Annotated in this window: 52 protein-coding genes (1 of these 52 cut by a window edge); 22 read left to right on the forward strand and 30 right to left on the reverse strand. The window is 59.9% G+C overall.

Annotation, left to right across the window (positions count from 1 at the left end; all coding sequences use genetic code 11):
* Positions 1-230: 230 nt before the first annotated feature.
* A complete protein-coding gene (locus FH975_RS01695; RefSeq protein ID WP_162319747.1) occupies positions 231-665 on the reverse strand; it encodes an ATP-binding protein in 435 nt (144 codons plus the stop codon).
* 121 nt (positions 666-786) lie between these two features.
* On the opposite strand from FH975_RS01695, the gene FH975_RS01700 reads away from it, so the two are divergent.
* From FH975_RS01700 to FH975_RS01715, 4 genes are all read left to right on the forward strand, one after another.
* Complete coding sequence (locus FH975_RS01700; protein ID WP_162319748.1) at positions 787-1,182, forward strand: DUF3054 domain-containing protein; 396 nt, start codon at positions 787-789, stop codon at positions 1,180-1,182.
* A 115-nt stretch (positions 1,183-1,297) separates the two neighbouring features.
* Entirely contained in the window at positions 1,298-2,491 is a 1,194-nt protein-coding gene (locus tag FH975_RS01705; protein WP_162319749.1) for an alcohol dehydrogenase catalytic domain-containing protein, read from the forward strand.
* A gap of 30 nt (positions 2,492-2,521) precedes the next feature.
* A complete protein-coding gene (locus tag FH975_RS01710; RefSeq protein WP_162319750.1) occupies positions 2,522-3,421 on the forward strand; it encodes an SDR family oxidoreductase in 900 nt (299 codons plus the stop codon).
* Between the two features lie 4 nt (positions 3,422-3,425).
* Entirely contained in the window at positions 3,426-3,695 is a 270-nt protein-coding gene (locus tag FH975_RS01715; protein WP_162319751.1) for a DUF7218 family protein, read from the forward strand.
* 75 nt (positions 3,696-3,770) lie between these two features.
* On the opposite strand, the gene FH975_RS01720 is transcribed toward FH975_RS01715, so the two are convergent.
* From FH975_RS01720 to FH975_RS01740, 5 genes are all read right to left on the reverse strand, one after another.
* Entirely contained in the window at positions 3,771-4,178 is a 408-nt protein-coding gene (locus FH975_RS01720; RefSeq protein ID WP_162319752.1) for a sensory rhodopsin transducer, read from the reverse strand.
* Positions 4,178-5,422: a D-arabinono-1,4-lactone oxidase gene (locus tag FH975_RS01725; protein ID WP_162319753.1), complete on the reverse strand. Its 1,245-nt coding sequence runs from the start codon at positions 5,420-5,422 to the stop codon at positions 4,178-4,180. The genes FH975_RS01720 and FH975_RS01725 overlap by 1 nt, the downstream gene beginning before the upstream one ends.
* A gap of 15 nt (positions 5,423-5,437) precedes the next feature.
* On the reverse strand, positions 5,438-7,144 hold the full coding sequence (locus tag FH975_RS01730; RefSeq protein ID WP_162319754.1) for a catalase: 1,707 nt from the start codon (positions 7,142-7,144) through the stop codon (positions 5,438-5,440).
* Positions 7,145-7,273: 129 nt separating this feature from the next.
* Positions 7,274-8,314 (reverse strand): NADP-dependent oxidoreductase, encoded by a 1,041-nt coding sequence (locus tag FH975_RS01735; RefSeq protein ID WP_202922936.1) that lies wholly within the window; start codon positions 8,312-8,314, stop codon positions 7,274-7,276.
* Positions 8,315-8,372: 58 nt separating this feature from the next.
* Complete coding sequence (locus FH975_RS01740; RefSeq protein ID WP_162319755.1) at positions 8,373-9,968, reverse strand: NAD-dependent epimerase/dehydratase family protein; 1,596 nt, start codon at positions 9,966-9,968, stop codon at positions 8,373-8,375.
* Between the two features lie 232 nt (positions 9,969-10,200).
* Between FH975_RS01740 and FH975_RS16425 the strand changes: the two genes are divergently transcribed.
* Both FH975_RS16425 and FH975_RS01750 read left to right on the forward strand, forming a co-directional pair.
* Positions 10,201-10,668, forward strand: a complete 468-nt coding sequence (locus FH975_RS16425; RefSeq protein ID WP_235928266.1) for a hypothetical protein — start codon at positions 10,201-10,203, stop codon at positions 10,666-10,668.
* Positions 10,665-13,934, forward strand: coding sequence for a DNA polymerase III subunit alpha (locus FH975_RS01750; RefSeq protein ID WP_162319756.1), 3,270 nt, complete (start codon positions 10,665-10,667; stop codon positions 13,932-13,934). Before FH975_RS16425 ends, FH975_RS01750 begins: the two co-directional genes overlap by 4 nt.
* Before the next feature lie 75 nt (positions 13,935-14,009).
* On the opposite strand, the gene FH975_RS01755 is transcribed toward FH975_RS01750, so the two are convergent.
* From FH975_RS01755 to dut, 5 genes are all read right to left on the reverse strand, one after another.
* Positions 14,010-16,844: an aconitate hydratase gene (locus tag FH975_RS01755; RefSeq protein WP_162319757.1), complete on the reverse strand. Its 2,835-nt coding sequence runs from the start codon at positions 16,842-16,844 to the stop codon at positions 14,010-14,012.
* 123 nt (positions 16,845-16,967) lie between these two features.
* A complete protein-coding gene (locus FH975_RS01760; RefSeq protein WP_162319758.1) occupies positions 16,968-18,386 on the reverse strand; it encodes a class I SAM-dependent RNA methyltransferase in 1,419 nt (472 codons plus the stop codon).
* Positions 18,383-19,051, reverse strand: a complete 669-nt coding sequence (locus FH975_RS01765) for a DUF3159 domain-containing protein (RefSeq protein WP_162319759.1) — start codon at positions 19,049-19,051, stop codon at positions 18,383-18,385. Before FH975_RS01765 ends, FH975_RS01760 begins: the two co-directional genes overlap by 4 nt.
* Positions 19,048-19,899 (reverse strand): DUF3710 domain-containing protein, encoded by an 852-nt coding sequence (locus tag FH975_RS01770; RefSeq protein WP_162319760.1) that lies wholly within the window; start codon positions 19,897-19,899, stop codon positions 19,048-19,050. Before FH975_RS01770 ends, FH975_RS01765 begins: the two co-directional genes overlap by 4 nt.
* A gap of 8 nt (positions 19,900-19,907) precedes the next feature.
* Entirely contained in the window at positions 19,908-20,381 is a 474-nt protein-coding gene (dut, locus tag FH975_RS01775; RefSeq protein ID WP_162319761.1) for a dUTP diphosphatase, read from the reverse strand.
* A 68-nt stretch (positions 20,382-20,449) separates the two neighbouring features.
* Between dut and FH975_RS01780 the strand changes: the two genes are divergently transcribed.
* Entirely contained in the window at positions 20,450-20,932 is a 483-nt protein-coding gene (locus FH975_RS01780; protein ID WP_162319762.1) for a DUF3093 domain-containing protein, read from the forward strand.
* 39 nt (positions 20,933-20,971) lie between these two features.
* On the opposite strand, the gene FH975_RS01785 is transcribed toward FH975_RS01780, so the two are convergent.
* On the reverse strand, positions 20,972-21,268 hold the full coding sequence (locus FH975_RS01785; protein ID WP_162319763.1) for a DUF4193 domain-containing protein: 297 nt from the start codon (positions 21,266-21,268) through the stop codon (positions 20,972-20,974).
* A gap of 239 nt (positions 21,269-21,507) precedes the next feature.
* Between FH975_RS01785 and sepH the strand changes: the two genes are divergently transcribed.
* Positions 21,508-22,671: a septation protein SepH gene (gene sepH / locus FH975_RS01790; protein WP_162319764.1), complete on the forward strand. Its 1,164-nt coding sequence runs from the start codon at positions 21,508-21,510 to the stop codon at positions 22,669-22,671.
* A gap of 17 nt (positions 22,672-22,688) precedes the next feature.
* Here sepH and FH975_RS01795 read toward each other — a convergent pair whose 3' ends face one another.
* Positions 22,689-23,900 (reverse strand): alkaline phosphatase family protein, encoded by a 1,212-nt coding sequence (locus FH975_RS01795; protein ID WP_328821730.1) that lies wholly within the window; start codon positions 23,898-23,900, stop codon positions 22,689-22,691.
* A gap of 2 nt (positions 23,901-23,902) precedes the next feature.
* Positions 23,903-24,517 (reverse strand): DUF5998 family protein, encoded by a 615-nt coding sequence (locus FH975_RS01800; RefSeq protein ID WP_162319765.1) that lies wholly within the window; start codon positions 24,515-24,517, stop codon positions 23,903-23,905.
* A gap of 92 nt (positions 24,518-24,609) precedes the next feature.
* Here FH975_RS01800 and FH975_RS01805 point away from each other — a divergent pair, with 92 nt between their 5' ends.
* From FH975_RS01805 to FH975_RS01815, 3 genes are read left to right on the forward strand one after another with little or no spacing between them, the layout of a single operon-like run.
* Positions 24,610-25,659 (forward strand): 3-oxoacyl-ACP synthase III, encoded by a 1,050-nt coding sequence (locus FH975_RS01805; protein WP_162319766.1) that lies wholly within the window; start codon positions 24,610-24,612, stop codon positions 25,657-25,659.
* Positions 25,656-28,382 (forward strand): alpha/beta fold hydrolase, encoded by a 2,727-nt coding sequence (locus tag FH975_RS01810; protein ID WP_328821731.1) that lies wholly within the window; start codon positions 25,656-25,658, stop codon positions 28,380-28,382. The genes FH975_RS01805 and FH975_RS01810 overlap by 4 nt, the downstream gene beginning before the upstream one ends.
* Positions 28,379-29,416: an NAD-dependent epimerase/dehydratase family protein gene (locus tag FH975_RS01815; protein ID WP_235928268.1), complete on the forward strand. Its 1,038-nt coding sequence runs from the start codon at positions 28,379-28,381 to the stop codon at positions 29,414-29,416. The genes FH975_RS01810 and FH975_RS01815 overlap by 4 nt, the downstream gene beginning before the upstream one ends.
* 10 nt (positions 29,417-29,426) lie before the next feature.
* Here the strand turns inward: FH975_RS01815 and FH975_RS01820 are convergent, their stop codons facing one another.
* Positions 29,427-32,129 (reverse strand): bifunctional acetate--CoA ligase family protein/GNAT family N-acetyltransferase, encoded by a 2,703-nt coding sequence (locus tag FH975_RS01820; RefSeq protein WP_162319767.1) that lies wholly within the window; start codon positions 32,127-32,129, stop codon positions 29,427-29,429.
* Between the two features lie 60 nt (positions 32,130-32,189).
* Here FH975_RS01820 and FH975_RS01825 point away from each other — a divergent pair, with 60 nt between their 5' ends.
* The 3 genes from FH975_RS01825 to FH975_RS01835 all read left to right on the forward strand — a co-directional run bounded on the left by FH975_RS01825 (position 32,190) and on the right by FH975_RS01835 (position 36,174).
* Positions 32,190-34,724 carry a DNA gyrase/topoisomerase IV subunit A gene (locus FH975_RS01825; protein ID WP_162319768.1) on the forward strand — a complete coding sequence of 845 codons (2,535 nt, stop codon included), beginning with the start codon at positions 32,190-32,192 and terminating at the stop codon, positions 34,722-34,724.
* Between the two features lie 97 nt (positions 34,725-34,821).
* The gene (locus FH975_RS01830; protein ID WP_162319769.1) at positions 34,822-35,160 is read left to right on the forward strand and encodes a BlaI/MecI/CopY family transcriptional regulator; all 339 of its coding nucleotides are present in this window, start codon (positions 34,822-34,824) and stop codon (positions 35,158-35,160) included.
* A gap of 36 nt (positions 35,161-35,196) precedes the next feature.
* Complete coding sequence (locus tag FH975_RS01835) at positions 35,197-36,174, forward strand: M56 family metallopeptidase (RefSeq protein WP_328821732.1); 978 nt, start codon at positions 35,197-35,199, stop codon at positions 36,172-36,174.
* Positions 36,175-36,185: 11 nt separating this feature from the next.
* On the opposite strand, the gene FH975_RS01840 is transcribed toward FH975_RS01835, so the two are convergent.
* Both FH975_RS01840 and fabG read right to left on the reverse strand, forming a co-directional pair.
* On the reverse strand, positions 36,186-36,947 hold the full coding sequence (locus FH975_RS01840; protein ID WP_162319770.1) for an SDR family oxidoreductase: 762 nt from the start codon (positions 36,945-36,947) through the stop codon (positions 36,186-36,188).
* A 32-nt stretch (positions 36,948-36,979) separates the two neighbouring features.
* Entirely contained in the window at positions 36,980-37,687 is a 708-nt protein-coding gene (fabG, locus tag FH975_RS01845) for a 3-oxoacyl-ACP reductase FabG (RefSeq protein WP_162319771.1), read from the reverse strand.
* A gap of 133 nt (positions 37,688-37,820) precedes the next feature.
* Here fabG and FH975_RS01850 point away from each other — a divergent pair, with 133 nt between their 5' ends.
* From FH975_RS01850 to FH975_RS01860, 3 genes are read left to right on the forward strand one after another with little or no spacing between them, the layout of a single operon-like run.
* The gene (locus FH975_RS01850) at positions 37,821-38,243 is read left to right on the forward strand and encodes a DUF3099 domain-containing protein (RefSeq protein ID WP_162319772.1); all 423 of its coding nucleotides are present in this window, start codon (positions 37,821-37,823) and stop codon (positions 38,241-38,243) included.
* On the forward strand, positions 38,243-38,500 hold the full coding sequence (locus FH975_RS01855; RefSeq protein WP_162319773.1) for an acetone carboxylase: 258 nt from the start codon (positions 38,243-38,245) through the stop codon (positions 38,498-38,500). The genes FH975_RS01850 and FH975_RS01855 overlap by 1 nt, the downstream gene beginning before the upstream one ends.
* A complete protein-coding gene (locus FH975_RS01860) occupies positions 38,497-39,411 on the forward strand; it encodes an SURF1 family cytochrome oxidase biogenesis protein (RefSeq protein WP_328821733.1) in 915 nt (304 codons plus the stop codon). Before FH975_RS01855 ends, FH975_RS01860 begins: the two co-directional genes overlap by 4 nt.
* On the opposite strand, the gene FH975_RS01865 is transcribed toward FH975_RS01860, so the two are convergent.
* The 9 genes from FH975_RS01865 to FH975_RS01905 all read right to left on the reverse strand — a co-directional run bounded on the left by FH975_RS01865 (position 39,398) and on the right by FH975_RS01905 (position 48,738).
* Positions 39,398-40,996: an ABC-F family ATP-binding cassette domain-containing protein gene (locus FH975_RS01865; protein ID WP_162319775.1), complete on the reverse strand. Its 1,599-nt coding sequence runs from the start codon at positions 40,994-40,996 to the stop codon at positions 39,398-39,400. The genes FH975_RS01860 and FH975_RS01865 overlap by 14 nt on opposite strands.
* A 347-nt stretch (positions 40,997-41,343) precedes the next feature.
* Positions 41,344-41,673: a metal-sulfur cluster assembly factor gene (locus tag FH975_RS01870; RefSeq protein ID WP_162319776.1), complete on the reverse strand. Its 330-nt coding sequence runs from the start codon at positions 41,671-41,673 to the stop codon at positions 41,344-41,346.
* Positions 41,674-41,724: 51 nt separating this feature from the next.
* Positions 41,725-42,225, reverse strand: coding sequence for a Fe-S cluster assembly sulfur transfer protein SufU (gene sufU, locus FH975_RS01875; protein ID WP_235928270.1), 501 nt, complete (start codon positions 42,223-42,225; stop codon positions 41,725-41,727).
* A complete protein-coding gene (locus FH975_RS01880) occupies positions 42,218-43,531 on the reverse strand; it encodes a SufS family cysteine desulfurase (protein WP_162319777.1) in 1,314 nt (437 codons plus the stop codon). Before FH975_RS01880 ends, sufU begins: the two co-directional genes overlap by 8 nt.
* Positions 43,488-44,255 (reverse strand): Fe-S cluster assembly ATPase SufC, encoded by a 768-nt coding sequence (gene sufC, locus FH975_RS01885; RefSeq protein WP_162319778.1) that lies wholly within the window; start codon positions 44,253-44,255, stop codon positions 43,488-43,490. The genes FH975_RS01880 and sufC overlap by 44 nt, the downstream gene beginning before the upstream one ends.
* Before the next feature lie 51 nt (positions 44,256-44,306).
* Positions 44,307-45,602, reverse strand: coding sequence for a Fe-S cluster assembly protein SufD (sufD, locus tag FH975_RS01890; protein WP_162319779.1), 1,296 nt, complete (start codon positions 45,600-45,602; stop codon positions 44,307-44,309).
* Positions 45,603-45,680: 78 nt separating this feature from the next.
* Complete coding sequence (gene sufB / locus FH975_RS01895; protein WP_162319780.1) at positions 45,681-47,159, reverse strand: Fe-S cluster assembly protein SufB; 1,479 nt, start codon at positions 47,157-47,159, stop codon at positions 45,681-45,683.
* Positions 47,156-47,986, reverse strand: coding sequence for a helix-turn-helix transcriptional regulator (locus tag FH975_RS01900; RefSeq protein WP_162319781.1), 831 nt, complete (start codon positions 47,984-47,986; stop codon positions 47,156-47,158). Before FH975_RS01900 ends, sufB begins: the two co-directional genes overlap by 4 nt.
* An 80-nt stretch (positions 47,987-48,066) precedes the next feature.
* Entirely contained in the window at positions 48,067-48,738 is a 672-nt protein-coding gene (locus FH975_RS01905) for a dihydrofolate reductase family protein (RefSeq protein ID WP_162319782.1), read from the reverse strand.
* 151 nt (positions 48,739-48,889) lie between these two features.
* Between FH975_RS01905 and FH975_RS01910 the strand changes: the two genes are divergently transcribed.
* From FH975_RS01910 to FH975_RS01920, 3 genes are read left to right on the forward strand one after another with little or no spacing between them, the layout of a single operon-like run.
* Positions 48,890-49,861 (forward strand): ABC transporter ATP-binding protein, encoded by a 972-nt coding sequence (locus tag FH975_RS01910; protein WP_162319783.1) that lies wholly within the window; start codon positions 48,890-48,892, stop codon positions 49,859-49,861.
* A complete protein-coding gene (locus tag FH975_RS01915; RefSeq protein ID WP_235928271.1) occupies positions 49,858-50,622 on the forward strand; it encodes an ABC transporter permease in 765 nt (254 codons plus the stop codon). Before FH975_RS01910 ends, FH975_RS01915 begins: the two co-directional genes overlap by 4 nt.
* A complete protein-coding gene (locus FH975_RS01920) occupies positions 50,613-51,581 on the forward strand; it encodes a COX15/CtaA family protein (RefSeq protein ID WP_162319784.1) in 969 nt (322 codons plus the stop codon). The genes FH975_RS01915 and FH975_RS01920 overlap by 10 nt, the downstream gene beginning before the upstream one ends.
* A 63-nt stretch (positions 51,582-51,644) precedes the next feature.
* On the opposite strand, the gene FH975_RS01925 is transcribed toward FH975_RS01920, so the two are convergent.
* Both FH975_RS01925 and FH975_RS01930 read right to left on the reverse strand, forming a co-directional pair.
* Positions 51,645-52,916, reverse strand: coding sequence for a YncE family protein (locus FH975_RS01925; RefSeq protein ID WP_162319785.1), 1,272 nt, complete (start codon positions 52,914-52,916; stop codon positions 51,645-51,647).
* On the reverse strand, positions 52,913-53,341 hold the full coding sequence (locus FH975_RS01930) for an RDD family protein (protein WP_162319786.1): 429 nt from the start codon (positions 53,339-53,341) through the stop codon (positions 52,913-52,915). The genes FH975_RS01925 and FH975_RS01930 overlap by 4 nt, the downstream gene beginning before the upstream one ends.
* A gap of 142 nt (positions 53,342-53,483) precedes the next feature.
* Here FH975_RS01930 and glnA point away from each other — a divergent pair, with 142 nt between their 5' ends.
* Positions 53,484-54,908 (forward strand): type I glutamate--ammonia ligase, encoded by a 1,425-nt coding sequence (gene glnA, locus FH975_RS01935; RefSeq protein ID WP_162319787.1) that lies wholly within the window; start codon positions 53,484-53,486, stop codon positions 54,906-54,908.
* Positions 54,909-55,054: 146 nt separating this feature from the next.
* Here the strand turns inward: glnA and FH975_RS01940 are convergent, their stop codons facing one another.
* Positions 55,055-56,203: an AI-2E family transporter gene (locus FH975_RS01940; protein WP_162319788.1), complete on the reverse strand. Its 1,149-nt coding sequence runs from the start codon at positions 56,201-56,203 to the stop codon at positions 55,055-55,057.
* 286 nt (positions 56,204-56,489) lie between these two features.
* Between FH975_RS01940 and FH975_RS01945 the strand changes: the two genes are divergently transcribed.
* Entirely contained in the window at positions 56,490-57,101 is a 612-nt protein-coding gene (locus tag FH975_RS01945) for a metallophosphoesterase (RefSeq protein ID WP_162319789.1), read from the forward strand.
* 71 nt (positions 57,102-57,172) lie between these two features.
* Here FH975_RS01945 and FH975_RS01950 read toward each other — a convergent pair whose 3' ends face one another.
* Positions 57,173-57,671 carry the 3' portion of an acyl-CoA dehydrogenase family protein gene (locus FH975_RS01950; protein WP_162319790.1) on the reverse strand. It continues 662 nt past the right edge of the window, so 499 of the gene's 1,161 nt are visible here — the last part of the coding sequence; its start codon lies off the right edge, out of view; it ends in the stop codon at positions 57,173-57,175.

The following is a 57,671-nucleotide window of genomic DNA, read 5'->3' on the forward strand; positions in this document are numbered from 1 at the left end:
CTCCGAAGATCTCCTGGGCCAGCCGCGTGATGCGGTCAACGCGTTCATCAGGAGGCGTGTCCAGAACATTGAGCTCATCCAGCGCACGTTGCCGACGCTTCTCGTCGAACATTAGGGATCCTCTCAGTGTGCATTCAGGATAGTTCGTGCCCACCCTATTTCATGGAGAGGTTCAGATGCCGAAACATGGCACTACATGATTCTGCAATGTGATCACCTCGAAAGCTTGGTCACTCCCCTGGGCGACGTCTTCTCATCAGATGCCAGGTGTGTCCGTCGTCGGCTTTGTGGCTGAGCTGATCCAACGCCATCTTCGCAATGGCCAGGCCCCGGCCTGATTCGGCGAATTCGTCTGGCAAGGCCGCAGCTTCCAGGGGAAGTTCAACGGGTTCCGCATCATCCTGGAACTCAGCAGACAGCGACTCGTCGTCGACCGCGAGATCAGCAGTGACGGTCACTTCGGTCTCCGTCTCGCCGTGAGTCACAATATTGGTGGCGATTTCACTCACGGCCAGAGAAAAGAATGTTCGGTCCTCAGCAGAGACATCCCCAGTGGTGGTGTAGAGGTCCTCGAGAGTATCGAGCACCTCCTCGACGAACCCCAGCTCGGCGGTACCGGTGACTGAGGCATGAGCGCCGTCGTGATTCTTCGATGAATCCTTCATCTGCATCACAGTAGCTCAGAACTGCTCTGACGAGCACAGCATCACTCTCACCACGCGTGGTGAAACATCACGGCCCCTTGAAGCCTCAGGCACTCATATGCCGGCCAAGTATTCTGGGGTCATGATGGCTGCACTAGGTTTCGTCCTCGACGCCTTGCTGATCGTGGTGTTCGCTCTGCTTGGCAACCGTTCGCACGACTCGGGCCTATCACCGGTTGATCTCGCCTCAACAGCATGGCCTTTCCTCGTCGGTCTTGCGCTGGGGTGGTTGGTGACACGTTCTTGGGCGCGAGCCTCGCAGCTATGGCCTACGGGAGTTGTTGTCGTGGGGATCACGGTGGCCACAGGTATGGTTCTGCGTGTGCTGCTCACCGACGGTGGAGCAGAGCTCTCCTTCATCCTGGTCGCCACCGCGACTCTTGGGGTGTTTCTGCTGGGCCGGAGAGCGCTGTCTCAACGGGTGCTCCCCTTTTCTCTGACGCCTGGGGGCTCGCGAAGCCCAGAGAATCGGCCCTGACCTGGGACTTCTTTGTCGAAACCTTCGGCTGATGCTCAGCAAGCCACAAGGAAAGTGTCGCTAGCCTAGGGAGCGATCGAAGCAACGCGTCAACCTACCGTTCGAGGAGGACGCTGTGAAAGCAGTGACTTGGCAAGGCCCCCGAAAAATCTCCGTCGAAACTGTCCCAGATCCGGTGATCCAGCAGCCCAATGATGCCATCATCGAGGTCACATCGACAGCCATCTGTGGTTCAGATCTTCACCTTTATGAAGTTCTAGGACCCTTTATGACCCCCGGGGACATCGTGGGTCACGAACCGATGGGGCGGGTCGTTGAGGCTGGTCCTGACAGCAATGTTCGTCCTGACGACCGCGTCGTCATTCCCTTCCAGATCGCCTGCGGAAGCTGCTACTTCTGCACCAGAGGGTTGCAGACCCAGTGCGAAGTGACCCAGGTGAAGGATCAGGGCTCAGGGGCTCCCCTGTTCGGCTACTCTCAGCTCTACGGATCAGTTCCCGGAGGACAAGCACAGTTCCTCCGCGTCCCTCATGCTGACTATGGTCCGATCAAGGTCGGAGATGAACTACCAGATCACAGGTACTTGTTCCTCTCTGACGTTCTGCCAACCGCCTGGCAAGCGGTTGAGTACGCGCAGCGCTCTCCGGGAGAGTCTGTGGCAGTTCTCGGGTTGGGACCGATCGGCCAGTTCGCGGCGCGAATCGCCAAGCACCATGGGTTGACTGTCTACGCGATTGACCCAGTTGCCGAGCGTCGGCAGATGGCCGCACGGCACGGAGTTCTTGTGTATGACAATTCCGATTCCTCCATTGAAGCGATCCGTGACGCCACGCAGGGACGCGGTCCTGACGCGGTCATCGACGCTGTGGGAATGGAAGCTCACGGTGATCCCGAGTCGGCATTCGCGAAGATTGCCCAGCGCAGCGTGCAGTACCTTCCCGATAAGATCAGTCAACCGTTTATGGCCAAAGCCGGGCTTGACCGCATGGCAGCCATCTATACCGGAATCGACCTTGTTCGTCGGGGCGGAACACTGAGCCTCTCCGGAGTCTACGGAGGTCAGGCCTCTCCCCTGCCGATGTTGTCGCTTTTCGACAAACAGCTTCAGATCACGATGGGGCAGGCCAACGTCAAACGGTGGGTCAAGGACATTCTCCCGCTTGTGGAAGATCCCGCAGACCCTCTCGGCGTCGACGACTTCGTCACGCACCGGATGCCGATAGATCAGGCCCCAGAAGCCTATGAGATGTTCCAGAAAAAGGATGACGGATGCATCAAAGTCGTTCTGGAACCTCACCGATCCCAATGACAATTGACATGCATCATCTCTAGGAGTGTTATGACCGACAAAGCGCAGCACGATCCGCGAAGTAAACACTACGACGACGATTTGCCCCAACACAGTGACATTGGGCAGCCCGGCCTCACCTCGGAGACCACTCCTGGTCCGGATCATGGGGAAAACAGTTACAAAGGTGCAGGCAGGCTTAAGGGAAAGCGAACGCTCATTACCGGCGGGGACTCCGGGATCGGCCGTGCGGTAGCCCTCGCTTTTGCGCGGGAGGGCGCGGATGTAGCGATCGTGTACCTCCCTGAGGAGCAGGAAGACGCAGAGGCCTGCGCACAGCTGATTCGCGAAGCCGGTCAGCAATCAGCTCTCTATCCCCGCGATCTCACCGAAGACGGTGCCGCCGAGGAGATTGTCAAAGGGGCCGTCGAGGACCTGGGAGGACTCGATGTAGTAGTGCTCAATGCGGCCTATCAGCGTGCGCGTACTTCTTTCGAGGACACACCTATCTCTGAGGTGGAGACAGTCTTCGGAACAAACCTGGTCTCGCACATCGCGGTGGCACAGGCGGCAGTCCCACACCTGGCACCAGGTTCATCCATCATCACTACTACCTCGGTCCAAGCAGCTAGTCCCGCTCCCCCGCTGTTCGACTACGCCATGACCAAAGCCGCGCAGGTTGCCTTCACCGAGGTGCTTGCCACCGAGCTGGGCGAAAAAGGCATCCGGGTCAACGGTGTGGCCCCAGGCCCCATTTGGACGCCTCTGATTCCTGCCACCGGCTTCCCCGAGGACAAAGTCCAAGAGTTCGGCCAGGACACCCCTATGGGCCGTCCAGGTCAGCCGGCCGAGCTGGCAGGGGCGTATGTGTACCTGGCGTCCGAACAGGCCAGCTACACCTCAGGTGCAGTCATTCCCGTTACCGGTGGAAAACCGTTCACAGGAGGTTAGACCCATGGCTGAGCAGAGCCGGTCCAGTGTCAAAGATGAGGAACTCTACGAAAAACTCCGCGAGGAGCAAGGCTATTCCAAGGAGAAATCGGCCCGCATCGCGAACTCCGCGAATAAGGAAGGACGATCTGCCCAGGGCAAGAAGGGCGGCACCTCACCACAGTATGAGGATTGGACCGTTGCTGAGCTCCGGGAGCGAGCCAAGGAAGTCGATCTCACAGGCTATTCAGAGATGAATAAAGACGAGCTCATCGACGCCTTGCGTAATCACTGACATCACCGAAGAAACGACGACGCTGCCGGACCTAGAGCGCTCCCGGCGGCGTCGTCGTGTGCGCTGATATTTCCGTCAGAGCAGTGGCGCGGGATTCAGGTGAGAAACCGCCAGATTGCCATTGCGGGAGTCCAAATAATAGAGCTGAGCCACAACTGGTTCATCGGACTCAAGAACCAACCCGTAGGGCTTGTCCAAGTACACAGCCTCCGGCTCGATGAGGTCGTTGATGCGCTGGTGCTTCACCCGGCGAGCAGCGACAGCAACCTCGTAGGGGCCCACTGGCTCAGCGTCTTCGTAGTAGACCGTGAGCTTCACGCAGGCTGGCTGTTCTCCGGCGTTGAGCAGACAGAGCGTGTTCCGGGAGGTGAAGTCGGGCTCGAATCCAGTGCTCTGGCTCGGTGAGAAGCCGGCCGAGAACACCCAGGTCTTCTGGCCAAGGCCTCCTCCGGCGGCATCGTTGTTTCTAGACAAAAGGGCCATTACTTCTCCTCACCGAAAAGCTCATGCAGATAGTCGTTCATGAACAGGCCGTCTGGGTCCATGCTTCGGCGGATGCCATGGAATGCATCCCACTGCGGATAGAGCGGAGCCAACTCAGCGCCTTTCAGGGTGTGCTTCTTACCCCAGTGAGGCCGACCGTCGAACTGCCAAAAAATGGGTTCAATGTCATCGAAGTACCTTTTGAAAGGCAGGGTGTTGTTCTGCAGCAGCGCAATGGTCATCGAGGGGCTGCCCTGCCGGTACTCTGCCTCCGTATTGGAGAGCATCGCGTGATCCGCAGCAATGGTGCGCACCAACACTCGCCAGCCCACTTCCGCGCGATGCTTGGCCTTTACCCGCTCGCGAACACGTCGGAACGCAGCAAGGTCCTGGTCGAAAGGAAGCATGTACTCCATCTCTTCAAAGTGGAGCATGCGATCATTCGGGATGACCTCGTAATTCGGCCCGGTGACATCCTTCTTCAGCTCGGTGTAGGGCTCTCCCTCAGGCGTCAGGGCGGGTTCATCACCAGGCTTATTGAGCGTGCGCACCTGAGCGAGGTCACTGCGTGGATACCAGTAGAAGTCCATGCTGCGATTCGTCTCCACAAGCTCCGCATAGTTCTCCAACACCCAATCGATGTGCGTGATCCAGTTCAGCCGGTGCAGGTGGTGTGCTGGCTCCACACGAAGAGTCAGTGAAGTCAGTACGCCCAGCGTCCCGAAAGACACCTGAGCTGCGCGCAGCAAGTCATCGGAGACCGACTCTGCAGGCGATACCCCGGCGTCCACGCCGAAGGGCACCTCCTCCCCCAGGCCGTTGATGAGGACGCCGCCGATAAGTGTCGAGGAAAGATTCCCCAAGGTGATCCCTGAGCCATGAGTCGCGGTGGAGATAGCACCGGCAATGGCCTGGTAGTCAACATCCCCGAGATTTTCCATCGCTACACCGTGTTCGGCCAGCTGCTCGCCCAGGTCTCGCAGGCCGGTTCCCGGAAGAACTTTCGCCCACCCTGCGTCGGGTTCGACCTCCAGGACTCCGCTCATGTTGTCCAGGGACAGAAGCACGTCGCTGGTGCTGAAAATGGGCGTAGAGGAGTGGCCGGAGCCCATCGGCCGCACCGTTGCGCCGTCCCGGCCAGCGCGCTTCAGAAGCGTGATGAGCTGACCGGTGTGCTTCGGTGCGGCGATGGTCTCCGGGGTGAAGCTGACTGAACCGGACCAGTTGGTGACTCTCTCTGCCAACAGTAGTCCTCCTTCTCAGAAGCTGGTGCTGGCCCCCACCGGTGCCTTCTCCGGCGAGTACTCCAGCTGGCCTAAGCTGCCTGAGAGCACGTCCTCTGCGGTGGCCTGATGGTTCTGCACAGAAGAGGTCCACCCGCCCCACTGCTCAGGATCGAGCGTGTCACCGTTGCTGCCCAGATTCTTCAATCGCTGATGCTCAGCTTCCGTGAAGTCCTGGGTAGCAAGCGGCCGAAGATGGGCCACGTCGTCCACGGATATCCCCAGTTGCTGACCGACGCGGTGTCCGTAGTCGTCATGGACCATGAAGAAATGCCAGATCATGCGCTGCTGCACGTCTTCCTCGCAGGTGGAGAGCAGCGTGCCCATCACATCGACCAACTCGTCGCGTTCCCAGTCGTTGATGGTGCTGTAGCGACCGCGCGCTTGGACATAGTCATTGGTGCGCTCAATGCTCGCCTGGGTGAGGTGGCCGCTGATCTGCGGCGGGTTGTTGGGTTTGGCGGCAACTTCATTGAGTCCATTGTGGATGCTTGGCTCGTAGTTGACATGAGGGTTCTGTCCCGGAGCAACGTCAGTGTGGTAACTCATCTCGCCACCTCGCTGATGGGTGTGAACCTTGCCGTCGACTCCCTTGGGGTAGTTCACCGGAAGTTGGAGGTAGTTCGGCCCCACGCGGTAGCGCTGGGTGTCGGAGTAGCTGAAGGTTCGGCCGACGAGCATCTTGTCGTCGGAGAAGTCCAGACCGTCGACGAGCACGCCGGTTCCCATTGCGATCTGCTCATTTTCATTGTGGAAGTCCCGGATGTTCCGGTTCAGCGTCATAGTGCCGACATGCCGCAGGGGAAAGTCGTGCTCCGGCCAGATTTTGGTGTCATCCAGAGGGTCCCACTCCAGCTCAGGGTGGTCGTGGTCCTCCATGAGCTGTACATACAGGTCCCACTGCGGGAAATCTCCGCGCTCGATGGCTTCATAGAGGTCCTTGGATGCGGAGCCCAGCTCCTGGCCCTGCACTTTCGCAGCCTCATCTTCAGACAGCGAAGCCACCCCTTGGCGTGGCAGCCAGTGATACTTCACCAAGACCGTCTCACCCTGTTCGTTGACCATCTTGTAGGTATTGACCCCGAAGCCTTCCATATGGCGGTAGGTTGCGGGGATTCCTCGGGGGCTGAACAGATGAGTGAGCATGTGCATCGACTCCGGAGACTGGCTCATGAAGTCGAAGATGCGGTTGGGTTCCTGACGGAAGGTGATGGGATCTGGCTTGAGTGAGTGGATCACATCCGGGAATTTCAGAGCGTCGCGGATGAAGAAGACGGGCAGGTTGTTGCCCACCAGGTCCCAGTTGCCGTCCTCGGTGTAGAACTTCACCGCGAATCCACGGGGGTCGCGGGCAACTTCTGTGGAGTCCCGGCCCCCAATAACGGTGGAGAATCGGATGGCCAGGTCGGTCTTCTTGCCCGCCTCCTGAAAAAGCTTAGCCCGTGTGTATGTGGAGGCAGGCTCATCACCGATTTTGCCGGTGGCCTCGAATTCCCCGTAGGCCACAAAACCACGGGCGTGCACGACCCGTTCCGGGATACGCTCGCGGTCGAAGTGGCTGATTTTCTCTAGAAAATGGTAATTCTCCAGAGTGGCGGGGCCTCGGGATCCAATGGTGCGCTGGTTCTGGTTGTTCGTCACCGGTTGGCCCTGGCGGGTGGTGAGGATCTGGTCGTCAGCCATGACACTCCTTTGCTCCTCGTGAAAATGGGTGGACAGTCTCAGCGTATCTCTTTTACGAGTTACTCAAAAGAGGCAAACGCGCTTGTCAGGTGCACTTTACCTAGGAATATGCTGAATGCAGGCTGGAATCTATCCGGTATCACGAAGACCCGTGCGGACCACCATCTTGCCGGTGTTGGCGCCACGCATCATGCCGAGGAAAGCGTCAACAGCATTGTCGATACCATCGACGACTGTCTCGTCGTAGGCCACTTTTCCAGCAGCAAACCACTCGGTCATCCTCTCGTTGAACTCCCCGGCTCTGTGGAGGTGGTGGTTGAGGGTGAATCCCCGCATTGTGAGGCTTCGAGTGATGAAGTTAGTCAAGTTGTCCGGGCCTTTGGGCTGCTCTGTGGCGTTGTACTGTGAAATCGCGCCGCATATCGCCAACCGGCCATGGGTATTCATGACATCTACGGCTGCTTCGAGGTGGGCACCGCCGACGTTGTCGAAAAAGACGTCTACTCCCTCGCGTACCAGCTCAGGCAGTTGCTCACGCACAGGTGCGGTCTTGTAATTGAGTGCGGCGTCGAATCCGTATTTCTCTTTCAGCAGAGAGACTTTCTCATCGGAGCCTGCCGATCCGATGACGCGGTTGGCGCCCAGCAGCCTGGCAATCTGTCCAGCTGCGGTGCCTACGGCGCCGGCTGCACCTGAGATGAAAACCGTGTCGCCCGCAGCAACAGCGCCAATCTCGGTCAGTCCCACATAAGCGGTGAGACCGGTCATCCCCAGAATGCCGAGATAGAGGGAGGGTGAGGCCGCTGGAAGTTCCGGCACGGCCCGGAACATACTGGCCTCGCCCTGGGCGATATCGCGCCAACCCAGCTGGTGCAACACTAGAGTGCCGACCGGCAGGGACCCCGAGCGGGAAGCGATGACTCGGCCAACAGCGCTACCGTCCATCGTCTCACCAAGTTCAAAGGGTGGAACATAGCTTTTCGCTGAGCTCATTCGGCCACGCATATAGGGGTCAACTGAGATGAACTCATTGGCGACGCGTACCTGGTTCTCACCGAGGTCGTCGAGTGGAACGCTCACAGTGCGGAAGTTCTCTGCACTCGGCCAGCCAGCCGGACGGGATATGAGCTGGATCTGTGTACTGGACTGGTAGATGGTGTTCTCAGACAAAATGGTTCACATCCCTTTGTTTATCGAACGACCTCACACCCTAGCAGTCGGTGGCCTGCTACTCCCCCGGCACGAAAGTAGCGCGGTCAGTGCGGAAGGCCCGCTGCCTAGCATAGGTATGGACCTCGCCTAGGTCACGCCGCTGGTCATCAGCGGCTTCGACGAGCCGATCGAACACTGAAGCTTCTACTCCAAGCTCATCAGCGTAGTCCGAGAGCACTTGCCAACCCTGGCGTTTAGCAGTGACGGCGGCCAGCATCAGCTCTGTCTCCAACACCAAGGCGGCAGGTGAACGCTTCAGCGGTCGGGCGTAGGGTTTTGCGCGACTTAGTCGTTCAGCGAGCCAGAGTGCCGGGGCGGCGATGACCGGACGTGGAAACCCCTGAGCTTGAATAAGTTCGCTGAGCCACTGATGCTCAGATTCGATAGCCTCTGCCACTTGGGATAGCTGCGGGTAGACAGCGGTGTCGTCGAAAGCGTCCGCCATGGCCTGAATTCGCTGTAAGCCCGCAGTGGCTCCGGCCAGGTGATCAGCCATATAACTGCGGAGCAGTCCGGCATCAATACTGGAAGGCAGCTCATGCTCGTGGCCAGGCAAGGGATGCTCACTCGTCGCGGGTTGGCTGCGGGGTCGCAGCGGAACCGAACCGCGTCCTCTCCCTGATCCCATACCGTCGAGGAGTTCAGCTAAGGCATCCGAACCGGAGACTTCTGGCTGCCAATCGAGGATTGCACGTGCCCGAGAGGTATCCATGACCGGGGCATGCCTGGCCATCTCTAACCACCCTTCATCCATGGGAAGTATCCGAGCTCGGTGAGCTGCCCTCACCAAAGACTTCAAAGGATGAAATGGCACCGCAATCTTGGCTCCGCCGGCGCTGCGACCAGAAATGATGGAAGCGATCACCTCACCGGTGAGAAGCTCCTCGGAAGCGATATTGAACGCTCCACGAGCTCCACGAATGACCGCTTCAACGTAGGCTTTTGCGACATCGCGGGCGTGGACCGCTTGGGTTCGGATACCAGGCGGCATCGGAACCAGTGGCGGACGGACCATCTGGAGAAGCTGCACTGGGGCCAGACGTCCGGCGAAGTAGTGCTGAATCTCGGTACCTGCCTCGGCTTGGAAAATAAGTCCAGGGCGGAGTCTGGCTAGCGCAATATCTGGGTGAAGGGCTTCGAACTCATCCATGACCCGCTCTTGGGCGGCTTTGTCTTCGCTGTAGTGGGAGCCAGCAATTCCTTCGGTGCCCCAGGACTCATCGCGCGGCTGATCGTCATCCACCGCCGTGTAGGCCCCCACAGAGGAGGCGACAGCGATACGTTTCACAGAGGCTTCTGCGGCGGCTTTGAGCACATGCTCTGTACCGTCGACATTGACTCGGCGCAACAGTTCTCGCTTAGAGTTCGGCTGAATGAGCCAGCCAAGGTGGATCACAGCATCAGCTCCGGAGAACAACTTGGCGAGGGTCTTTACCGAGTCAGGAAACTGGATGTCCACAGTGGCCCAATCGGCATGACTGAACGGCTCGGACGCTGTCTCCGGTAACCTCCGCGCAAGACCCAGTACCGACGTGATCTCTTCTCTGCCAGAGAGTTCCTCCAGCACTGCCGACCCAGCGTTGCCAGTAGCTCCAACAACAACAATGCGCATGTGGTCTTCTCCCCTGGTTGACGCGATGAATTACTGACCAGCCGACCATGTTGACCTTAGCTTTTGCCGGACAGCTGCTGCGTATGAGGTACCAACAGGGACTCCACAAGCCGGGCCGTAAGGGTCTCCGGGGTTAGGCGTAAGCTCATCATTGCTATCGAATCTATGTTCGAATACGATGGGTGCTCCGCGCTTCCCATCAGGTTCGCGCCATGATGCAAGGAGCCTGACAATGACAGCACATCCGCACTATTCCTCCGCCTCGCTTGGGCTGCAGCCAAACCAAAGACCCGCATCGGGAGTGACCCGATTGGTCTCGGTAGAAGCTGCGGCAGCCTATGCGCACAGCAACGTCCCTAAAGACACTCTTGGTGCATCAGCTGAGAGTCGTATCACTGAACATGTAGAGGTGGTCGTCAGTGATCAGGGCCTGCCGCTGCACCTATGGTGGAGGGAGCGTGGATATGACGTGGTGGCTGAACCGCTGCGTTGGTTTGCCCGGCGCCGCTGGTGGACGGAGGAAACCCGCGCTGAGCGTGGCCGGGCGGGTTTGGTGTCCCAGGAAGTGTGGCGCATCCAAGTGCAGGACCCACTTACGGCTGAACGAATCACCGTTGATGTTGGCAGGAGTCTGCCAGCCGACCGCTGGCGCCTGCTGCGTCTTCACGAGAACCCGCAAGAGCCTGAGGCGGTGGAATGACGTTCACCCACCTGCATGTAGCAAGCTGCTTCTCAAGCCACTACGGAACAGCAACGCCTGGTGAATTAGCCGCCGCAGCTGCGGCAGCGGGAGCACCCGCCCTAGCTCTGACTGACCGAAACGGGATTTACGGAGCAGTCCAACACGTTAGCGCCTGTGGCGACCATGGTTTAGCACCTATTCTCGGAGCTGACCTTGCAGTGAAGGGCCATGGACGCGTCACGGTCTTGGCCCATGGCAGCAAGACGGGATACGCCGCCCTGTGTCAGGCGGTATCTGCTGCACATGAAGGAACATCCGCTACGAGCAACGGGCCTGAACCGGCACTCTCCCGGGAACGGCTTGCGCAGCTGTCACACTCTTCAAGCTCTGACTCTCCACAGCTGTTCATCCTGTTGGGGCCAGAATCTGATATCGGGATGTTGGCAGCAGAGCGTCGGTATCGCCCGGCCCGCACCGCTCTTAGACAATGGCGTCAGCTGCTGGGACCCGCTCTCTATGTGGAACTTGTTTCGCATCTTGCACCCCCGGGGGAAGAACTTTCCACTGCCCATGCGGCAAGAATGCTCTCAGCTGCGGAGGCCTGCCGTGTGCCGACGGTGCTCACCAATGCGGTGCGACTGTGCGCGGCAGATGAAGCAGCTACGGCGGATGTTCTCGATGCCGTGCGTGTGCTCAGCAGTTTGGATTCCGCCCCGCTGCAGCCCAATGACCAAGGCTGGCTTAAACCTGAATCCGAGATGCTGAGGATCGCCGACGAGATATGTGAAGCCAGCACAGCGGTGGTTAAACCTGAGAGCATTCTCTCGAGCACTGAAGATGTGGCCACTGCCTGTCAGATCGACCCCATACAACATATGACATACGGGGTGCCAAAGATCCCTGAGGCCCATGTGATCGGTATTGAGGGTTCTGCCGATGAGGAACTGCGTTTCCGTTGCGGGCAGGGGTTGGGCCCCCGACTTGAGCATCCCCAAGTGCGTCAACGGTTGGAACACGAATTAGCGATTATCGAGGATCTGGGGTTCTCCGCATATTTTTTGACTGTGGCGGAAGTGACGCGGCTCATTCAGGAACTTGGAGTGCGCTGCGCGGCCCGTGGTTCAGGGGTCTCTTCTCTTGTGGTGCACGCTCTGGGGGTGAGCCCCATTGATCCACTGAAGCATGGGCTGATCTTCGAACGTTTCCTCTCCCGGCACCGGACCACGCTGCCGGATATTGATATCGACGTTGAATCTGAGCGTCGCCACGAGATCTATCAGCGAGTCTTTGATCGGTTCGGTAGGGAGCGAGTCACTCTGATGAGCATGCAGAACGCCTACCGGATTCGCGGTGCGGTTCGGGATGCCGGTATGGCTCTGGGACTTCCTGATGAAGAGCTTGACCAGCTGGCGGAAATCATGTGGCGTTTCCCTGCTCGTGAGTTTCGCCAGGCCTTGGAAGATAAGCCAGAGCTGAAACATTTGGCTGAACGCATTGAGACTGAACGTGTCTCAGGCCGTGCTCAACTCGATCTGCTGGTCGATCTCACTGAGCGTCTTGATCGTTTGCCCCGGCATATCTCCACCCACCCCTGTGGTGTCATCCTGGGAGACAAAGACCTGCTCAGCCTTACACCTGTTCAACCAAGCGGCGTGACCGGTTTGCCGATGAGCCAATTTGGTAAAGACGATATGGATCCAGCCGGTTTCATCAAATTGGATATCCTGGGCGTTCGTATGCAGTCAGCTATTGCCCATTGTCTTCGTGAGGTCGAGCGGACCACTGGGGAATGCATCGCCCTCGAGACCATCAGCTTTGAGGACCAGGCGACCTTTGATCTGATTCAATCCACCTACACTCTGGGCTGCTTCCAGATTGAATCACCTGGTCAGCGTGAACTTATCGGGAAGCTCATCCCAGCTTCGCTGGAGGATCTCATCCTGGACATTTCGCTTTTTCGCCCCGGTCCGATGGGCGCAGGAATGGTCCGTCCGTTTCTGGAACGCCGTCACGGTTTCGAAACCACGCGATATCCGCACCCTGATCTGGTCGAGATTCTGGAGGAGACCCATGGCGTTATTGTGTATCACGAGCAAGTCCTGAGGATATTGGACACGATGACTGATTGCGGGCTTGCCGCTGCTGATGAGCTCCGTCGCTCATTGTCACAGGCGGACAAGAGCGTGGAGGTGGAATCCTTCTTCCGTTCAAGCGCAGCAGCACGTGGTTATACGCAGGAGGTCACTGATGAAGTCTGGCGTCAGTTGGCCAGTTTCGGCTCTTTCGGTTTCTGCAAGGCTCACGCTGCGGCCTTCGCTGTCCCCACGTACCAGTCTGCATGGTTGAAGACGCACTATCCGGCCGCATTTATGACGGGCCTGTTCGAACACGACCCTGGAATGTACCCACTACGGCTCTTGGTAGCTGAGGCTCGCCGTCTCGAGATACCTCTGCTTCAGATGGATGTTAATCGGTCCACTGGTCACTTCCGATTAGAGAGGACTCCAGTCACAACGACGCATTCCAACGGGGACCAGCCCGACTTCATCTGGGGGATTCGTATGGCTCTCACTACGCTAAAAGGCATATCAGAAGCTGAGATCCGCCGGATTGAAAACGCGCAACCCTTCGATTCGCTGGCTGACCTTCGGGCCCGAGCTAGACCCAGACTCAACACTATGAAGTCCATGGCGAAAGTCGGGGCCCTAGACTCGTTTCTTCCTGCAGGCACAGGACGCAATCGCCGCAATGACCTTTTTGCCTGGATTGAGCACACTGGGCAACGCAGAGCTCAGCAGACACGGACTTTCCAAGTAGCAGGTCAGTTGGCTCTGCCGATCTCTGATACTGAAGCCAGCAATCTCCCCGCCGGTCAGTCAGCTCCTACAGATACAGAAGTCTTAGCCACAGAACTTGATCTGACCAGTGTGGACACGACAGATCACGTCATGAGCGTGCATCGTGAACATCTTGCAGGAGCAGGGGTCACCTATGCCAAGGATCTGCTAAACCAGCGCAGCGGCGCCACTGTGAGGGTCGCTGGGATTCGCGTGGCTACGCAAACTCCGCCTATGGCGTCTGGAAAGAGGGTGGTGTTCATCTCTTTGGACGATGGGACCGGAGTGGTGGATCTATCCTTCTTCGATGAAGGGCAGGCCAACACTGGCCAAGCTTTGTTCGCAGCCAAGATGCTCATGGCTGAGGGAACCATACGCCGCACAGGCCCGCGTGCAGTGACCGTTCAGGCCACTCGGGCGTGGAATCTGCATGAATCAGTCAGTTGATCTGACCACTGGGGGTTAACAGCGGGGAGGGCCGGTTTGACGACCGACCCTCCCCGCTTCGCGCTCTCGTGCGGCTTACTTCACTAAGGAGCGGAGGACGTACTGCAGGATTCCGCCGTTGCGGTAGTAATTGGCTTCACCGGGAGTGTCGATGCGCACGACCGCATCAAACTCAACAGTGGAGCCATCATCCTTGGTTGCAGTGACTTTCACCGTCTCTGGAACTTCCCCGTCATTGAGTTTGGTGATCTGGGAAATACCGAAGGTTTCGAATCCGGTCAGCCCCAGAGTCTGCGCGGATTCACCCTCTGGGAACTGCAGAGGTAGAACACCCATACCGATGAGGTTGGAGCGGTGAATACGCTCGAAGGATTCAACGATCACGGCGCGAACGCCCAGAAGGCTTGTACCCTTAGCAGCCCAGTCGCGGGAGGACCCGGATCCGTACTCCTTGCCACCCAGGACCACCAGCGGGATCCCAGCCTCCTGATAGTTCATTGCAGCGTCGTAAACGTAAGCCTGCTCACCGTCATTGGTGAAATCACGAGTGAAGCCGCCCTCCACGCCGTCGAGCAGCTCGTTCTTGATCCGGATGTTGGCGAAGGTGCCCCGAATCATCACCTCGTGATTACCTCGGCGAGACCCGTAAGAGTTGAAGTTCTTACGCTCGACCCCATTCTCCAGAAGGTACCGTCCTGCGGGGGTATCCGATTTGAACGAACCAGCTGGTGATATGTGGTCTGTGGTGACCGAATCGCCCAACTTCAGCAGTACTCGCGCGCCTTCGATGTCAGTCACGGGCTCAGGTTCGAGTTCGAGACCATCAAAGTACGGTGCCTTGCGCACATATGTGGAGTTTTCATCCCAGGTGAAGGTGTCACCCTCCGGGGTGTCCAAGGACTGCCACCGGTGGTCACCGTCAAAGATCGTGCCGTACTTGGAGGTGAACATCTCAGTGTCGATGGACTCTTCGATGATCTTTTCCACCTCGATGGGATCCGGCCAGATATCCCGAAGGAACACATCTTCACCCTCGGAGTTCTGTCCCAGCGGATCATTTTCGAAATCGAAGTCCATGGTCCCGGCCAGAGCGTAGGCAACCACCAGTGGAGGAGATGCCAGATAGTTCATCTTGACATCAGGATTGATGCGACCTTCGAAGTTTCGGTTGCCTGAAAGAACCGAAGTCACTGCCAAGTCTTCATCCTGCACAGTCTTGGAGATCTCTTCTTCAAGTGGGCCAGAGTTTCCGATACAAGTGGTGCAACCGTAGCCCACCACAAAGAAACCGATCTTTTCCAAGTACTCGATGAGACCGGACTTTTCGTAGTAATCCGTGACTACCTTCGAGCCCGGTGCGATCGAGGTCTTGACCCATGGTTTCTGCGTCAGGCCCTGTTCCACCGCATTGCGAGCCAGAACACCGGCTGCGAGCATCACGTTGGGATTGGAAGTGTTGGTGCAGGAGGTGATCGATGCAATCGATACCGCCCCATGATCCAACTTGAATTCCCTGCCGTCGGGCATAGCCACCGGGATTGGGTTCGAAGGTCGGCCGACCACCGGTTCCGCAGACGGATCCATTGGCCGAGGCTTATCAGCTGGGTCTTGGGACTCATCAGGGCTGTGGGAAGGGGCATCCGAGCTGGGGAAGGACTCGTCAGAAGCCTCATCGACTTTTCCGTTGAGTGCATCGTTGACGACTGCAGTCTCCTCCGCCACATAGTTGTGGATGTCCTTGCGGAACTGCTCTTTGGCGTCGGTGAGCTCGATGCGATCCTGAGGGCGCTTCGGACCCGCGATGGAAGGCACCACAGTCGAAAGGTCGAGCTTCAGACGCTCCGAGAAGCGCAGCTCCCGTGAGGGGTCGTGCCACATTCCCTGCTCTTTGGCGTAGGCCTCGACCAGCGACAATTCCTCTTCGGTGCGACCGGTCAGACGCAGGTAGCTGATGGTGACATCATCGATGGGGAACATAGCCGCTGTAGACCCGAACTCCGGAGACATGTTGCCGATAGTGGCACGGTTAGCCAAAGGCACAGCCGCCACACCTTCACCAAAGAACTCGACGAATTTACCGACAACTCCATGCTCCCGCAGCATCTGAGTGATGGTCAGGACAACATCGGTGGCGGTTGCGCCTGCTGGGATTTGACCGGATAGTTCGAATCCGACAACCCGTGGGATCAGCATAGAGATCGGCTGGCCGAGCATAGCTGCCTCAGCTTCAATGCCACCCACTCCCCAGCCCAAAACTCCAAGACCGTTCTCCATGGTCGTATGTGAGTCGGTGCCCACACACGTATCTGGATAGGCGCGCAGCACGCCCTCGATTTCCCTGGTCATCACGACTCGAGCCAGCGACTCGATGTTCACCTGGTGAACGATTCCCATCCCGGGTGGCACCACCTTGAAGTCATCAAAGGCGGTCTGTCCCCAGCGCAGGAACTGGTATCGCTCACCATTGCGCTGATACTCGATGTCCATATTGCGTTCGATGGCGTCAGAATTGCCGAAGGAATCGATCTGCACTGAGTGGTCGATGACCATCTCAGCAGGTGCCAGCGGATTGATCTTCGACGGGTCACCACCTAGATCGGCTACAGCCTCACGCATGGTGGCTAGGTCAACCACGCAGGGAACGCCGGTGAAGTCCTGCATCAGGACCCGGCCAGGGGTGAATTGAATCTCAGTATTGGGCTGAGCAGTCTCATCCCATTTACCAACTGCTTTGATGTGCTCGGCGGTGACGTTCTCGCCGTCTTCGGTGCGGAGAAGGTTCTCTAACAGAACTTTGAGGCTGTACGGGAGGGAGTCATGCCCCTCGACCGCGTTGAGTCGAAAGATTTCATAGTCGGCGCCATCGACGTTGAGTACGCCTTTTGCTCCGAAACTGTCCACTGTGCTCACGCTTAGACTCCTTAGTCTCGTTGGCGGGCTGCCACAGCGCTGGGTGCGCGCTCATCGAGATCCATCCTACTCATACCGTTGCCTCGCTCGGCTTAGGTGAGACTCACCGCGTCGACATGCCCGCTAGCTACGCTCGAAAAGCGCTACAGATTCCATGTGGTGTGTATTGGGATACAGGTCAAGTAAAGCAAGATCTTTGATGATCCACCCCAGGTCATAGAGCTGTTTGGCGTCCCTCGCGAATGAGGCTGGATCGCAGGAGACGTAGATGACCTGGCCTGGTCCAGCCGAATCGATGCCGGCCAGGACCCGTTTGTCGGCTCCGGCCCGCGGCGGATCCAGCACCACAACATCGCTGGTGACGAGTCGAGTTGCCACGCTCTCCGCTGAAGCTTGAACAATTTCAACGCCCTCAACCCCTGTGAAGAGCTCCCCCGCCGCATCTGAGGTTGCCGCCGAGGCTTCGACGGACAGAACCCGCCCTGCGGGGCCTACTCGTGAGGCCGCCCAGGCTGTGAAGAGACCAGCACCAGCGTAGAGGTCAATGACCGAGCCACCGGCGGCCAGTCGAGCCATCCGGTCTACGGTATGTACTAACGCACTGGGGGCACTGCGGTGGATCTGCCAGAAGCCTTCTGGGGGCAGCGACACGGAGTTACGGTCATGAACGGGTGTAGGGAGGGGCTCGCTGATCGTGCGGCTTCCGAGCAGCAACCGATAGTCCACCGCGGTGGGCTGCATCTGGCTGAACCGACGGCGACCTTTGCGAGGTTGGGCGTCGGCCAAAGCCAGGATAATGCTGCCCACCTCCGGTGAAGATCTCGCGAAGTCTCTGAGGCGTTGCTCGAACTCGGTCAGAAGCTTCGATTCCCTGGGGTTGTCAGCCCTGACGAGCAGAGTCAGGGGTCCCTCTCCCCCAGGTGCCACGACGTCGACACCTTGTGCTCCTGCGAAATTCCAGGAGAAGATTCCCGAGGCGCCGATCGATTCCACAGCTAAAGGCATGGACCGCAGTGGAATCAGTTCATGCGAACGGCTGGGCTTCATGGCCAGCGAACCGCTGTTTACGCCAAAGCTGGCTCGGGTGCGCCAATGCATACCAGCTGCATCGGCACCAGGCAGGTGTTCTACCGTGAGTTCTCCCTCGGGCCCCATATGGTCCGTATCGAGGGTGTTGATGTCGATGCCCCCGATCCGCTGCATCGTGTCTCGAAACACTTGTGACTTCAGCCGTCTTTGGTGGACATCAGTGATGTGGCCGTAGTCGGCTCCCCCCACGGGGAGTTGGTCGTGATCGTAGGCGCGTAGCGCATCAGCTTGTTTCCAGGGGTGCCGGCGACGGTGGTCAGAAGCGTCCAGTACATCGATCACGTCGGCCCGCCAGAAACGGGAAGAGCTGCCACCGGCGGTAATGACAGCCCGAACAGTCTCTCCGGGAACAGCATGGCGGACGAAGATGACCCGTCCTTCATGGCGAGCAACGCAGTGACCACCGTGGGACATTGGCCCAACAGTCAGCGTCAGCACTTGGGGGCCGGTCATGGGCCAGAACTCGCCTCACGTTCACGTGTAATCATCCAGCCCAGCCACAGGGCAAAAGCATAGAGCGGCACTCCCATGACCACTCGCGTCACTCCGAGGGCTGTTTCGTTGTCAGCGAAGTACAGCGGAAGCTGGACTACGAGCCGGGAGGCTAGGACGGCCGTGATGATCCAGGTGGCTAGGGCGTAGGCGCGGCGCCGGACTCTGTCCTGACGCCATTCAAAGCCCTCACCGCGAATGACTCCGAAAATCACGCCCATGAGTGGCCACTTCACAGCTATGGAGATGGTCAGTGCCAGAATATAGGCGATGTTGATGAAAAACCCGGGGACGTAGTAGCCGCGGGCCTCACCTGAGAAGTGGGCGAATGCCGCACAGATCAGCACGCCGACCAGACCAGAGAGGGACTGGACCAAGCTCCCCCGCTGCACGATTCGCACCACTGCGAACAGCGCACCGACCGCGATCGCGAGGATGATGGCAATAGGCAGGTCCCCAACGATGATGTAGGCGGTCAGAAAGCTTGTGGCCGGCAGAGCGGCCTCCAGGATCCCTCTCCAACCGCCGACGGACCCCATTACATCCAGCGAGCCATCATCGTGCGTAGAGACCCTCCGAGCGGCCGAGCTCGAAAACTGTTGCCCCAGGGGGTCCTGCGACGTCATGGGTTCTGAGAATCGTTGGAGCTGTCCGACGGTCCGCGCGGTGTGGAATGAGACACCCCATTGGCACGGTTCTGCTGCCCCGGTGCTGTGATCCGCTTTGCACCTGCCGGCGGCTTAAGCTTCAGCAGCTCACGCGGCGGCAGAGGATCGTCACCGCGGACGACGACGATCCTGGAGAAGAGCTCCTCTACGCCGGCGGAGGCTTTACGGTCAATCGCCCCGCGCCCACCGATCACACCACGGAGGAACCACCGACTTCCTTCACTGCCGATGAAACGAGCAGCCCTCCACCCTTGGCGTCCATCCTTCAGAACAGTGGGCACACGAGCGTGTAACTCCTTACCGAAACGCCCATCGAGAATCCTGACTCGGCCCTTTTGCTTGGTCACCGATTCCTGGATCTGCTCCCGCACGTCTTGCCACACGCCCCCTGACTTCGGCGCAGAGAACGCCTGGAGTTGGATGCTGGCTTGACCGATGCTGATCGTCAGCGATACCACCCGCTTCGTCTTCTGATCGATGTCTAAGCGAATCTTCTGTCCCTTGGCCGCCGGCACCAAGATCGCCCCGAAATCGATGTATCCCTTTGTGGAATCCACATCCTTAGAGTCGTGGGGGCCCTGACCAGGCTTGAAGCTTGCCGGCGGGCTGCTTGCCTCGTCGTTGGCCTCTTCAGGGGGTGAGTCGGTGACAGCTTCCTGATCGCTGCTGACGGCGTCACCATCGGCAGACACCTCAGCTTCCGTGATCTCAATCTGAGGCTCATCGGCGGCAGTCTCTGACTCGAGTGCCTCCTTGATGGTGGCCGGCTGCTGCGGCTGGTCTTTCTTCTTCTTGCCGAAGAGCATGAAACTCCTTAAAGCTGTTGGGCGTAGTTGTCAGTGGTCGAACTCAGTCCGCTCGACCCAAATCCTCCTGCGCCGCGGTCTGTATCGGGCAGTTCGTCGACCGGGCTGAAGACCGCCCGTGAGACCTCCTGGAACACAATCTGGGCGATTCGGTCTCCGCGGTGGAAACTCACCGGCTGAGACGGGTCTGTGTTGATCAGCAGCACTTTCAACTCACCCCGGTAGCCGGAATCCACCGTGCCCGGTGCGTTGACCATACTGATTCCGTGCCGGGCGGCGAGGCCGCTGCGTGGATGCACAAGACCCACCCAACCCATGGGGACAGCGATAGCAACTCCAGTGGGGACCATCCGGCGCTCCCCCGGCGCCAGAGTAAAGTCCTCGGAGGTGACCAGGTCAGCTCCGGCGTCACCATCATGGGCATAGCGCGGCAAGGGCAGCTCAGGGTCGAGCTGCTGCAGGGAAACTTGAATGTTCTTCACGTTTCATGAGTCTACCGGCAAGGGATACACACGGTCGCGGCAGCGCGTTCCATGCGACGATAGATCCTATGAGTGATTCTGTGCGTTACGTCGAAAAATTGTGGCCCGCCTGGTGGATTTGGCTTTCGGGAGTCATCATCGGTGGCTCGTTCTCCACGATCTTCTTCCCCATCGGCGTCACTTATGGAGTGATCGCCCTGGTGATCGGCATGGCGGCTTGTGCTGCCGCGCTGATAGCCATCACTCCACGCATTGAGGTGACCGAAAAGTGGCTCAAAGTAGGCCGGGCTCAAGTCGAACGCGAATATATTGGGCATGTTGTTGCCCACCGTGGCGGCGCGGCTCGCGAGCAGCTGGGTCCGGGTTTCGATGCGCGGAGCTATCAGTGCATTCGAGGATGGATCAATCCCGTGATCACAGCAGAGATTACTGACGAGCGCGATTCCACTCCGTACTGGCTGTTCTCCACCCGCCACCCTGAGAAGGTGCTGGCCGCGCTGGAATCCCGTGAGCCGGTTCAGACCAGCGGCATCTCAATCAGCGAGGACTGAGTGCGCCACCGAGTCTGACACCGACTGCACACGATCCGCTCAGTCTTCGCAGTCCTTGCAGACCAGACCGTTGGGGCCCTCGATCGCCTGCGACCGGTGCCTCACGAGGAAGCAGGAGGTGCAGGTGAATTCGTCGGACTGGGCAGGAAGCACGCGAACCTGGAGTTCTTCGTCCGACAGGTCGGCGCCGGGCAGCTCAAAGCCTTCGGCAGCTTCAGTCTCATCCTCGTCCACAACAGCGGACTGACGGTTGGAGGAACGGTTCTTTAGTTCTTCGATCGAATCTTCATTTACGTCGTCGTCGTTCTTGCGCGGGGCATCGTAATCGGTAGCCATATCAGGTGCTCCAATGGTGGTTCGTGCATCTTTCGCCCAGGTCGGTGCAGGCCCGGCAAACGAGTAAGGTCGCACAGATTGTGTCGTATCGCGTGCTCGGTGACAAGTCGGAGTCACCAGGTTACGGAATCAATCCTTCCAGGCGGGGTTGAGCCGGTCACTCATCTCCAGCTGTGCTCCGCGATACAGTTGCCAAAATAGATGACCAAACCACCGATTTCACACGGAGGACACTGCTAATGCAGGATCTGCGGATCGTGGGAGTCGACCCTGGGATGGAACGCCAGACACCCCGTCTGCTGCTCTCCGACGGGTCCGACGCCGAATATGGCCTCCCTGTGGACCAGTCGCTGCGTGCGGCTTTGGCCCGCATAGCCTCCCCCACCGAGAAGACCCGAGAAGCGCCCGCACTCTCTCCGCGTGCCATTCAGGCGCGCTTACGGAGTGGAGCAACCATTGAACAAGTCGTGGAGGACTCCGGGCTGACCCGGCAACACGTCCTGCGTTATGCCGGACCAGTTGCCGATGAGCGTGCGTACTATGCTGCCAGGGCGCAAGACACCGTCGTCGCCCGGGCTTCGTCGGCAGAACAGCACCGGTTGGCATTTGGCGACGCCCCGGCAACCCTGGAGGCGATGGCAAAGGTGCGTCTGCGCGCCATGGGCGTGTCACTGGAGTCAATGGTCTGGGATGCCTGGCGTCGTGAAGACGGACGGTGGGCTGTCACCTGTGATTTTGATTTCACGTCATCGGACACACATGCTGCGGGTATCGGTCAGAGGCCGCCGGCCGAGTGGATCTTTGACCCGGCCGCTCGCACTGTTCGGCCTGAGAACAAGTGGGCTGAGTCACTGAGTTCGCTGCCGGCAGCAGGACGTGCGCCGAGCAGCGGAAGGCGCCTGACTGCTGTCGACAAGCCGTTCAACGTTGACGATGAGGCGGAAACAACTGGTGCTCCGGCCCCTGAATCCACGGTAAAACCCATCTCTTCTCAAGGCGACGGCGCAGATCACGAGGACCTGCTGGATATTCTGCGTGCTCGTCGGGGCCAGCGTCTGGGTGCTGACGAGTCCGGTGACGACAAGCTCGCCACTCTGCTGACCCGGGATGAGCAGGCTGCCCGCCCGCCGGCGGAGGAGCAGCCCACCGACACGCTGCCCGGAATGGGCCATGAGACGGCCGACGCCGAAGAACCCAGTGATGAGCCCGACGTCGACTCCACCGATGCATGGGGATTCAGCTATGAGGAGAGTCCTGCAGATTCTGGTTCAGCCGGTGACGACTCCTCCTCGGAACCGGAAGATGAGGAAGAGCCCGCGACGCCCCGTCCAAAGAAGCGGGGGTCGTCCCGGCGTCCGACGATGCCTCGCTGGGACGATATCCTCTTCGGCAACAAGGACTGACCCTTACTCCGCGCTGTTCACTCCGTGAACCCCCGGTTTGTCAGCTCAAGCAGCGGGACTCGGCGCTCGGCTTCGGTGAGGGATCCATGTTGTCCGATCATCTTCAAAGGAGCTTCGCCGGTCCGTTCTGTGTGGAACAGCGCCAGGTCAGTGTGAACGGCGACCAAGACATCGCCGATTCGAGGGAGGACCCGTTCTTCCACAGCGCCGAACCATCCGGCGTCAACTGCCTGCTCCCGAGTGACAACCCACGCCTGATCGCCGTAGGCCTGCGTCCAACGGGCGGCAATATGCTCTGCACAATGGGGATCTTCCGCGTAGAGCTGCAGGAAACGTGGTTCCCCTCCGGTGTGCGAGACACCATCCAGGAGCTCTCTGCAACCGGTGATATCGATCCGTCGATCTTCTGCGATATTGACCATCCCATGATCTGCAGTAAGCACCACAGTGGCCTGATCGCCATATTGTTGGTGAAGTTGCCCGGCTAACCGTGCAACCGCCGAGTCAAGTGTCTCCAACATGCGCAGCCAGGCCTCGGAGCCCACCCCGGCTTTGTGGCCGGTCTTATCCAGTTCGTCGACGTACAGGTAGACCATCAGCGGGTCAGGAGCTCCATGTCGGATGCTTCCCGCCGTCTTCCTCTGTGTGCGGATCCACTCTGCAGCCAAAACACATCTCTGCTCAATAGTCTCCGCCCCGACGAACTCTCCGCCACGTAGGGCTGCCTGGGTGAGCGCGGACTGACGAAACTTGGGCCGAGAAGAGGTGACCACCTTCGCACCCAGGGTGGCCGCCCGCTCGAATACCGTGCGATAGGGCTGCCAGGCGTGGGGGTCTACTGCGGCATCCCACTGGCCCAGCATATTGACCACTCGGCCCAGCTCCGGAGCGAGGACGTCGTAGCCGACAAGCCCATGCTGGCCCGGCGGCAGCCCCGTTCCCAGACTGGCTAGGGACGACGCCGTCGTGGTTGGTGCCCCGGTGTCCAGAACGTGGGCAGTTCCTCGCCGTCGCCACGCTCCTGCAAGAAACCGAGCATGCCCGGAATGCGCCGCGAGGAGCTGATCCCCCAATCCATCGGCGAGAACCACGACACAGATATTGGAAGGTGGTATGCCAAGCTGATTGGTGAACCCATCCATCCCCAAAGCAGCCGCTGCAGACGTCAGTACATGCCGAAGATGCGGCCCAGCTGCTGCAGGTGCCTGTGGCATAGGGTTCGAAGACACCGTCAGCGAGAGTATTTCACGGTGGCACGGCGCAGGGCGCGCACGAAGCTGCGGGCCTCATCTACCGCTGTGTCGCCCTCTGCGGTTGCGGCGATCCGCAGCGTCACATCCTCGGGAACGACCGTTCCGGTGTCTCCATGATCAGCGACGCACTCAGGATTTCCGCAGTCCGCGGGCATCGAGTCAAATCGGGCGCTGCCGGTCCAGTTGATGTTGAGCGAGACCTCGGCGAGACCTCGATCCGGCCGAAACTTATCGGGCCGCCGGTGGACCTCAGACAGGATCAGCGAACGGAGACGGACCACGGGAACGACCTCCGTTGAGATTCTCGCCACTACCTCGGATGATCCCGATGGTCCAGCGTCTTCATGTTGGAAAGGCCGGTCTTCGTCAGCGTCATGATCATCCAGATGCGCAACGACCATCACATCCTCTGCCAGGACTAATACGGTGATGTGCCGATGGACCTCTTCGAAGTCGAAATGGGTGTCGACGTGAACGATCTGCTGTTCAGGTTCGCGGCCGTCAAGAGCGTCAGTAACGGTGTGATGGACCAGCGACGGATAGAACCCGCCGCGGTCGATGGCCTCTTTCAGAGAGACAGTGGATGTGCCCATAACCCTCTATAGTATCGCTGGCTCCACCCCAGAAATTCGAGGCCTCGTGGTTCCGATTCGCAGCGAACAGCTTGATTCTGGATAATGGACCGGTGCTTCAAAACCAGGGCGACGGAAACGCGACATTCCACCACCGCAATGCCGCGCTGCTGTCGGTGACCGAAGTTGAGGCTCCGGAGGTGCTCACATCAAAGCATCTGGACCAGCGACTCGCCGATGCCCTGAAGCGGCTGCGGCTGCCGACCGGACTCCTGCAACGCGTCGCAGGTGTGCGGGCCCGCAGGAACTGGCGTGCTGACGGCGACGTTCGCGCAGGCACTGTTTTGGCGGGTCGCAGAGCCCTTGACGCCGCCGGGATCGATGCCTCGGAGGTATCGATGATGATCAACACATCGGTGAGCCGGGAACACTTGGAACCCTCAGTCGCCGTAGCCCTACACCACGACCTCGGCCTGCCGAGCTCGGCCATGAACTTCGACATCACCAACGCCTGCCTCGGATTCGTCAATGCCATCACATTGGCCAGCTCCCTCATCGACGCCGGACAGGCCAAATACGTCCTGATCGTCAACGGCGAAGACGCACGCAAAGTACAAGACGCCACCATCGACCGCATCAATTCCCTCGAAGATGGCTTGTCGAGGGAAGATTTCATGAGCGAATTCGCGTCCCTCACTCTCGGCTGTGGCGCAGCGGCTGCAGTGATCGGACCTGCCGACGCCCACCCGGAGGGGCACCGAATCATCGGTGGGGTCACACGGGCTGCCACACAACATCACGGGCTCTGCGTCGGTGATCACCGTGGCATGTTCACCGACGCGCGGGGTCTTCTTGACGGCGGTCTGGAGCTGGTCATGGATGCATGGAAGGACGCTGGGGCACATTTCGACTGGCAGCAGATGGACTCCTACGTCACCCACCAGGTCTCCCAACTGCACACCTCATCGATCATTAAGGCCGCCAAACTCGACAAGAAACGCGTCCCCGTGACGTATCCCGAACTGGGAAATGTAGGCCCGGCCTCGCTCCCCATTACTCTCGCCCGTGAAGCCAGTGCTGGGAACCTCTTTCCCGGAGCGCGTGTGCTGTGCATGGGCGTTGGATCAGGTCTCAACACGGCAATGGTGGAGATTCAGTGGTGAGCTGGTGGCAACCTATCCCAGCCAATGGGGCACGCCTGCCCGCTGATGTGCTGACTAAAACTCCGCTACCTGGTGTGGAGGCTCAGTGGTCCCGCCTGGTGAGGGCGGAGTCTTCGGACGGCCCGCATACATTTCACGTCTTGGACAGCGGGCCTGCACTGGCGGCTCAGGGGATTACACCCACCGGAACGATACTGGCTGTGCACGGCAACCCCACCTGGTCCTACCTCTGGCGCAATGTTCTCAAAGCCTCCATCCAGCAGGCGACCCCGCACCACGCGTGGAGGGTCGTGGCCCCTGATCAACTAGACATGGGGTTTTCTGACCGTCTGGAGCACCCCGAGCCACCAGCCCCCGATGCGGCCAGCTACCGGCGTTTCAGTCAGCGTCTCGACGACCTTGACGGTCTTGCAGAAGCCTTGGAGATTGACGTCGAAAGACCTGTGGTGACGATCGGACACGACTGGGGAGGCGCGATCTCACTGGCTTGGGCTACACGTCACCACAGCACGGTCGACGCCGTGGTGACACTCAACACTGCAGTGAACCACCCAGCAGCTGAGCCCGTACCGGCAGCGTTGCGGGCGGCCATGGCACCGGCAGTACTTCCCAGCTCCACTGTGCTCACCAGCGCATTCCTGCGCGTCACGCTGGGATTGGCAGAGGGCGGCCTGGCGCCTGAGGTGGCAGCCGCATACCGGGCCCCCTACGTGTCCCGAAACGGCCGCGGCGGCATAGGTGGGTTCGTTGCTGACATTCCGGCTGCGGCGCATCACGCCTCTCGCCCTGTTCTGGACGAGTCCGCGGCGGCGCTGTGCGAGTGGGACAAGCCTGCACTGCTGATGTGGGGTCCGAAGGACCCAGTCTTCCGCGACCAGTATCTCCATGATCTGCTTCGCCGGCTCCCGCACGCCGATCTGCACCGGTTTGAAGGTGCTGGACATCTCCTCGCAGAGGATCGGGACATCGCGAAAGTTCTCTTCACTTGGCTCAGTGACACCTTCACACCCGGCGACGCCACCCCGCCGGTCTCACCCCCGGCAGTGGCCGAAGTGACCGGTCTCCACGATCAGCTTGACCAGATGGCCTTGTCTTGGAGGCGGGACTCCCCCGCTGTTGTGCAGCTCGCCGGTGATCAGACCGCGGAAGTGAGTTGGGCGGAACTGAAGTCCCAGGTCGACTCACTCGCCTCCGGGTTCTACGAACTGGGTATGCGACATGGCGACCGCGTGAGTCTCTTGGTCCAGCCAGGCAATCAGCTCACGGCGATCCTCTACGCATGCTTGAGGCTCGGGGCAGTGGCTGTGGTCGCTGATGCCGGGCTGGGGTTGAGGGGTTTGACACGCGCTGTGCGCAGCGCCTGGCCCGATTGGGTGGTAGGAGAAAAACCTGGCCTCATGGTGGCGAGCACACTGGGTTGGCCTGGAAAGCGGATCAGCGTCGATGCGCTTTCGCCCAGGGCAGCGAAAATAACCGGGGCCGAAGCCTCAGTTGAAAGACTACTGCGACGCGGGACGTCCACCACGTTGGATGCGGTACCGCTTCCGGATCCCGAGTCTGAGGCGGCCATTCTCTTCACCTCTGGTTCAACGGGCCCGGCTAAGGGAGTGGTCTACACACATCAGCGTCTCGGAGCCCTGGTGGCCCTGCTGCGTCAAACATTCTCCGTGAGTCCCGGGTCCTCACTGATCGCCGGCTTCGCGCCCTTCGCTCTGCTGGGACCAGCTATTGGGGCGACATCGGTGACCCCAGATATGACCGTGACAAAACCCGCCACACTCACAGCCCAGGCTGTCGCAGAAGCGGCTGCGGCAGGTGAGGCCACTATGTTCTTCGGCTCCCCTGCAGCCCTGAGCAATGTCGTCGCCACATCGGGGGACCTCTCGGCAGACCAGGCCGATGCGCTGCAGCGGATACGGCTAGTCCTTTCTGCGGGGGCTCCGGTGCATCCGGACCTGCTCGACAAAGTTCAAAGACTGTTTCCTCAGGCGCAACTTCACACCCCGTACGGCATGACCGAGGGACTGCTGCAGGCAGACATCACCCGACAGCAGATTCACACTGCAATGGAGACCGACCAGCTCGGTGTCTGCGTCGGCACCGCAGTGGAAGGCGTCGAGTTCGCAGTGGCGCCCCTGGACGAGATCGGGAAGCCGGCGGAAGCCCTTCAAAACCCTGGCGCGGCTGTGGGTGTGCTCGGTGAGATTGTCGTCTCAGCGGCACATCTGAAGGGTGGTTACGACAGGTTGTGGCTGACCGACCGTGAATCTCGACGCGATCAGCATCGCGGACTTCTCTGGCACCGAACGGGGGACATCGGCCACTTCGATGCCTCCGGTCGCCTGTGGATCCAGGGAAGGCTGCAGCATGTGATGACGACCCCGGCGGGTCCCATCGGTCCCGGCGCGGTAGAGACTCATGTGGATGCTCTCGACGAGGTGGCGCGTTCGGCCGCAGTGGGAGTGGGTCCCGCAGGAACCCAAGCCGTCGTGGCCATCATCGAACCCTCCCCCGGTTGCACCCTCACTGTAGGTTCCTCCCCGCTGGCTCTTCCTGAGGTCAGCAGACGAGTCCGGGACGTCTCAGCCGACGTCGCCGTCTCCGCGGTCCTGGTGGTCGACACTCTCCCCACCGATATCAGGCACAATTCCAAAATCGACCGAACGTCCCTCGCCTCCTGGGCGAGCCGAGTGCTCTCCGGAGACAAGGTGGCTGCGCCATGATTCAGCAGCATATGGCAGAGATTCTGCCGCCATCTCGAGTCCTCGTCACGGGAGCCTCCGGGCTGCTCGGCCGCAGCGTCGCTGGCCGTCTGGCCGAGCTCGGCTATCAGGTGACGACATTCCAGCGCAGCCCCTCACGGCTGCCCGGTGTGCGGGATGTCCGCGGGTCACTTGACGACACCCGTGCCGTCGAAGAAGCCGTGCACGGTCAACATGCCATCATCCACATGGCGGCCAAAGTCTCAGTCTCCGGTCGACGCGAAGACTTCGAGCGGATCAACATTCTCGGGACCGAGCAGATCTTCAACGCAGCCTGGTCTGCTGGTGTGGAGAACATACTGCACGTCTCCTCCCCTTCAGTCGCCCACTCAGGGGCCTCCTTAGTGGGCGCTCCCGCGGGAGCGGCCGAGCCAGAGCATGTGGTGGGCCACTACGCGCAGACCAAAGCAGAGGCAGAGCTGATTGCTGAATCTCGCGGGTCGGTGGGAATCAACGTCCTCATCATGCGCCCGCATCTGGTCTGGGGCCCGGGAGACGGCCAGCTGACCAAACGCATCATTGACCGCGCCAAGTCCGGCAGGCTCCCCCTACTGGGCAGCGGTGCGCCCCTAGTGGACACGCTGTATATCGACAACGCGGTCGATGCGTTCGTGTCCGGATTGCGGAGGCTTCCGCACATTGCCGCCTTGCCAATGCCGGACCGCCGCCTGGTGGTGACGAATGGTGAACCTCGTCCCATCGGCGAACTTATGATGGGCATCGCGGAAGCAGGCGGTGCCCGCCGACCGTCCTTGCGCGTCTCGCCTGCTCTAGCGAAGATGGCAGGCTCAGTCGTGGAGAAGGTATGGGCCGTTACCGGACCCCATGAGGATGAGCCGCCCATGACGAGGTTTTTGGCAGAGCAGCTCTCCACTGCTCACTGGTTTGATCAGCGCCACACGCGCCAAGTGCTTGACTGGAAGCCGAAAGTGAGCATTGACCAGGGACTGTTGGCCCTGGCCCGCCATGTCCGGCGCACTGGCCGGGTGCTCTGAGCTCGGATGCTCAGTATCGGGAGATAGCCCGACGAGCTGAATCGGTCCGCTGTTCAGGATTGGCGATATCTACACTTGCGTGCAGAATGCTCACTCCCTCCGGGGAGGCCAACAGTGGGGAGAGCTGAATATTTGCCACCTGAGGGTGGTTGTCCTTCAACATCGCGACCCGCTGGATGGTATCGCCCAGAGCATCGAAATCCACAGCCGGCACGCCTTGATGCCCGTAGAGCTTCTTAGCAGCCTTCGGTGTACCGACCAGCCGCGACAGGTCCTGATCAGTCAACGGCGGGACAGCATGGGCCCAGTCATCCAAAAGGTCCACGGCGTCACCAGACATTCCGAAGGAGAGCACCGGACCGATCATCGGGTCTTCGATGGCGCGGACGATGCACCCCTGCCCAGTCGGAGCCATCGACTGCACCTCCAGTCCGGGACTTCCATACTTGGCTAACTTGCGGCGCATATCAGAGACAACCTGACGCAACATGTTTTCGGAATCGATGCTCAGCTGCACCCCTCCGAGATCCAGGCGATGACGAAGGTAGTCGTTGGTGGACTTCACCGCTACCGGGTACCCCAAGCGGTCGGCGGCTGCTGCAGCGGCGTCGGGAGTCTCGAACGACAGGGAGGGGAGCACATTGAGACCGTAATGGGCCAACAACTGCTGAGTCTCCTCCTGAGTCAGTCGGCGTAAGGCGGCGCCCTCAACCGCCTCGAGCCAACCGGACAGGAGCGAATCTGCTGCCCTGGCGGTCTTTGTGCCCTCCAATCCCTCAGGCACGAAAGTCTCCCCTACCCCTTGGGCCCGCCATGTCTGGTATCGGGTGATCTTGGACAGCGCGGAAATAGAACGAGCGGGGGAAGAGAAGATCGGCACCCCCTGTTGCAGTGCGGACGTCTCAATCACCGGTCCAGCGTTGCCGATGTAGTTGAGCGGGATGCTCGAGTCCAAAGTCCCAATCAGGGACATGACCATAGGTTTGGTGTACTGCCGAGCTGTCATGGAGATTGCGCGGGAGTGGTCGTGATGTTCACCGGTGATCGTTGGCTGCAGGCAGACTGCCACGGAATCGACGTCGTCGTCCTCAAAAAGCTCCCGAAGGGCACGAGTCAGGTTCTCCTCCGCGCGGGACCGTGTCTGATCCAGGTCCAGGTTGCCCACAACAGTGGTGGGCTTCAGCCCATTGGCCTCGCCAGCATCTGCCAGCAAACGCGACATCGACAGTGAGTTGGACAGGATGCCCAAAGTGTTGCCAGCAGGAAGCGGCTGAGTGGCTAACACCTCGAGCACATCCATGAGGGAGTCATGGTTGCCGACCTGAATGACACCGGAATTGGTCAGCATCGCGTCCACCGCGCTCAACGGGGCCCGCGAGAGCCGGACTTCATGGCCCGGAGGCAACCGGTGACCCATCAGGTCACTCGTGGCAACGACGACGGGCTTAGTCAGCGACAGCCTGCGGGCAATGCGCGAAAACTTGCGGGGGTTGCCAAAGGACTCCAAGTAGATTCCGACGGCGCGGGTGGCGTCGTCGTCCTCGAAATACTGCATGGCGTCATTGCCGGAGAGGTCGGCACGGTTGCCTGCAGAAATCACCGCTGAGAGTCCGAGCTCGCGACGGTGAGCCTGCGCGTAGAGGGAAATGCCCATGGACGCTGACTGACTGAACAGGCCCACCCCGCCCGGCACCGGCATGGTTGGGGACAGCGATGCATTGAGTGAACTTCCGGGTGCTGTGTTGATCAGACCCGCCGAGGCCGGACCAATGACCCGCATTCCCCAGCGCCGAGCCAGACGCACCACCTCTCGCTGTTCGTCGGTGCCGGTGCTGGTGACCACCAGCATGCCCTTGACGCCATGACGTCCACAGTCGGCCACAACCTGCAGCAACTGTTCGGCCGGTACGGCGACCACGGCAAGATCAATATCCTGTTTGATGTGCGCCAAGGAGGAGAAGGCTCGCGCACCACCGATCTCGAACGCATCAGGATTGACTGAGTGGACCCCACCGGTGAAGCGCCCCTCAATGATGTTCTGCAACAAGTGATACCCCACGGAACCGTATTCACGGGAGGCGCCAATCACCGCCACATGCTCGGGAGCCAACAACTCCCCTACGCTGCGAGCCTCAGCCCGGTGCTCCCTGGCCTCCATCACGGCCCGAGACTTGTCGGTGGGATCGATGGGGAACTCTAAAAGTACAACACCGTCTTCATATTTTCGCTGTACCTCGTAACCAGCCTCAGAGAACACGGTCAGCATTTTGCGGTTCTCGGGGAGGACTTCGGCCGAGAACCGCTCAATTCCGCGCTCGCGGCCTGCAGCAGCAAGGTGCTCCAAGAGAACGGAACCCAAGCCACGGCCCTGATGCCGGTCCGAGATATTGAACGACACCTCCGCTTCGGCCGTGTCATCAATCGTGTCGAATCCGCCGACGCCGATGATCTCATCATCAAGCAGAACCACCATCGACACCCGGTCAACATGGTCGACGTTGGTAAACCGGCGGAGCTCTTTCTCAGTCAGCGTTGACTTGTATGTGAAATAGCGCAGGTAGATTGAGGACTCTGATTGGGCGGCATGCATACGTTGAAGTCGCTCGGCATCCTCCGGCCCGACCGGCCTCAGATGTGCCGCCGCACCATCGCGAAGCACAACATCTGCTTCCCAGTGGGCCGGATATCCGCTGACTTTCGGCTTCTCACCCATAGGATCAAGACTAACCAGATAACTGCCCGCTTACGAGACGAAGGACAGCTTCCACCTCTTATGGCTCGCCGCCCCGCTGCCGCTGCGCCCGCTACCCCACCGGAGAACATCACCGATATCGATGTCTCCTCCGAAATGGAAACGTCATTCCTGGAGTACGCCTACTCGGTAATCTACTCCCGCGCTCTCCCCGATGCCCGCGATGGGCTGAAGCCAGTGCAGCGACGGATCCTCTACATGATGGCGCAAATGGGGCTCCGCCCAGATAAGGGTCATGTGAAGTCCGCCCGAGTGGTGGGTGAAGTCATGGGCAAGCTGCACCCGCACGGAGACTCCGCAATTTATGACGCCCTTGTGCGAATGGCTCAGTCTTGGGCGCTGCGACTTCCACTGGTGGATGGCCACGGCAACTTCGGCTCGCTCGACGACGGGCCGGCAGCTCCCCGCTACACCGAGGCGCGCATGGCACAGGCGGCCCTGGCTATGACTGCCGACCTCGATGAAGATGTGGTCGACTTTGAACCGAACTACGACAACCAGTTCATGCAGCCAAAAGTGCTTCCTTCAGCGTTTCCTAACCTGCTGGTCAACGGCGCTTCAGGTATTGCAGTGGGCATGGCCACGAATATGGCGCCGCATAATCTTCGTGAGGTTGTCAGCGGCGCCCGCCACCTGATCCTTCATCCGGACGCCACCTTAGAAGACATCATGACCCACATACCGGGGCCGGATATGCCCTCGGGTGGCAGAATTTCTGGTCTCGACGGGGTCTATGAGGCTTACCGCACGGGTCGAGGGAGTTTCAAGATTCGGGCTAAGGCGAACATCGAGCAGGTCAGTGCTCGGCGCAATGGCATCGTGATTACTGAACTGCCATACATGGTTGGTCCCGAAAGCATCATCGCCAAGACCAAAGAAGCCGTCCAGTCGAAGAAGCTGGCTGGGATTTCTGATGTGCTGGATCTGACCGACCGCAAGCACGGCACCCGGATGGTCATTGAGCTCAAGGCCGGATTCGACCCGCACGCAGTCCTGGCACAGCTCTACAAGCACACACCGCTTGAGACAAGCTTCGGAATCAATAACGTTGCCCTGGTCAACGATCAGCCACGCACACTGGGGCTTCTGGAGCTCCTTCACGTCTACGTAAACCACCGCATCGACGTGGTGCGCCGCCGCACCACTCATAGGCTCGGTAAGCGGCAGCATCGTCTTCATCTGGTTGAAGGTCTGCTGATCGCCATCCTGGACATTGACGAGGTCATTCAGATTATTCGGGCCGCCGATAACTCGGCCACTGCGCGAACCCGCCTGATGTCTATCTTCGACCTCTCAGAGCTGCAGGCTGAGCATATTCTGGAACTGCGGCTCCGCCAGCTGACTCGGTACTCCACCCTGGACCTCGAGCAGGAGAAGCAGAACCTCGAGGAGGAGATAGCGGAACTTCGCGCCATCCTCGATTCCGACACTCTGCTGCGCAAGACGGTCGCAGACGAACTTACTGACGTGGCAGAAAAGTACGGTGACGCACGGCGCACCGAGCTCATTGACGCCGAGCAGGCCCCTGCCGAGGTGACGGCAGCCGCGCCGGCAGCCGGAGGCGCGATCTCCTCCGGTGCACTCGAGATCCCTGACGCGCCCTGCTGGGTGGTGCTCTCGGACTCAGGAATGCTCGCTCGAACCACTGACCGGTCCTCGCTGCTGCATCCCTCTCGGCGGCGCAGACACGATGTCCTGCGGTCCCTGGTCGCGACAACATCTCGTGGTGAGATCGGCGCGGTCACCAGTACGGGCCGCATGATCCGCGTCCCGGTGATCGAAATGCCCACAGTGGAAATCGCAGGGGGAACGATCAACCTGAACCAGGGTGGGAAGGTCAAAGACTTTATGACCGGCACGCTGCGACTGGAGAAGAAGGAACAACTCATCGGATTCGTTCCGCTGAATCGCGTGATTGCGCTTGCTACCGATACCGGTCGCGTCAAACGCGTCACCCCCGATTACCCGCTGAACCGCGACCAGTGGGAGATCATTACGCTCAAGGAGAAAGACCAGGTCATAGGGGTCGCGGTCGCTACTGAGGACAACGATCAGCTGGTGTTCATCTCACGCTCAGCCCAACTGCTGCGCTACGACGCATCGAACGTTCGGCCCCAGGGCCGTACAGGTACCGGGGTGGCGGGGATCAAGCTTGCCGCTGATGACTCCCTCATCAGTTTTGGCGTCATTCCGGCATCTGCCACCGACTCACCTGCTGCTGCCGTGGTGGTTACTTGCTCTTCCGGTGCGGAGACCCTCGATGGACTCGGTGGTGCCAGCGTCAAGGTAACGGATCTGGATGAGTTCCCCGCCAAGGGTCGAGCGACTGGTGGAGTGCGAGCCCATCGCTTTCTCCGGGGTGAGGACCACCTGACTCTGGGTGCTGCCGTGCTGGCACCGGCCCTGGCAGCCGATCGCCGCGGTGCCGCGCGCACGCTGCCGGCAGAGCTGATCCGACGCGACGGTTCCGGAGTTCCTGTTGACCAGCCCGTAGAAGCAGTCGCTTCCAGCCCCGAAGCTATGAGCCACGTGGCGCTGTCCGTTTCCACCACGTGAGCGCGACACGCCGCAGCACTTCTACGGCTTGTAGAAAGTTGCTCCAGATCGGAGTATCTTATAGGGATAACAACCCTGCCTAGAAGGAGCAACCAGCATGGCTTCACTCGGTGAGCTTGAGCGTTCAGTCATGACTCTGCTGTGGGAATCAGAGCAGCCCCTGAGCGCTAATGAGGTATGTGAGCAGTTGGATGAGGATTTGGCCGTCACCACTGTCCTGACCGTGCTTGCCCGTCTGGAGAAGAAGGGTATGGTACTGCGTGCCCGCTCCTCCCGGCCTCATCGTTATGCCGCAGTCGCGTCCCGGGAAGAGCACACAGTGGAAATGCTCAACGAAGTGCTGGGCACAGTTCCTGACCGCGAAGCTGTCCTTGCCCGTTTCATCGGCAGTGTCTCTGAATCAGAGGCAGCAGCTCTACGCCGCATCCTCGGCTGAGGTGTGTTGACCGTCCTCGCCAAATAGACTGGTGGAGTGGAACTTCTCGCCCTATTTCTAGCGGCCCTGGCCGTCATTTTGGCTATCCCCGTACCGAAGCTCCTCCACACCGCTTCTTTTCGCGGACGTTCTCCATGGGCGGCCATGGTCCTCTGGCAGGCGATCGCCCTGGCCGGAGGTCTATCCATGGTGGGGGCCCCGATCATCTACGGATTGGCGCCGTTCGGTGACAGCCTGCCACATGCTCTCGGCGGCGCGGTACAGCTGACGCTGACCGAAGACTACGAGTCACTGGGCCAGCTGGACGTCCACCCTCAGCATATTTTCGCGCTATGCCTCGGGCTACTCCTGGGAGGTCACCTTGTGCTGACCCTGGCTCGCACCTACTTTCGTGTGCTGGGGGCCCGCCGAAGACACCGGCAGCTTGTGGACCTGCTCTCCACTCCCCTGCCGAACACCGTCGATGACGCCGATACCCAAGTGATCGAACATGAGACGCCACTGGCGTACTGTCTGCCGGGACGTACAAACGCCAGTTCCGTCACTGTGCTGTCCCGCGGGCTGCTCAACACGCTCAGCGAATCGGAATTGGGGGCTGTCGTTGCACATGAGCAGACACATTTGAGGCAACGCCACCATCTGCTCACCGTGACATTCGAAGCTTGGTACCGCGCATTGCCTTGGCTTCCGACGAATCGATACGGCCGAGAAGCCGTCCTCGAACTCACTGAGATGCTCGCTGATGACGGGGCGCTGGCTCAGTACAGCCCCGAAACGCTGTTGCGGTCCCTGGCTTTGAGCTCCTTTGAGACGGCATCACATCGCGACGCACCAGGCAGTGCACTTGAAGTCGATGAGGATGTGCCCGCCACGTCCAATACGCTCATCACCGGGGCCCGTCTGCAACGACTGCTGGCCCCCACCGAGCCACTCGGAAAATTAGCGATGTTCGGCGTCGTGTCCAGCTCGGCGGCTCTCCTAGCCGTTCCGACGGGTCTGCTTCTCCTCAGTTAGGAGACGATCGATCAGCGTGAGCGGGCCAAGAAGTCTTCTGCCCCGCCGACCAGTTCAGTGTGAGCTTGCTCCAGTCCTGGTTTGTTGACCAGGGCAGCGATCTCAGCGGCGAACTCCTCCACAGAGTAGAGCTTTCCTGCAGCTTCCCTGCGCGCTTCGATGGCACCAGGCTCTGCACGGTTGAGCAACGTGGCCGTGATCGTACCCTCTATCATGTCTCCCGATACAACAGTCAGGGTGATTCCGAGCTCATCCAGAGCCGGTGTCATCTCCCGGAGAGCGTCCTCCCCTGCACGCTTGGAGCGGGCGACAGGTTCGTAGGCGTCCATCGTGGAGACATCGTGGATGAAATGCGCCTGATGGCTCGTGACGAAGACTATCTGTGATCCCTCGGGCATGACTTTCATAGCGGCCTTGACCATGTTCACTTGCGCATCCCGATTCAAAGTCAGAGCGTAGTCTTCACCGCGGTCGGACTCCATACCTCCAGAAGCGTTGAGGATCAGCAGATCCAACGAACCGAAGTTCTCCACTGCGGCATCGACGAGAGCTTGGGTGCCCTGCGATTCGGTCAGATCCGCCTGGATGGCCACAGCCTTTCCTCCGGCCATCTCGATGCCCTTGACCACTTTGTTCGCTCGAGGTGCTTTGGCCCGGTAGTTCACGACGACGCCAGCACCACGTTCGCCAATGAGTTGGGCTGTTGCGGCGCCGATTCCCCGGGACGAACCGGTGATGATGGCGCCCTTGCCTTCAAGGTCTTTGATTCCCATAATGTCCTTTCTACAGCGTGACTGCCCTGCAGCTAGTGGCCCATCCCTAGGCCGCCATCAACAGGAATCACGGCACCTGAAATGTATCCGGCGTCTTCTCCGGCAAGCCAGCGCACCACACCGGCGACCTCGTCAGCCTCGGCGAAACGTCCGGCCGGAATGCTGCCCAGGTACTTCTTCTGCGTGTCTTCATCGAGAGAGTCGGTCATGTCCGAGCGAACGAATCCGGGTGCGACCACGTTCGCGGTAATACCGCGACCGCCGAGCTCACGTGTCAGCGACCGGGCCATACCCACCAGAGCCGACTTTGATGCTGAGTAGTTGATTTGCCCTGGGGAGCCGTACAGTCCCACCACTGAGCCGATGAGGATGACTCGGCCTCTGCGCATACGCAGCATGCCTTTTGACGCGCGTTTGAGGACACGGAATGCGCCGGTGAGATTGGTGTCAACGACATCAGAAAAGTCATCCTCACTCATCCGGAGCAACAGCGTGTCCCGAGTGATTCCGGCATTCGCGACGAGGACCTCCACCGGCCCGTGAGCGTCTTCTACGGTGCTGAAGGCCGAATCGATGCTGGCAGACTCCGTGACGTCTGCTGCAACGCCTAGAGCGCCTTCTGGGGCGTCTCCGTTGCGAGTGGTGACCGCCACCTTATCTCCATTGGCGATGAACGCCTCAGCAATAGCGCGGCCGATTCCGCGGTTTCCTCCGGTCACAAGTACTGATCGTTCGCTCATGCGGCTCCTTGCTTGGTGCAGATTTGGCTCGACCCCCACCATACGTGAGTCCAGGACCTACCGGCTGGTACGCCGCGTCGGCCCATGTTACGTGGCCCCTGACAGGCTGTTCTACAGCGCGTAGAATGGTGCGATGACCAATCCGGTCCACTCCATCACCGATGCTCCACTGAAACACAGTGTGGAGCAACGGGCCCGCATGATCCGCTACACGGTGGCCATGTCGATCCGCATTGTCTGCTTCATCCTCGCGGCAGTGGTCGGAATGGTTTGGCAAAGCTGGTGGGCCATAGCCTTCGTAGTGGCCGCTGTGGTACTGCCCTATGTCGCGGTCGTTGACGCCAACGCGGGTGGCGATCGCTATATGGCAAGGCGCGAAGCTGAAGGACTGGAGCGGCAGAAAATCTTGTCGGCAGGAGATGCGGATCTCGCCGATGAACCCCAGCAGTGGTGGGAGGAAGAGGACGATGCTGTACCCCCCGCTGGGAACGGCACGCCGGCAGTCATCTCAGGAGAACTCGATGGCGATGACGCCGATGAGGAGGAACCGCGCTGATGGACCTTTTGGGTGCCCTCAGCTCAGATCAGCAGGGCCCAGACATTCCGCCATGCTCACGGAAGGGATGCACCGCCCACGCCGCCTGGCAGGTCAAGTGGAACAACCCCAAGATCCACAATCCTGAGCGTCGCAAGGTCTGGCTTGCTTGTGACGACCACCGCGAGTGGTTGGAGAACTTTCTCAAGGCTCGACTGTTCTGGCGCAGCACTGAGCCCATGAACACTCCGGCCGGGGAAGCTGAGGCACGCCTGTGAGGCAGCGTTACTCATTTCTGCTGTCTCCTTCCTGGTTAGGCTGGCTAGCGATCTGTGTTCTGTTCTGCATCGCTTGCTACATGCTCGGACAATGGCAGTTGGACCGCCGTGAAGCCGCGTTGGAGGAGATCAATCGAGTGGTCTCAAACTATGACGAAGACGCCGTCTCCTACACCGATGCGAGGACTCTCTTCGCGGAGGGTGATCCCAGTGACGAGTGGACGGTCGTTGAGTTCCGCGGCGAGTACCTGGCAGATGACTCGTTGCTTGTGCGTAACCGTGGTCATGGCGGTCAAGTGGGTTATGAGCAGCTGGTGCCGTTCCGGGATGCTCCTACCGGAGATGTCGTCGTCATTTCCCGCGGTTGGCTCCCCACATCGAGTGCAGATGGTTCAGTGCCTGAGTTCAATCCTGAACCGCCCCGCGGTGAGATTGAGGTCACTGCCCGCATGAAGCCGGCAGAGCCCGAGATTGATCGTGGTGCTCCGGAGGGCCAGTTGGCGTCAATTGATCTTACGGAGTATCAGGCCCAGGTGAGCTACTCCGTCGTCGAAGGTGCCTATGCCCGAATGGCGGAGGAATCCCCTGAACCGGCTGAATCTCCTTACCAATTGGCGCGGCCCAGCCTCGATGAAGGCCCGCACTTGAGCTACTCGATGCAGTGGTTGGCTTTCGGGCTGCTCAGCTTTGTCGGCTGGGGCTATGCGGCCCGCGTACACCGACGCAATCTGGATCTGGAAGAACTCGACGACGCAGAGGCCACCGGCGAGCCTCTCGGGGCGGCAGATCCTCGTCTGGAGAAGTTGGAGCGTAACCGGCGGGCCAAAGAGCTACGCCGCCGCCAGACTGGCCGATATTCAGATGAGGACGCCGAAGACGCTTGGGTGGAACACCGGCTCACGCCAAGGTGACGAGGTCTTCGTATTCCTGGGTGTAGAGGTCCTCGACTCCGTCAGGGAGAATCACGACTCGCTCGGGCGCGAGGGCCTCGACAGCCCCGGGGTCGTGGGAAACGAGCACCACGGCGCCTTCGTATGTGCGAAGCGCTGCGAGGATCTCCTCCCGAGATGCTGGGTCCAGGTTGTTGGTGGGTTCGTCCAGAACTAGCACGTTGGCACTGGAGCCGACCAGAGTCGCCAGGGCTAGTCGTGTCTTTTCTCCTCCGGAGAGGACTTCGGCAGGTTTGGCGACATCGTCCCCGCTGAAGAGGAACGAGCCCAGGATTTTGCGCTGTTCGGTGTCAGTGAGAAATGGCGCGGCGGTCTTCATGTTCTCCAGCACGGATTGGGTGGTGTCCAAGGTGTCGTGCTCCTGGGCGAAGTAACCGAGTTTCAGGCCGTGTCCATGAATGATGCGCCCGGAGTCGGGATCGGACACTTCCGCTAGCATGCGTAGCAGAGTGGTCTTTCCGGCGCCGTTGTAGCCCAGTACCACCACACGGGAGCCACGGTCTATGGCAAGGTCGAGGCCGGTGAAGATCTCTAGGGAGCCGTAAGACTTCGAGAGCCCTTCGGCCATGAGCGGAGTCTTTCCGCAAGGCTGAGGCTTCGGGAACCGGATGTTTGCCACACGGTCGGCCTGGCGTTCACCCTCCAACCCGGCCATCATCCGATCGGCGCGTTTGAACATGGACTGGGCTGCAGTCGCTTTGGTCGCTTTAGCGCGCATCTTCTCCGCTTGTGCGCGCAGTGCGGAGGCTTTCTTATCGGCATTGGCGAATTCGCGTTTGCGTCGGGCCTCGTCCTGTTCCCTTTGAACCAAGTACTTCTTCCACCCCATGTTGTACACATCGACTGTCATGCGCATTGCGTCAAGGTAGAGGACCTTGTTGACGGTGGACTCGATGAGGTCGACGTCGTGGGAGATCACCAGGACACCCCCGGGGAAACGCTGCAGGTAGTCGCGAAGCCACACGATGGAGTCGGCGTCCAGGTGGTTGGTGGGCTCATCGAGCAAGAGAGTGTCCGCGTCAGAAAAGAGGATGCGGGCTAGTTCTACGCGCCGGCGCTGGCCACCTGAGAGTGTGTGTAGTTGCTGCGAGAGAATACGCTCCGGAAGGTCCAGGTTCTTGCAGATAATCGCAGCTTCGGACTCAGCGGTGTAGCCTCCGGCAGCTTGGAACCGCGCCTGGAGGTTGTCATAGCGCCGCATGGCTTTCTGTTGGACAGCCTCGTCTCCTGAGGTCATTTCTTCCTCAGCCTCACGGAGCTTTGCAGTGACCACATCAAGTTCGCGGGCTGCGAGGATTCTGTCCTGGGCTGTCTGGTCCATGTTCTCGACCTTGGGGTCTTGCGGGAGGTATCCGACAGATCCACGGCGATCGATATGTCCAGCGGCAGGCTGCGCAGCTCCGGCCATGACTTTGGTCATCGTGGTTTTGCCTGCGCCGTTGCGGCCCACCAAACCGATCTTGTCACCGGGGTCGATGCGGAAGCTGACGCCGTCCATTAGTAGGCGCGCGCCAGCACGCAGCTCTAGGTTGGATACGCTGATCAACGGTGAAATTCCCTTGTGACAAATTGAAGGTAATGGGTGTGCACTACGACCGCTTAGCGATCTGGCTGGACAATGTATGTAAGTGTTGAGGATGCTGACAGTGGCATATGCCGTCTCGTGCATCCGAAGACACTTCAGACCACAAGATCTCTCGGGGTCCAAGGATGGGGAAGCGCGGACGGTAGCCTTGCCAGGGGTATTGGCCGGGCAACCGTAATAGACCGCGGCTCGCTAAGACCCAGAACATGGCATCAGCTGTGTGCTGCCACCGAATCCCGGCGTTCGATCACCGGTTTCCTATGATGGACAAGGCCGCCCCGTAGCCACCGAGGTGGCCAACCACAGTCTCAGATATTGAACCCGAGAGCGCGCATCTGCTCTTTGCCGTCGTCGGTGATCTTCTCTGGACCCCATGGCGGCATCCATACCCAGTTGAGTCGCCATTCATCGACCATGGTGCCAACATGTTGTCCCACCTGTTCTTCAAGAACATCGGTGAGGGGGCATGCTGCTGTGGTGAGCGTCATGTCAATGATGAGGGCGCCGTCGTTCTCGTAGCGCAGCCCGTACAGCAGGCCGAGGTCAACAATGTTGATGCCCAGTTCGGGGTCAATCACTTCCTTGAGTGCCTCTTCGACATCCTCAAGGGGTGTTTGAGTTGTGGTGGTTTCGCTCATCGGTTCTTCCTTCCCGTTGTGTCTACGGGCATAACGTTGTGGTGCTCTCCACTATGCCTGAGTCTGTGGCCCCTGGCCAGGCCCGCTGGTGCTGCGTTGTGCTTGGACGAGTGCGTCGCGCAGCGCCATCCAGCCCAATAGTGCGCATTTAACCCGCGCGGAGTACCTGCCGACGCCTGTGAATGCGCTGAGGTCTTCAAGTTGCTCCATTTTGCCGGGGTTAAGTTCGTGTCCGCGATTGTGAATAAGCTCACGGAAAGTTTCTCCCAGCAGCTCGACGCGTTCTAGCTGTTCACCGTCGACCATCTCGTACATCAGGGACAGTGAGGCCTGTGAGATGGAGCAGCCGCGGCCAGTCCACGCCAGGTGAGAAACGCGGTTATTCTCCACGGCCACTTGGACAGTGCATTCGTCACCGCAGGTCGGGTTGACTTGGAATGACTGTCCATGCGGTGCTGTGAGTTCTCCCTCACCAGACCGTGCCCGGGAGTTGTCCAGGATGACTTGCTGGTAGAGCTGTTGCATTGCGCTGGAACCTGCAGGGCTAGGCAAAGAACCTCACCACCTTGTGCAGTCCGTCAATGAACGTTTCGATATCCCTTGAAGTGGTGTAGGCCCCAGCTGAGGCTCGGGTGGAAGCGTGGACGCCGAAGGCCCGGTGCACCGGCTGGGCGCAGTGGTGCCCCACCCGGACGGCGATGCCCTGGTCATCAAGTATCTGTCCAACATCGTGGGGGTGAACACCTGAGACGTCGAAGGCGACGACTGCCAGTCTGTTCTCGCTACCGGTGGGGCCCAACACTCGCACGCCCGGGACAGCGGAGAGACCTTCTAGCATGAGCCCGGCGAGATGATCCTCATGAGCGGACAACTGTCCCATTCCGATACCACTCAGGTAATCCACGGCAGCGTGCAGGCCAACGGTCTGAGCGACCATTTGGGTCCCGGCTTCGAACCGCTGTGGTGGAGGCATGAAGGTGGTCTCTCCCATGGTGACCACTTCCACCATCGAACCGCCGGTCAGGAATGGAGGAAGTGCCTGAAGCAGGTCCTTACGGCCGTACAGGACGCCCACTCCTGTGGGTCCGAGCATCTTGTGGCCAGAAAAGGCAGCAAAGTCGATACCCAGTTCATGGAAGTCGACTGGCATATGGGCAGCCGATTGGCAGGCGTCGAGCACCGTGTAGGCACCCACTTCTTGGGCGCGCTCCACTATACGGGGCACATCCGTGATGGCTCCGGTGACGTTGGAGGCGTGGGTGAAGGCCACTACGCGGGTACGCTCTGTGATCACGTCGAGCTGTTCGAGATCTATGCGGCCCTCTTCTGTCACCGGAATCCAGCGTAGACGCGCTCCTGTTTTAGCTGCCAGCTCCTGCCAGGGGACCAGATTGGCGTGATGTTCAAGCTCAGTCACCACAATCTCGTCGTCCGAGGTGAGTCGATATCGCGATGCCTCACTGCCTCCACGGCCAAGGGTGGCATTGAGGAATCCGTGTGTCACGAGGTTCAGGGCCTCAGTGGCATTCTTGGTCCACACGATTTCGTCAAAGTCGACGCCGACGAACTGGGCGACGCCAGAGCGTGCGGCTTCGAATGCTTCCGTGGCTTCTTCCGCAATCTGGTGCGCACCGCGGTGGACCGCCGCATTATGAGTCTGGTTGAAGGTTCTTTCTGCGGCCAGAACTGATTCGGGCTTCTGGCTGGTGGCGCCAGTATCCAGGTAGACCAATGGCTTCCCGCCCCGAACCGTACGGCTCAAGAGCGGGAAGTCATTGGCGAGTTCAAGCAGATCACTCACGGCGTGGGTGTCTTCAGACTGCCGCCGCAGCCGGGGTGAGGAAGCGATCGTAGCCATTGGCCTCGAGTTCATCGGCCAGCTCCGGTCCGCCCTGTTCCGCCACCTTGCCGTCCACGAAGACGTGTACGAAGCTCGGCTTGATGTAGTTGAGGATGCGCGTGTAGTGGGTGATGAGCAAGGTGCCCATACCGTTGTCCTCATGTGCACGGTTGACGCCTTCAGAGACCACTCGCAGAGCGTCAATGTCGAGGCCTGAGTCGGTTTCGTCCAGGATGGCAAACTTCGGCTTGAAAAGCTCGAGCTGCAGGATTTCCACGCGCTTCTTCTCACCGCCGGAGAAGCCTTCATTGACGTTGCGGTTGGCAAAGTCAGCGTCGATACGCAGCTTCTCCATGGCGTCTTTGACTTCCTTCGTCCAGGTGCGCAGCTTGGGAGCTTCACCTTCGATGGCCGTCTTGGCGGTGCGCAGGAAGTTGGTCATGGTCACGCCGGGCACCTCGACGGGGTACTGCATGGCAAGGAAGAGCCCTGCCTGTGCGCGCTCGTCGGCACCCATCTCCAGCACGTCTTCACCATCCAGTAGGATCTCGCCCTTGGTGACGTCGTAGCGGGGGTGTCCGGCGATGGTAGAAGCCAGTGTGGACTTGCCGGAACCGTTTGGTCCCATAATGGCGTGAATCTCGCCTGAGTTGATAGTCAGGGAGACACCCTTGAGGATGTCCTTCGTTCCTTGGTCGGTCTCGATGGAGACGTGCAGATCCTTGATCTCGAGAGTAGACATGTGTTCAGGTCCTTTGCTTGGAAGTTCTTCGATAAAGACGGTGGGGGCGGCTCAGTGACCGGAGATGCGCAGTTCTCGTTCCAGGTCTTCGGCCAGGGACTCCCGAATGGAGGAGACCTCGATCTTCTGGATGATCTCGTTCATGAAGCCACGGACTACCAACTGGCGGGCGATGTCCTCCGGGATTCCGCGTGACATGAGGTAGAAGAGGTGGTTGTCGTCGAACCGGCCTGTAGAGGACGCGTGTCCGGCACCGTCGATGAGTCCGGTCTCGATTTCCAGGTTCGGCACCGAGTCGGCGCGCGCCCCATCGGTGAGCACTAGGTTCTGGTTCTTCTCATACGAGTCGGTGCCTTCAGCTTCCTTACGGATGAGGACATCTCCAACCCACACTGTCCGGGCGGTTTCACCCTGAAGCGCTCCCTTGTAGAGCACGTCTGAACTGTTGCGTGGTGAGTTGTGGTCGACGAAAGTGCGGTGCTCGATGTGCTGGCCGGCGTCTGCGAAGTACAGTCCGTACATTTCCGCCCTCGCGCCTTCGGCTGCGTACCGGAAGTTGGTGTTGAGGCGAACGATCTTTCCACCCAACGTGACGGCTACATGCTTATATTTGGCGTCTTTACCCACCTCAGCGTCGTGCTGGCCGACGTGAACGGCATCGTGGTCCCAGCGTTGCAGCGAAATGACGCTCACAGAGGCCCCGTCCGCGATCTTCACCTCGACGTTGCCGTTGTAATCGGCGCTACCACGATGTTCGAGGACTATCACAGCTTTGGTGTTGGGCTCGGCTTCAACCACGAGGTGACTGTTTGCGCGGACACCTGCTGCTTTGCCGGTGATGTCCACACGGATGGGCTCGGCAACCTCAGTGCCTTCGGTGACCTTGATGTGTAGTGCGTCGTCGACGTTCTTATAAGCCACCACTGCCGCTCGGTCTGCCGGCTGTAGTACAGCACCTCGGGGTGACTCCCCGTGGCCGAGAGTTGAGACCTCTACACCTTCGACTGCCCCGCTGACTTGGTATTCAACCGGCTCCCGGTCTGTCCCGGCGCCGTCGGTAGCGACGTCACTGAGCACACCGGCGAGCTTCTTCAGCGGCGTGAAACGCCACTCCTCTTCCCGTCCGGTGGGGTCGGGAAAGCCCGACAGGTCGAATCCGATATGTCGGTTGGTGCGGGATCCCGCACCAGAGGTGACATTCTTGGACTCGCCCAGACCGCCGTGGCTGTGGTCAGCGGCGGAGTTGGTCTCTGCGGCGAGGTTCTCGCCCTCCTCGGTAAACCCGGGGATGGAGATGCGGCGTTCGCCGACCTCAACTCCGGCAACCTTTTCAGGGGTTTCTGTCATGTGTTCTCTGATCCCTTTGTGTCTGTCTTCAGGCAGGACTGTGTACTGCGATTTCTGCAGGTCGTGCTGATCGGTGTATTAGCCTACGGAGCCTTCCATCTGCAGCTCGATGAGGCGATTGAGCTCCAAGGCGTACTCCATGGGCAGTTCCCGAGCGATCGGCTCGATGAAGCCGCGCACGATCATGGCCATTGCCTCATCTTCGGCAAGACCACGGGACATGAGGTAGAAGAGCTGGTCTTCAGAGACCTTCGAGACGGTGGCCTCATGTCCCAGCGTGACATCGTCCTCCCGAATATCAATGTAGGGGTAGGTGTCTGTCTTGGAGATGGTGTCGACCAGCAGTGCGTCGCAGACCACCGAATTGGCAGAGCCTTTGGCCTCCGGATTGATCTGCACCAGTCCGCGGTAGGAGGCGCGACCACCAGACCGAGCCACTGATTTGGACACGATCGAGCTGGAAGTGTTGGGGGCCATGTGCACCATTTTGGACCCGGTGTCCTGGTGCTGTCCCGCTCCAGCGAAAGCCACCGAGAGGGTCTCTCCCTTAGCATGCTCACCAGTGAGGTAGACAGCTGGGTACTTCATGGTGACCTTGGAGCCGATGTTGCCATCGATCCATTCCATCGTGCCGCCTTCATCGACGATCGCACGCTTTGTCACCAGGTTGTATACGTTGGTGGACCAGTTCTGGATGGTCGTATACCGGACCCTGGCGTTCTTCCTGACAATGATTTCCACCACAGCTGAGTGCAGTGAGTCAGTGTTGTAGATCGGGGCCGTGCAACCCTCAATGTAATGGACGTACGAACCCTCGTCGGCAATGATCAGGGTGCGTTCGAACTGCCCCATGTTCTCGGTGTTGATCCGGAAGTATGCCTGCAGCGGGATCTCAACATGGACTCCCTTGGGGACGTACACGAAGCTGCCGCCGGACCATACAGCTGTATTGAGTGCCGCAAACTTATTGTCGCCAACTGGGATGACCGAGCCGAAGTACTCCTCAAAGAACTCGGGGTGCTCCTTCAGAGCAGTATCGGTGTCCATAAAGATGACACCCTGCTCCTCGAGGTCTTCACGGATCTGGTGATAGACAACTTCAGACTCGTACTGCGCTGCGACACCAGAGACGAGCCGCTCCCGCTCTGCTTCTGGGATACCGAGTCGCTCATATGTGTTACGAATATCTTCTGGCAGGTCTTCCCAGGTCTGGGCCTGCTTTTCCGTGGAGCGCACAAAGTACTTGATGTTGTCGAAGTCGATCTCAGAGAGATCTGCACCCCAAGTGGGCTGAGGCTTTCGCTCAAAGTACTTCAGGCCCTTTTTGCGAAGCTTGAGCATCCACTCAGGTTCGGACTTCTTATTGGAGATGTCCTCGACCACACTTGTGTCGATGCCACGTTTGGCCGTCGCGCCGGCAGTGTCCGAATCGGACCAACCGTACTCATAGGTGCCCAGGCCCTTTAGCTCGGGGTTGTCATCCAAGACCTTCTGGATGACGCCTGGATCGTTGGTGTTGCGCAGAACCTCTTCTGCTTTTGCAATCTGCTCGGTCATGACAACCTCTCTTGTTGACGCGGGGAAATCACGATTCTCTTACGGCCGGCTATACGTCCGGCCTGTGAAGTCTCTGATGCGCTCTCTTGGGCGCGGGCTGCGCGTTCGGCGGCGAGTCGCTCTCGGCCTACTGGCACATGAGTGGTGCACACATGCGCCCCAGCTGCTTGGGTGGAGAGTCTGCGAACATCGACATCGAGTAGCCGAGCGATCATTGCAGTCTCTTCTTCACAGAACACCGGATGGGCCGCTGCTATTTCCCGAACCGGGCAGTGCCCCTGACACAGTTGGGTCGACTGCATGGCCAGCAAGGGGTTGTCGCGGCCCACGAGGCGAGTAAAACCGGCGAATCCGTCAGCGCTAAAGAGGGCCGAGAGCTTTTCTGTGCGCTCGTCAAGATCTTCAACGCCTTCTAACGCCGGGCCGTATCGTTCCTCGAACTGGGAGAAATAGCTCTTTGCCAGAGACTGTGCAGCTGTTCCTTCGTTCTTCTCATCCATGACCCCGAGTGCCGTCCGCACGAGGTTCAGGTAGTCATCGCCAAGCTCCTGCTGGCCTAGGGATGAAATGACATAGCGCCGAGAGGGACGCCCAGCGCCTTTGCGGCGGCTCGTGACGTTTTTAACCTCCACCAGCCCTTGCTCGGTCATGGCATCTAAGTGGCGGCGTACAGCTGCTGCAGTGAGCTGGAGCTCGCGACCCAACTGGGCGGCACTGATGGGGCCTTCTTCCACCACTAACTGGAGCACACGTTGGCGGGTGGTGCCGTCAAACTCGCGTGCGTCCAGGTCGGGCTCAGCCGAAACCGTATCGCCGTCGAATTTCATGACTCTATTGTGACCTATTCAGAAGAACGGATCCAGCAAGGCGGACCTTAGTGAGCGGCACGAAGCAGTGCCGGGTCCTTCTACAGCGGTCTCTCGCCATGAACGGGCCGGTATGTCAGCAACACATTGCCGGAGCGGAAAACGGTGGCGGGTCCAGCTTCAAGTGGGACGCGGTGGGCCAAACCATTGAGCAAACTTCTTCCGCTGCCGAGCAGCACTGGGTGAATGAGGATGCGCAACTCGTCGATGAGCCCTTCTTGCATGAGCGATGTGGTCAGCTCCGAGCTCCCGAACACAGCGATGTCCCCGGCCACTTCCGAGCCCAGTCGCGCAATATCGGCGGCGAGGTTCTTGCCGTCAGTGATTGTCGTGCCTCGCCATGTGGGCGGGAGATCGGAGTTCCCGGTCACTACGAGTTTCGGCACCGAACTCATGAACTGCGCTACCTCAGGCATGTGCTCTCGGGCTGAACGTGAAGTCCAAAAGGCCTGGAAATGCTCGTAGGTGCGGCGTCCGAGCAGCAACGCCCCGATTTCATTGCACTGGCGCATATTCCAGGTGAAGAACTCTTCATCATTCACACCCCAATCCAGTTCGCCGCCTGGGCCCTCGTAGTAGCCGTCGAGAGAACAGAACAGGAAGGCAAAGACAGTGCCCCCTCGACTCGGACCAGTGCTGACCTTGTCCGGAGTTTCTGTCGTCTCTCCGTGGCGGATCTCTGGACGGACGTGGCTGCGAGCGGGTGTGTTCACGGCTCTCCTTGAGCGAGTCGTCTGGTTGCACTATGCAACTGGTATTCCCATCGCAGCACATCCGTCTGCACAATGCAAGTGGTTTACGTGTTTCGCTGCCCGGTGCGATCCCCGTGATGTGCGTTCTACGAGATGTAGAAAACGTTAGACTATGGCAGTGTCCTCATCCGCTTCCTGTCTGCGTCTGGCCGGTGTCCGCTATGCCGTGGGCACCGCATCCTCAGCCCGCGGGGTGACCGATATTCTCTCCGGCGTTGATCTCACAGCTCGTCGTGGTGAAGTGACCGTCATCATCGGCCCCAATGGAGCAGGCAAGACCACAACGCTCTCCTGCGCGCAGGGACTTCTCAGGCCATCGGCGGGGACGGTCCATTTATTGGGTGAAGATCCCTACCGTGCAGGCGCCGAACTGCGCGCCCGCGTAGGGGTCATGCTCCAAGACGGTGGCCTGCCGCAGTCGGTCAAGCCGCGCACTCTCCTTACACATGTGGCGAAGCTGCACCAGGACCCATGGCCGTTGGAGGACCTCATTGGCCGCCTAGATCTCTCCCGCTTTCTGGGCACCTCAATTCGCAGACTCTCTGGTGGCCAGAAGCAGCGGGTGGCACTGGCGGCAGCCCTGATCGGCTCCCCCGAGCTCGTTTTCCTCGACGAACCCTCAGCTGGGCTCGACCCGCAGTCACGCCAACTGGTCTTTGATCTGGTAGGTCATCTGCGCACTATGGGCATCGGTATTGTGCTCACCACCCACCTTCTGGAAGAAGCCCAGCACCTCGCCGATTCGGTATACATTCTCAAAGACGGCGTGGTCGTCCGGCACGGCACGGTCTCCGAGCTGACCGGCGTCGGCGAGGACCATCAGGACCGCCCTGCTGCGCGGCGTCTGAGCTTCGCGTCCCCTCGCATCATGACCAGCGCAGAACTCGACGGCGCCCCCTTCGCTCTGGAACTGGACAGCGACTCGAATAGGGCCGGTGCCCGATGGGGTGTTCCAGCCATAGCCTCCCCGGCGGACCTGGTCTCATTGGCTCAGTGGTGGGAAAGTATCGGCCTGTTCCCGGCCGAGATCAGCTTTGAGGCCCGCACACTGGAGGACGTCTTCTGGGAGGTCTCTGCCCCATGAGCGATTCACAGATGGCGACGCCGCCCCATTCACAGCCAGCCCCAGCTCACCGACGGGTGCTGGCCCACGGTTTGTATGAAGCACGAATCACACTGCGCAACGGCGAGCAGCTCCTTGTATCGCTGATTCTGCCGCTGCTGGTTCTCATCGGCCTGCACCGCGCTCACGTCGTGACTGAGGTCGTTCCCGGGATCGATACGGTCACACCAGGGGTCCTGACGTTGGCAGTGATGGCATCGGCATTCACCGGCGCGGCAATCGCCACAGGGTTCGAGCGCCAGTACGGGGTGCTCGCCTACCTCGCCACCACCCCACTGGGCGCCACGGGGCTCATCTTAGGAAAGTCCTTAGCCGTACTGTGTGTCATTGCCGTTCAAGTGATCGTCCTCGGCGGAGCGGGCCTCGCGCTGGGCTGGTCCCCAGAGCCGGTGGGTCTCATCTGGCTGGTGGGCGTCGTCGTCATAGGTGCTGCCGCGTTTACTGCGTTGGGTCTGCTCATCGCGGGGACCGTCCGCGCTGAGGCGACGCTGGCTGTGGCGAACGTCGCGTGGGTCCTTATGGGCGCTGCGGGAGGTGCCGTGCTGCCGTTGAACCATGAAGGCGCGGGTGCTCTGCTGTTGCTTTTGCCCTCGGCGGCCCTCGGGGAGGCAGTCCGGGGAGCCTCAATGAACGGCCAACTCGCCGTGCTACCTGTCCTGATCTTGGCCGCCTGGGCTCTGGCGGCAATTCTCGCCGCACGAAAGTGGTTCACATGGAAGTAATTCGCCGCCGACTCCCTTCCCGCATCTCCCGGCTCACCAAGATTCTGGCCTGGGCCACTTTGGTGTCGAATATTGGCATCATCCTCACCGGAGGTGCTGTCCGTCTCACTGACTCAGGCCTGGGTTGCCCTGAGTGGCCGCGTTGCACAGCAGACTCGTGGGTCTCCACCCCAGAGATGGGAATCCATGGCGCCATCGAGTTCGGCAACCGGCTGCTGACCTACGTACTCATCATCATCAGTGTCGCGATGTTCCTGGCGGTCATCCGCCTGTGGTCAACGCACCGCGCCTTGGTAGTTCGCACCATCATCATCGGCTTCGGCATTCCGCTCCAGGGGATCATCGGTGGCATCACGGTCTGGACGGATCTGAATCCGTGGGTGGTAGGTCTTCACTTCCTTGCATCAGCCGGTCTAGTCCTGATCGCTACCCAGCTGCTGACCCGCGTCAACGCTGAGCTGCGGAACAGGGAGAGCCCCGGATATGCCATCGTGGACGGCGAAACCAACAACCTGACCCGATCACTGTCGGGTGTCATTTTGGTCACCGCCTGGGCTTCATTGGTACTGGGAACGGTGGTCACAGGCACCGGCCCGCATGCAGGAGACCCGAACTCTCCGCGCCACGATTTCGACCTTCACCTGGTGACTCAGCTCCATGTTGTTCCCGTCTACATGCTGTGCGCGGCCGCGGTGGTCCTGCTGGTGGTACAGAGACGGTTGGCGTCGTCCACGCACCAACGCCGTGCGGTCTGGTTCCTCGTAGCTGTGATCGTGGGCCAGGGGGCGCTCGGGTACTGGCAGTATTTTGCGGGCCTGCCAGTCGGACTTGTCTGGCTTCATATGCTGGGCTCTGCCCTTGCTATGGTCGCGGCGACGCAGGTCTTCGACCGCTACCGGTCCCGGTACATGACCCGCGGCCTCAGCAGCACGTCTCCCCCCGTCACCGTCACTGCCTGAGGGGAGTATCTGCTCCCGTCCTCGAGGGGCATGTCTCTGCCAGTAAGTGCCTGAGTGGAGGCCCTACCGAGTAATGGTGTCGTCAAAGACGGTGATGCTGCCGGAGTAGTTGGCGACCCAGAAGCTTCCAGTCATCGCATCATAGGTCACACCGATTGGCAGGTGACCCGTGCTGCCCCGACCAATCTCTTCCAGCGTGGAAGCATCGAACTTAGAAACGCTGTCCTCGTAGTAGTTGACGACATAGAGCGCGGTGCCATCAGCGGAGATGTCCATAGTGCGCGGCTCGCGGCCAGTCTCGGCTGTTCCAATCACCTCATCGGTCTCCGTGTCGAAGGCCACCAGCAGATCCGACCGGCTGAAGGTCACGTAGAGCACATCAGCTTCTGGGGAGAGAATCACGTGTCGTGGAAAATCTGCCTGGCTGTACATCACGTGCGCCTCGCCGGTCTCAAGGTCGACTTTCCACAACTCATTGGCGTACATAGCTGCCACGTACACGGTGCGGTTGTCCGGCATGACCGCGATTCCGCGTGGCTGTGAACTCAGTGGAACCCGCATCTCCTCTACGCCAGACTGCGTGTCGATCACGGAAAGATCAAAATCGCACCAGTTGGTCACCAACAATCGCGACTCATCGGGAGTGAGCGCCTGATATTTGGGAACCCGGCCGACCTCGATGAACTGGTCCCAGTCTTGGGCTTCGACGCTGTACCTGAAGACGGCGGAAGGTGCCACAGCGTCGCCGTGGCGGCAATCGTCGTAGGCTGGTGCACCGATATCAGCCAGTCGGTACTGGGATACATACGCGTATTGGCCGTCTTCGGTCCATGCCGCTTCCACGGGGGCACCCTGAACTGTCCCCGGGTAGCCCTCAACGCCTAGGTCGGCAGGATTGATAGTATCCGGGAGCTCCTGCACGAGGTCACCAGTCTGCGTGTCGTAGACCGTGACTGAGTTCTGATACATCATGTTGTTCGCGATCGCCAGGCCGTGACCGTTGGCGACCACAGACTTCGGTGTGATTACAGGTTCGCTGATGGTCTGTGTCTGTTCGAATGTGGTCCTCCGGGCCTCCGGAAGCTCGGGCAGCTCCTGATCGTGTGGATCGTCGTGGTCGGCCCCCTCCGCAGCGTCTTGGTCCTTGCCAGAGTCGACATCATCTGGCTTCTCAGGGTTTTCTGCTTCTTGTGGATCGGCATCTTCGATGCTGGGCCCGGGAATGGTCGCCTCATCCTGCTTTGTCGCGGAGTCGTCGTCTTCAACGCATGCGGTCACGATCAGCATGCCGCACAGCGCAACAGCGCCGGCGGATGCTGATGTGACGTGTTTCACATTACGACCTGCACTGTTCCTGTGATTTTGTCGTGCAGCGCTCGCCCGTCGGGCGAAACCACCACAGCCGGAACGACCAGGAGCAGGAGAATTACGCGAACCAGAGCCCAGAGGGGCCCAGGAACGGAAGCAGGACGGTCCCGATGCAGACGAACCACCTGTATACGCACCAGTCGCTTCCCGAGGGAGACCCCAAGTAATCCGACCAGTACCACGTGGAAGAGGACAAAGATGCCGAGGGTGACCCAGACGTCGTATTCGAACCATGCAAGAGATATCAGCGAAGCGATGCCCCAGTCGATGAATAGCGCCAGGATTCGACGGCCCCAGGAAGCCAGTGAACCTGGGCCGGTCTGGGGCAGGCCCAGCTGCGCGCCCGGGTATCCAGTGGCGGCATCGTTGTAGTCAGATCCTTTGCTGCTCACAGCTGCTCAGTCTACGCCTGCGAGGAGCGTGAAGTCTCTGTAACATGCTGGAAACATTTGCGTGACCGATGGGAAACTCATTTCTCTGTAAGGTGAGTACTGGTAACCCCGTAAGCGAACTCGCCGAAGGAGCTCAACGCTCATGTTCTCAAGCCCTCAGGAAGTCCTGGATTTTATCGAGAAGGAGGACGTCAAATTTGTTGACGTTCGCTTTACTGATCTTCCCGGTCTGCAGCACCACTTCAACGTGCCGGCTCACACCGTAGATCTCGACTTCTTTGAAAATGGCCAGTTGTTCGACGGCTCCTCCATCCGTGGCTTCCAGGGCATTCAGGACTCAGACATGCAGCTGATCCCTGATCCCTCCAGCGCGTACGTGGATGAGTACCGCGAGGCTAAGACACTGATCATGACGTTCTCCATCGTCAACCCGCGTACAGGGGATCCCTACGCTCGTGACCCCCGCGGCGTCGCTCAGAAGGCTGAAGAGTACCTGGCTTCGTCCGGAATCGCCGACACCGCGTTCTTCGGCCCAGAAGCCGAGTTCTTCCTGTTCGACAAGGTGGCTTTCAAGTCCTCACCTGAGCATTCTTTCTACTCTTTGGATGCTAAGGAAGCCATCTGGGGGTCGTCTGACGAGTTCGCTGAAGGCCCAGGCGGCCATAAAATGGCCACCAAGGGCGGATACTACCCGGTCTCCCCTCAGGATCAGACGGCCGATGTACGTGACGAAATTGTGCTCGCCCTGGAGCGTGCTGGGCTCTCCGTTGAACGCTCACACCACGAGGTCGGTGGGCCGGGCCAGCAAGAGATCAACTATAAGTTCAACACGCTGACGCTCTCCGCCGACGATGTCCAGAAATTCAAGTACGTGGTGAAGAACACCGCCGCAAACTACGGCCTCGCCGCCACGTTCATGCCTAAGCCCATCTTCGGTGAGAACGGTTCCGGCATGCACGTCCACCAGTCGTTGTGGGCTGAGGGCGAGCCTCTGTTCTTTTCCGAGACTGGTTACGCGAACCTCTCCGACACCGCCCGGTGGTACATCGGCGGACTGCTGAAGCACGCTCACGCTCTGCTCGCGTTCACGAACCCCACCGTCAACTCCTATAAGCGCCTGGTGAAGGGCTACGAAGCTCCGGTCTCTCTGGTGTACTCCCAGGGCAACCGCTCGGCTGCCATCCGCATCCCGATCACCGGTTCAAACCCCAAGGCCAAGCGCTTGGAGTTCCGCGCACCTGACGCCTCAGGCAACCCGTACCTGGCGTTCTCGGCCATGTTGATGGCCGGACTGGACGGAATCAAGAACCGCATCGAACCCCACGAGCCAGTGGACAAAGACCTTTACGAGCTTCCCCCCGAGGAACTCAAGGACATTCCACAGGCTCCCGGCACACTGGATGAGGCACTGTTGGCTCTGGAAGCTGATCATGACTTCCTGCTCGAAGGCGGAGTGTTCACCGCAGAGCTGATCGAGGCTTGGGTTGAATACAAGCGTGAGGAAGAAATCGAGCCGCTGAACCTGCGTCCGAACCCATACGAGTTCGAGCTCTACTTCTCAGTCTAGAAAGCAGCCTGATAGCGGTTTGGCGTTGCCTGGTCACAGTCAGGCGACCTTGGAAGCGCACGGAAGCGGCCCCTCCCCCGGCAGACGGTTTCATCACTGCCGAGTGAGGGGCCGCTTCCGTGTGTAGGTCTCACGCGTGACTGAGGTCAGTTGTTGTCTGTCTCGGCTTTTTCCTGGTCATCCTGAGAGTCTTCGGCTTGCTGGGCGTGGGCCTCGGCAACCTCTTCCTTCGCGTCCTCCACCGGTGAGCTCCCAGTATCTTGGTCGCGACCGGACCAAACCTTGATAACGCCCCAGGCGGCTGCTGCAAGTGGCACCGCCAGGACGGCCCCGATGACGCCGCTGAGGACCGTGCCTGCGGTAAGCGCCATCAGAATCACCAGCGCATGCAACTGCAGGGTTTGAGCCATGACCACTGGCTGCAGGAAATTGCTCTCCAACTGCTGGACCAGAATCACGACGGCCAGCACAATCAGGGCTACGACCGGGCCGTTGGCGACCAGGGCGACCAGGGTCGCCAGTATTCCCGCGACCGTGGCACCTACGATGGGAATGAACCCTCCGAGGAAGACGATCACGCCCAGCGGAAGAGCCAACGGAACCTGCAGGACCAGCAACGCGATGGTAATGCCGACTGCATCCGCGCCTGCGATGATTGCGGTGCCTCGAATGTAGCCGCCGAAGGTTTTCTGAACCTTGTCTCCTGAGGCGATCCACTGCTCGCGGAAGTGCAGGGGGGTCCACGAAATGAAGAATGCCCAGATGCGGTCGCCGTCCTTGAGGAAGAAGAACAGAAAAACCAGCAGCAGCACCAACCCGGTGAAGAAGGTGCCCGCAGCACTGATAGTCGTCACTGCGCCCGTACCGAACTCGGCACTAGTCAGAAATGAGGTGGTGGTGTCGATGGCATCATCGATCTGTTCCTGATCGATGGTGAAGCCCAGGTTGCCTATCGTGTCTTCGGCCACTTGGCGCAGCTGGTTAAACCCTTCGACCGCTTGGTCCACAAGGTTTGACCATTCATTGATCACGGAGAAGACCAAGCCAGTGCCCACCCCGCCCAGAATCAGCAGGGAACCGAGGAAGACCGTCCACGCCGAGAGCATGTTGGACATGACCCGACGGGTGAGTCTCACCAGTGGCCATAGGGCGCATGCAAGGATGATCGCTATCAAGGTGGGGATCACGACCACCGTCAGATTCAGCAGCGCGAAGACCAGCAGGCCCACCACGGTGCTGACCACCAGCAGCTGCACCGCCCGCGTCCCCAATCGGCCCATGGTGTCTGTCCACATGCCTGACAGCGTGAAGTGTGGCCGATCTCTCCCGCCGGCTGTCACATCGCTAGGTGAGTTCCTCACACTTGCCTCCCGCAGGTCTGTTATTGATGAGTCAAGCCCACAATACTCCGACTCGAAAGGGTGGGGAGCGTTCGACCGCAGCAGATCTTTAAACTGGGCGGGATTCAGCTGAGTGAACCATCAGCGATGCCGGTAAAGTGCTGAAGTGGCAGCTCGGAATGAGATGACCCGCTGTACGAACGGTTCACAGCAACACGGAGCTCGTGAGGAGACGACGCCGTTGACTACTTACTTCACCAGCGACCACCACTTTGGCCATGCCAACATCATTCGTTACTGCGACAGGCCGTTCGACGGAGTCGACGATATGGATGAGGGCCTCATCGCACGGTGGAACGAGACCGTCGGGGTGGAGGATGTGGTCTGGGTGCTCGGGGACTATTCGCTGCACGATCACGATAAGGGGCTGAGCTACCTCCCCCGTCTGAACGGCACCAAGTACCTGGTGATCGGGAACCATGACCGTTGCTCACCCACTCAGCCAGACGGTTCTCTCTACGTTCCGATGTACCTAGAAGCCGGCTTCGCGACCGTGGTCACGCAGGCAGAAGTCACCTTGCCCTCAGTGGAGCCCGGAGGCGAAGAGCTCCGGGTGCTCCTGTCGCACTATCCATATGCAGGCGAATCACACACCAAGCAAGATAGGCATCAGCGGTTCCGATACCGAGATCTTGGCCATCCCCTGGTGTGCGGGCACGTGCACACCGAGTGGAGAACACAGGTTTCGTCTCAGGGCACCGTTCAAGTCAATGTCGGCGTGGACCAGTGGGATTTCCGACCGGTCACCGCAGAACAGATACACCGCACCATCCTTGCCGCATCACCGGCCTGAGAGGGCCCCGGCCAAGGTCCTATGGGCCTGGCCCTCGCAGGTGAGTCAGGTACGACTCAGAGACCCACACTTCACTCAAGCGGACCGAGAATATAGGCAGCTAACGTGCGGTGGGCTGATTCATCATCCGAGGGATGGTGAATGCCCGCCAGCACATCGCGGTAGAGCCTGCTCAGTTCCGAGGTGCGATGGTACTGGGCTCCCCCGCCGACACTGAGGGCGGTGTCCACGATATACCTTGCCGTGCGGGTCGCAGAGGTGCGCAGGCTCACCAGCCTGGGGAACCAGGACGGGCCGTGGCTCTGTCCGGTCTCCACATCCGACGCGACACTGTACAGGTGCGCATCCAAGGCCAACTGCCGCAGCTGCGCCTCGGCGACCTTGTATCGAAAGTCGGGGTCCTGATCCAGCGTGGTGCCGGTGCTGAGTGCCTTTCTCTGATTCGGGAGCTCCGCGGCCAGTTCGAGGGCTCTGTCACCTATTCCGGTGTAAACCGCAGCCAGCAGGGTCAGAAAAGACGAAAAGATGGAAAACACCAACGGATCCTGGTTGGGCCCCAGGGGGAGCTTC

It is taken from the genome of Nesterenkonia haasae (assembly GCF_010119385.1).
In the GTDB taxonomy this organism is placed as follows: Bacteria; Actinomycetota; Actinomycetes; order Actinomycetales; family Micrococcaceae; genus Nesterenkonia; species Nesterenkonia haasae.

Excerpts from the sequence above, each read along its gene's own strand:
- FH975_RS01695 (WP_162319747.1), bottom strand. The coding sequence starts at position 665 with ATGAAGGATTCATCGAAGAATCACGACGGCGCTCATGCCTCAGTCACC.
- FH975_RS01700 (WP_162319748.1), top strand. The coding sequence starts at position 787 with ATGATGGCTGCACTAGGTTTCGTCCTCGACGCCTTGCTGATCGTGGTG.
- FH975_RS01710 (WP_162319750.1), top strand. The coding sequence starts at position 2,522 with ATGACCGACAAAGCGCAGCACGATCCGCGAAGTAAACACTACGACGAC.
- FH975_RS01715 (WP_162319751.1), top strand. The coding sequence starts at position 3,426 with ATGGCTGAGCAGAGCCGGTCCAGTGTCAAAGATGAGGAACTCTACGAA.
- FH975_RS01720 (WP_162319752.1), bottom strand. The coding sequence starts at position 4,178 with ATGGCCCTTTTGTCTAGAAACAACGATGCCGCCGGAGGAGGCCTTGGC.
- FH975_RS01730 (WP_162319754.1), bottom strand. The coding sequence starts at position 7,144 with ATGGCTGACGACCAGATCCTCACCACCCGCCAGGGCCAACCGGTGACG.
- FH975_RS01740 (WP_162319755.1), bottom strand. The coding sequence starts at position 9,968 with ATGCGCATTGTTGTTGTTGGAGCTACTGGCAACGCTGGGTCGGCAGTG.
- FH975_RS16425 (WP_235928266.1), top strand. The coding sequence starts at position 10,201 with ATGACAGCACATCCGCACTATTCCTCCGCCTCGCTTGGGCTGCAGCCA.
- FH975_RS01750 (WP_162319756.1), top strand. The coding sequence starts at position 10,665 with ATGACGTTCACCCACCTGCATGTAGCAAGCTGCTTCTCAAGCCACTAC.
- FH975_RS01760 (WP_162319758.1), bottom strand. The coding sequence starts at position 18,386 with ATGACCGGCCCCCAAGTGCTGACGCTGACTGTTGGGCCAATGTCCCAC.
- FH975_RS01765 (WP_162319759.1), bottom strand. The coding sequence starts at position 19,051 with ATGACGTCGCAGGACCCCCTGGGGCAACAGTTTTCGAGCTCGGCCGCT.
- FH975_RS01770 (WP_162319760.1), bottom strand. The coding sequence starts at position 19,899 with ATGCTCTTCGGCAAGAAGAAGAAAGACCAGCCGCAGCAGCCGGCCACC.
- FH975_RS01780 (WP_162319762.1), top strand. The coding sequence starts at position 20,450 with ATGAGTGATTCTGTGCGTTACGTCGAAAAATTGTGGCCCGCCTGGTGG.
- FH975_RS01785 (WP_162319763.1), bottom strand. The coding sequence starts at position 21,268 with ATGGCTACCGATTACGATGCCCCGCGCAAGAACGACGACGACGTAAAT.
- sepH (WP_162319764.1), top strand. The coding sequence starts at position 21,508 with ATGCAGGATCTGCGGATCGTGGGAGTCGACCCTGGGATGGAACGCCAG.
- FH975_RS01800 (WP_162319765.1), bottom strand. The coding sequence starts at position 24,517 with ATGGGCACATCCACTGTCTCTCTGAAAGAGGCCATCGACCGCGGCGGG.
- FH975_RS01815 (WP_235928268.1), top strand. The coding sequence starts at position 28,379 with ATGATTCAGCAGCATATGGCAGAGATTCTGCCGCCATCTCGAGTCCTC.
- FH975_RS01820 (WP_162319767.1), bottom strand. The coding sequence starts at position 32,129 with ATGGGTGAGAAGCCGAAAGTCAGCGGATATCCGGCCCACTGGGAAGCA.
- FH975_RS01825 (WP_162319768.1), top strand. The coding sequence starts at position 32,190 with ATGGCTCGCCGCCCCGCTGCCGCTGCGCCCGCTACCCCACCGGAGAAC.
- FH975_RS01830 (WP_162319769.1), top strand. The coding sequence starts at position 34,822 with ATGGCTTCACTCGGTGAGCTTGAGCGTTCAGTCATGACTCTGCTGTGG.
- FH975_RS01840 (WP_162319770.1), bottom strand. The coding sequence starts at position 36,947 with ATGGGAATCAAAGACCTTGAAGGCAAGGGCGCCATCATCACCGGTTCG.
- fabG (WP_162319771.1), bottom strand. The coding sequence starts at position 37,687 with ATGAGCGAACGATCAGTACTTGTGACCGGAGGAAACCGCGGAATCGGC.
- FH975_RS01850 (WP_162319772.1), top strand. The coding sequence starts at position 37,821 with ATGACCAATCCGGTCCACTCCATCACCGATGCTCCACTGAAACACAGT.
- FH975_RS01855 (WP_162319773.1), top strand. The coding sequence starts at position 38,243 with ATGGACCTTTTGGGTGCCCTCAGCTCAGATCAGCAGGGCCCAGACATT.
- FH975_RS01870 (WP_162319776.1), bottom strand. The coding sequence starts at position 41,673 with ATGAGCGAAACCACCACAACTCAAACACCCCTTGAGGATGTCGAAGAG.
- FH975_RS01880 (WP_162319777.1), bottom strand. The coding sequence starts at position 43,531 with ATGGCTACGATCGCTTCCTCACCCCGGCTGCGGCGGCAGTCTGAAGAC.
- sufC (WP_162319778.1), bottom strand. The coding sequence starts at position 44,255 with ATGTCTACTCTCGAGATCAAGGATCTGCACGTCTCCATCGAGACCGAC.
- sufD (WP_162319779.1), bottom strand. The coding sequence starts at position 45,602 with ATGACAGAAACCCCTGAAAAGGTTGCCGGAGTTGAGGTCGGCGAACGC.
- sufB (WP_162319780.1), bottom strand. The coding sequence starts at position 47,159 with ATGACCGAGCAGATTGCAAAAGCAGAAGAGGTTCTGCGCAACACCAAC.
- FH975_RS01900 (WP_162319781.1), bottom strand. The coding sequence starts at position 47,986 with ATGAAATTCGACGGCGATACGGTTTCGGCTGAGCCCGACCTGGACGCA.
- FH975_RS01910 (WP_162319783.1), top strand. The coding sequence starts at position 48,890 with ATGGCAGTGTCCTCATCCGCTTCCTGTCTGCGTCTGGCCGGTGTCCGC.
- FH975_RS01915 (WP_235928271.1), top strand. The coding sequence starts at position 49,858 with ATGAGCGATTCACAGATGGCGACGCCGCCCCATTCACAGCCAGCCCCA.
- FH975_RS01920 (WP_162319784.1), top strand. The coding sequence starts at position 50,613 with ATGGAAGTAATTCGCCGCCGACTCCCTTCCCGCATCTCCCGGCTCACC.
- glnA (WP_162319787.1), top strand. The coding sequence starts at position 53,484 with ATGTTCTCAAGCCCTCAGGAAGTCCTGGATTTTATCGAGAAGGAGGAC.
- FH975_RS01940 (WP_162319788.1), bottom strand. The coding sequence starts at position 56,203 with ATGTGGACAGACACCATGGGCCGATTGGGGACGCGGGCGGTGCAGCTG.